Genomic DNA, 55,922 nt, shown 5'->3' with positions numbered 1-55,922 from the left:
CTGAGCAGGGCGGCAGTGGAAAAATCAGCGTTTATTCTTTTTGGGAATAAGCAGCGCACTTTGCGTGATATGGGCTTTGGCCGTTTGCCGTTATGATAGGCACCCCCCGCAGTCTGGATTGCGAAGACGCCATGACCCTGCAGTATCAAACCATTGCCGATTGCGTCGGCAACACCCCGCTGGTGCGTCTGCAACGCATGGCGGGCAACACCAGCAATACCCTCCTGTTGAAACTCGAAGGTAACAACCCCGCTGGCTCGGTAAAAGACCGCCCGGCCTTGTCGATGATCACCCGCGCCGAGTTGCGCGGCCAGATCCATCCAGGAGACACGCTGATCGAAGCGACCTCCGGCAATACCGGAATCGCGCTGGCCATGGCCGCGGCGATCAAGGGCTACCGGATGATTCTGATCATGCCGGACAACTCCAGTGCCGAACGCAAGGCCGCCATGACTGCCTATGGCGCCGAGCTGATTTCGGTCAGCAAGGACCAGGGCATGGAAGGCGCCCGTGATCTGGCCGAGCGCATGCAGGCCGAAGGCCGCGGCAAAGTGCTCGATCAGTTCGCCAATGGCGACAATCCCGAGGCGCATTACACGTCCACCGGTCCGGAAATCTGGCGGCAGACGGGCGGTACCGTGACCCATTTCGTCAGCTCGATGGGCACCACCGGCACCATCATGGGCACCTCGCGCTACCTCAAGGAGCAAAATCCCGAGGTGCAGATCGTCGGTCTGCAACCGATGGAGGGCGCTTCGATCCCCGGTATTCGCCGCTGGCCGCATGAATACCTGCCGAAAATCTATCAGTCGGACCGTGTCGACCGCATCATCGACATGGGCCAGACCGAAGCCGAAGACACCATGCGCCGACTGGCGCGCGAAGAAGGCATCTTCTGTGGCGTGTCGTCCGGTGGCTCGGTCGCCGGGGCGTTGCGTATTTCCCAGGAAGTCGAAAACGCCGTGATTGTGGCGATCATCTGTGACCGAGGCGACCGTTACCTGTCGACCGGCGTCTATGATTCGCCCAACTGATGGCCAAGCACGAAAGAGGTTTGCGCTTTCAGCCTGCGGGCGGCGTTAAAACCGTACAGATTCCTGCCGGTAAAAAGCAGCGGCTGACCATCGAGCGGCTGTCCGACGACGGTCGCGGTATCGCTTTTCTCGAGGGCAAAACCTGGTTTGTCGCTGGCAGTCTGGCCGGCGAAGAAGTCGAGGCGCGCGTGCTCAATGCGCGCGGCAAGGTCGTCGAGGCACGCACCGAGCGGGTCTTCACCGCCAGCACCATGCGTCGCGCTCCGGCCTGTGAGTATTTCGGTCGCTGCGGCGGCTGCAGTGTTCAGCATGTGCCCCACGAAGAACAGCTTGCCCTGAAACAGCGCATGCTTGCCGAGCAACTGTTGCGGGTGGCGAACGTGGTGCCGGATGAATGGGCTGCGCCGTTGAGCGGTGCCGAGCTGGCCTATCGTCGACGCGCGCGGGTCGCGGTTCGCTGGGATGCCAAGGCCAAAAGGCTGGACGTGGGGTTCCGCGCAGCCGCCAGTCAGGACATCGTCAGCATCGAACACTGTCCGGTGCTGGTACAGGCCTTGCAACCCATCATGAATGAGTTGCCTGGCATGCTGAAAAACTTCAGCAAACCGCAGGCGCTGGGTCACGTCGAGTTGTTCAGTGGGGTTGCGACTGCCGTGTTGTTGCGCCACACCGCGCCGCTTGCCGAGGCCGACCTGGCGCTGTTGCAGGCGTTTTGCTCCAAGCACGGCGCGCAGCTCTGGCTGCACGGCGAGGGCGAGCCCCAACCGGTCAGCCCCGGCGATACGCTGGGCTACCGGCTGGAGCCGTGGAACCTGCAACTGGCCTGGCGACCGGGAGATTTCATTCAGGTCAATGCGGCGGTCAACACCGCGATGATCGAGCAGGCCCTGCAATGGCTGGCGCCTGCAAAAGACGAACGTGTCATGGACCTGTTCTGTGGTCTGGGCAATTTCGCCTTGCCGCTGGCGGGTCTGGCTAGGGAAGTGGTGGCGGTCGAAGGCGTTGCGACCATGGTCGAGCGTGCAGCCGTCAACGCAATGAGTAATGATCTGCACAATGTGCAGTTTTTTCAGGCGGATCTTTCCCAGCCGCTGACACATGCCGACTGGGCGGCAGAAGGGTTTTCTACGGTACTCTTGGACCCGCCGCGTGACGGGGCCTTTGAAGTGGTCCGCCAGATCAGAAAGACGGGGGCCCGGCGACTGCTTTATGTTTCATGTAATCCGGCAACTTTGGCTCGTGACACGGTCGAACTGATCAGTCAGGGCTACCGATTAAAACGTGCCGGAATCCTCGATATGTTTCCTCAGACGGCGCATGTCGAGGCGATGGCTTTATTTGAAATGAGTAAGTGAGCGGCGTTCACTGGATCGAGGTCGCTGCTGACAGGGAACCTCATTTAATCCGACTGGCCCGCGAATGCCGGTCCTTGCTTGCCCGGCAAGTGGCATTCGCTCAGAAGGCTGGCGACTGATGGCGCTATTCATCGCGCCGTAGGGAAGGTAAGCAGCATGGTACAGGTGAGAGCGAACCAGCCGATAAACACAGACGGCAGTATCAATCTCGACGCGTGGCTCGATCATATTGTCAGCGTCGACCTGGTCCTGGACCGGGAAGTCATGAAACAGGCCTGTGAGTTTGCCCGGCAAGCCGAGCAGAACGACAAGGCCCACAAGAATCACTGGGCAGAGGGCACCTCCAGTTTCCAGACCGGTCTGGAAATCGCGGAGATCCTGGCTGATCTCAAGCTGGATCAGGACTCGCTGGTTGCGGCGGTCATTTACCGCGGCGTGCGTGAAGGTGTCATCCCTTTGCCGGAGGTCGAGCAGCGTTTTGGCGCGACGGTCGCCAAACTGATCGACGGCGTGCTGCGCATGGCCGCGATCAGCGCCAGCCTCAGCCCTCGTCAGTCTCTGGTACTCGGCAGTCAGGCGCAGGTCGAAAACCTGCGCAAGATGCTGGTGGCGATGGTCGACGACGTTCGTGTTGCGCTGATCAAACTGGCCGAACGTACCTGCGCGATTCGTGCGGTGAAGAACGCCGACGACGAAAAACGCAATCGTGTGGCTCGCGAAGTCTTCGACATCTATGCACCGCTGGCCCATCGTCTGGGTATCGGGCATATCAAGTGGGAGCTGGAAGACCTGTCTTTCCGCTACCTGGAGCCTGATCAGTACAAGCAGATCGCCAAGCTGCTGCACGAGCGCCGGCTGGACCGCGAGCGCTTCATCAGCGACGTCATGTCCCAGCTCGACAACGAACTGCAAGCCACCGGCGTGACGGCTGACATCAGTGGCCGAGCCAAACATATCTATTCCATCTGGCGCAAAATGCAGCGCAAAGGCCTGGCATTCAGCCAGATCTATGACGTGCGCGCGTTGCGTGTACTGGTCCCGGAAATGCGCGATTGCTATACCGCGCTGGGCATTGTGCACACCTTGTGGCGGCATATTCCCAAAGAGTTCGACGATTACATCGCCAACCCCAAGGAAAACGGCTATCGCTCGCTGCACACCGCCGTTATCGGGCCGGAAGGCAAGGTGCTGGAAGTGCAGATCCGCACCCACGCCATGCATGAAGAGGCCGAGTTGGGCGTTTGTGCGCATTGGCGCTATAAAGGCACCGACGTCAAATCCGGCTCCAATCATTACGAAGAGAAGATTTCCTGGCTGCGTCAGGTGCTCGAATGGCATGAAGAGCTGGGCGACATCGGCGGCCTGGCAGACCAACTGCGAGTCGATATCGAGCCTGACCGCGTCTACGTCTTCACCCCTGACGGTCACGCCATCGACCTGCCCAAGGGCGCAACACCGCTGGACTTTGCCTATCGGGTGCACACCGAAATCGGCCATAACTGCCGTGGTGCGAAGATCAACGGCCGCATCGTACCGCTCAACTACAGCCTGCAGACCGGCGAGCAGGTCGAGATCATCACCAGCAAGCACGGCACGCCGAGCCGTGACTGGCTGAACTCCAACCTCGGTTACATCACGACCTCGCGGGCGCGCGCCAAGATTGTTCACTGGTTCAAATTGCAGGCCCGCGACCAGAACGTTGCGGCCGGTAAAACCCTTATCGAACGCGAACTGGCGCGCCTGGCATTGCCGCAGGTCGACTTCGACAAGCTGGCGGACAAGGCCAACCACAAGACCGCCGACGACATGTTTGCCGCCTTGGGCGCGGGTGATCTGCGTCTGGCGCAACTGGTCAATCTGGCTCAGCAGCAGGTTGAACCTGATCGCGTTAATGAACAGCTGGAACTGATCCCGCGCAAAGCTACGGGCTATAAGCCTGGCAAGCGTGGCGATATTCAGATTCAGGGCGTTGGCAACCTGATGACACAGATGGCCGGTTGCTGCCAGCCGCTGCCGGGCGATGCGATTGTCGGTTACATCACCCAGGGGCGTGGCGTCAGCATTCACCGTCAGGATTGCGCTTCGGTGCTGCAACTGGGTGGTCGCGAGCCCGAGCGGATCATTCAGGTCAGCTGGGGGCCGGTGCCGGTGCTCACGTATCCGGTGGACATCATCATTCGCGCCTACGACCGTTCCGGCCTGCTGCGTGACGTCACCCAGGTGCTGCTCAACGAGCGTATCAACGTACTGGCGGTCAACACCCGCTCGAACAAGGAAGACAACACAGCGCTCATGTCGCTGACCATCGAGATTCCGGGCCTGGACGCACTGGGGCGGTTGCTGGGGCGTATTTCCCAGCTGCCGAACATTATCGAAACGCGCAGGAACAGGACGCCATAAGCGTTGCCTGCGCTCACAGGGAGCCCCATGTATACAGTTCAAGACCTGCTGAACCTCATGGCCCGGCTGCGTGATCCGCAGTCTGGTTGCCCGTGGGACCTGAAGCAGACCTACGCCAGCATCGTGCCGCATACGCTGGAAGAAGCCTACGAAGTGGCCGATGCCATCGAGCAGGGCGACCTCGACCATCTGAAGGGTGAGTTGGGTGACCTGCTGTTTCAGGTGGTCTTCTATGCGCAGTTGGCCAAAGAGGAAGGCAGGTTTGAATTCGACGACGTCATCGACGGTATTACCCGCAAGTTGCTGCGTCGCCATCCGCACGTGTTTCCGACCGGCGAGTTGTACGCGCCGGCAGAAACGCCGTGCCTGACCGACGAGCAGGTCAACCAGCGTTGGGACGAGATCAAGGCCGAGGAGCGTGCCGAAAAGTCTGGCGCGCCCGAGCAGTTGTCGTTGCTCGATGACGTGCCGGTGGCCTTGCCTGCGTTGAGTCGTGCCGCCAAACTGCAGAAGCGTGCTTCGCAGGTCGGCTTCGACTGGCCTGCAGCGTTGCCAGTGGTCGACAAGGTGCGTGAAGAACTCGATGAAATTCTTGAAGCCATGGTCGACAATGACGCCGAAGGCATTGCCGAGGAAGTCGGCGATCTGCTGTTCAGCGTCGTGAACCTGGCCCGGCACCTTAAAGTTGACCCGGAAACTGCGCTACGCTCGGCCAATAGCAAGTTCGACAGACGCTTCCGATTCATTGAACAGGCCTTACGCCACATCCAGCGTCCTATCGAAGAGTGCACGCTCGAAGAAATGGATGCATTGTGGGGCGAAGCCAAACGTCAGGAAAAGAGCACGCCCGGCTGCGGCTGAGTGTGCGGTAACGGTATAAGTGAGTAGACAATGAGCCTTTCCCTTCGCGATCAGTTGCTCAAGGCAGGTCTGGTCAACCAAAAGCAGGCCAAGCAGGTCGGCAAAGAAAAGCAGAAAGAGCAGCGTCTGGTGCACAAGGGTCAGGCCCGGGCCGACGACTCGCAAAAACGTGCGGCTCAGGAAGCCATGGCCGAGAAGGCCAAGCGTGACCAGGAGCTCAACCGTCAGCAGCAGGAGAAGGTCGAGCAGAAGGCCCGTACTGCTCAGGTCAAACAACTGATCGAAGTGTCGCGTCTGCCCAAGCTGATTACCGAGGATTACTACAACTTCGTTGACGACAAGAAGGTCAAGCGGATCTCGGTCAACGCGCTGGTGCGCAACAAGCTCAGCAGCGGTTCGCTGGCCATCGTTCACCATGGCGGCGGTTACGAGATCATTCCGCGTGAGGCAGCGCTGAAGATCCAGGAGCGCGACCCGCGCCGTATCGTGTTGCTCAACACCCCGACCGAAGCGCCGGATGCCGACGATCCGTACGCTGCGTATCAGGTGCCTGACGACCTGATGTGGTAACGCGCTGACCCGTCAAAACAAAACCCGCATTCAGCGGGTTTTGTCGTTTATTGTTCTGGGGTTTTCTGGCTCAGGGAAGTTGCTTAGTGGTTGCCCTGGCTTTCCAGTGCTTCCAGCTCTTCCTTATAGCGTAGAGCATCGGACTCTACGTGAAACATGCCTACAAGTTGGTCCTGTTGATGCACGTCCCAGATCTGGATGCCGTCGGCAACGGCTTCGTGAGAGAGGTGGGCGTCGTCGCGTTCAGTAACTCTGACAGTCATAGTAGTAAGCTCCTGACTTTGATGGCCTGAATGGTTAGGCCTCTGGATACTGCGGCAATGTGTCGCAGGACTCTTTTATAGAATTTGTTAGCTGCCTAAGTAAATAGCCTGTTCAGGTTCCCCGGTGGTCATAAACTGATCGATCCTCTGCAGCCCTTGCATGACGCGGCTTACAGCGCAGTGGTGGCAAAATGAAGGATGTTTCATGTGCTTCTAGCCTGTCCGAACGCGCGCGTAAACGCCGTTCCAGACGCTCCGCGTCCTCTTGACGACGCAGAGCGTCGAGAACTGCATTCCCACGCTGGAGCGTGAGGAACGATAACCTCAACTATCGTGCCCGATGCTCCGCGCTTCTGCCCGTAGGGCGTGAGCTTGCTTACGAAGGGCAGGTGCAGGCGCGACTATCGTGCGGCGCTCTGCGTCGCATGCCTTCAGCCAATAAAAAGCCCCGCTAATAAGCGGGGCTCTGTGGTGCGTGCTGTCAGGGCAATCAGCTGCCTTTGACGGCCTTGCCGTTCAAGGTGCCGTCGAGCAGCACGATGTTGTATTCCTTACCGTCGGTTTCGACCTGTTGCAGGCGCACAAGCAGGTAATCCCAGTCCTTGGCGAACCACAGCACGGTGGTGCGCTTGCTTTGTGTCGGGTCACGTACGCGCTCGACCTTGATCGCATCGACCTGGCCAGTCTTGGTGGTAACCTTTTCCGAGCCCAGTACGCGGAAGTCGTAGGTGTCTACTTCATCACCGTCGACCACCTGGTAGCTCATGCTCTTCTTGCCATCAGCGATGTCGTGTTGCAACGCCAGCTGATACGTGGACTTGTCGAGGATGCCACGGTTGAGCGGCAGCTTGATCGCATCGCCACGGTCGGTGCCGGTGACGAACTTGGTGTTCCAGTCGAACGCCAGATCAACCTTCTTGGATTTGCCCAGGCCGCTGCGTTCGAAGCTGTAGGTCTGTGGCAGCAAGGTTTCCTTGTCGACCTTCAGCGTGCTGACTTCAGTCAGGCTGGCAATCATCATCGAGGCCTTGAAGCTCAGGGTCCAGGTGCCATTGGCACCGGCTTCCAGGCTGCGTTCAGCGGTGCCACTCATGGGCAGCTGTTTCCAGTCGGCGGTGTAGCTGGCGGAGAAAGGTTGAAGGTCTGCGGCCTGTACGGCAGGCAAGGCGAGCAGAGCGAAAGCGAAGAGCAGAGCGCGACGCATAGTATCTCCTAATGTCGAATCAGATGGCCGCTGGCCGGGAGTAACTGGCTATCGAGTAACGCACCTTGTTCACCAAGGCTCAGTCGGCCCTCGGCAAACCAGCGAATGGCCAGTGGGTAAATACGGTGCTCTTGAACATGAACCCGTTGCGCGAGCGTTGTGGGCGTGTCGTGCAACTGTACCGAAATAACTGCCTGTACGACCAGTGGGCCGCCATCGAGTTCCTCGGTGACGAAATGCACGCTGCAGCCATGCTCGGCGTCACCAGCCTCCAGCGCACGCTTGTGCGTGTGCAAGCCTTTGTAACGCGGCAGCAGGGAAGGGTGAATATTCACAAGGCGGCCATGGAAATGGCGCACGAAGCCTGCGCTGAGAATGCGCATGAACCCGGCCAGTACCACCAACTGTGGCTGGAAAGTGTCGATCAGTTCGATCAGCGCTGCATCGAAGGCTTCGCGGCCTTCATAAGCAGTGTGATCCAGCACGCAGGCTTCGATGCCTGCATCCCTTGCGCGTTGCAGGCCGAACGCATCGGCGCGGTTGGAAATCACCGCGCGGATGCGGACGGGGCTGGCCCCGTCCTTGAAGCTGTCGATCATCGCTTGCAGGTTGCCGCCGGTGCCGGACAACAGCACCACGACTTCGCAGATGGCTGGCATCAATGCGCCTTGAGGTTTTTCAGCTCGACCTGTGCTGCCCCTTCGGCAGCGGTGGCGATCTGGCCGATCACCCAAGGCTGCTCGCCGGCTTCACGCAGCACCTTCAGTGCTGCTTCGACGTGCTCCTGAGCGACACAGATCACCATGCCCACGCCGCAGTTCAGCACGCGGTGCATCTCGTTTTCCGCAACGTTGCCTTGCTGCTGCAGCCAGTCGAACACGGCCGGACGCTGCCAGCTGGCAACATCGACCACCGCCTGAGCACCTTCCGGCAGAACACGCGGGATGTTGTCGAGCAGGCCGCCACCGGTAATGTGGGCCATGGCCTTGACCGCGCCGGTTTCCTTGATCAGCTTGAGCAGCGGCTTGACGTAGATGCGGGTGGGCGCCATCAGCAGCTCGGTCAATGGCTTGCCGTCCAGCTGAATGCTTTCGATATCGGCACCGGCCACTTCGATGATCTTGCGGATCAGCGAATAACCGTTGGAGTGCGGGCCGGACGATGGCAGGGCCAGCAGTGCATCACCGGCAGCGACTTTCGAACCGTCGATGATCTCGGCCTTTTCCACGACGCCGACGCAGAAGCCAGCCAGGTCGTAGTCTTCGCCTTCGTACATGCCCGGCATTTCAGCGGTTTCGCCGCCGACCAGCGAGCAGCCAGCCAGTTCGCAGCCAGCGCCGATGCCGGTGACGACCTGGGCAGCGGTGTCGACGTTCAGTTTGCCGGTGGCGTAGTAATCAAGGAAGAACAAAGGCTCTGCGCCGCAGACCACCAGATCGTTGACGCACATGGCGACCAGATCGATACCGATGGTGTCGTGCTTGTTCAGGTTCAGGGCCAGACGCAGTTTGGTGCCCACGCCGTCGGTGCCGGAAACCAGGACCGGTTGCTTGTAGCCGGCCGGGATTTCGCAGAGGGCGCCGAAGCCTCCCAGGCCGCCCATGACTTCCGGACGCTTGGTGCGCTTGGCGACGCTCTTGATGCGTTCGACCAATGCTTCACCGGCGTCGATGTCTACACCGGCGTCTTTATAGCTCAGGGAGGGTTGCTTGCTCATAAAAAATCCAGGCCTTTAGGGGGGATTCGGAGGTATCGACCGCTGCGTTGGGACCCGTTCAGCACCGCGCTGTCATGCGATGGTAATGTTGGGCCGTGGCGATTGCCGGTCTGCGAAGGCGCGCGATTTTATCAGGCTTGCTCCCCAGGGGCCATCCTTGCGCCGACAACAGGGCAGTGTTGCGCCAAATAAACCTGATCCGGCAGCTCCGGTCAGTGCGAATGCCGCCGTTTAAGGTGTACTTTATGCGCAAATTGAATGATTGGTGGTTCAAGGCTGTCCCAGACTTGTACACCTCCTGAAACAGCTTCTTTTTACTTTTTTCCGTTCGGGAACTGTCCATGCGTTTTTCCAGAGTTCTTCTAGTCGGCTGTCTGTCCCTGATCAGCCTCCCCAGCCTTGCCGAAACGGTCAGCAACCTTTATCAGGTCCGCGAGCCGGTGACTGGCCAGTCGCCCGATGAGCGCACCCGGGCCACCCAGGCCGCGGTCGAAACGCTGGTGCTGCGCCTGACCGGCGACGCCAAGGCCGCGCAGGGTTCGGCCATCGCAGCGCTGCGCAAAGACCCGCAACAAATCATCAGCCAGTACGGCTACGAGGCCGGTCCGCCGGAAACCCTGCTGGTGGACTTCGATCCAGCGACCACCGACCGTGCGTTGCGTGATGCCGGCCTGTCGATCTGGGGCAGCAATCGCCCGTCGATCCTCGGCTGGTGGCTGAACGACTCGGTCGAAGGCTCGAATCTGGTCGGTGACGGTCAGGCCGCCGCTGAACCACTGCGCCGGGCTGCGCAACACCGCGGTTTGCCGTTGCGTTTACCGCTGGCTGATTTGAGCGAGCAGAGCATCGGTAACGCCAAGACACTGGAAGGCACTGATGCTGCACCGCTCAAGGAAGCCTCCGAGCGTTACGGTGCCAACGCGATACTGGCGGTGCACGCCAAGGAAGATGCAGGCCAGTGGCAGGGCAAATGGCGCTTTTGGCTGGGCGATCAGCGTGAGCAGGGCACCGCGACCGGGGCTACTTCCGAAGCCTTGGCAGACGCTGTGCTGCTGTCGGTCAGCGAGCGTTTGGCCCCACGTTTTGTCGCCAAGCCCGGTGCCTCGACGGGCCTGTTGGTGCAGGTTCAGGGCATGACACTGGAGCGCTATGCACAACTGCTTCAGTTACTTGATCCGTTCGGCGTGCGTCTGAGTTCTGTTGACGGCGACAAAGTGGTGTTTGAGGTCAGTGGCAGCACCGATCAGCTACGCTCGCAGTTGTCGCTGGCCAAATTGCAGGAAGTGCCCGCAGCCGAGGCAGCCGCCGCCGCAACATCGCCTGCTGCGCCTGTCGATGCGACTGCGCCGGTTGCGCCAGCCAATGGGGCTGCTCCTGCTCCGGCACCTGCGCCCGCAGCGATGATTGTTCCGGCGTCTGCACCACAGCTTTATTTCCGCTGGTAAACCGGCAAAGCGCTTTTCCATTGGGTTGAGGGATGTTGATGACTGATACACGGCGTTGGTTCTGGATCGGCGGCCTGGCCTTGCTGGTCGCATTCGTGGTGCTGTTGCACACGATCCTCACCCCTTTTCTGGTGGCGCTGCTGCTGGCCTACATGGGCGATCCGCTGGTGGATCGTCTGGAGCGCGCCGGGCTGTCCAGAACCTTGAGCGTGGTGGCGGTGTTCGGTCTGTTCACGCTGGTGCTGATGGCTTTGCTGCTGGTGCTGGTGCCGATGCTGGCCAAGCAGTTGTTTCGTCTCTATGAGCTGGCCCCGCAGATCCTCGACTGGCTGCAACACTCGGCGTTGCCGTGGGTGCAGGCCAAGTTCGGTCTGGCAGACGGGTTCTGGAAGTTCGACAAGATCAAGGCAGCTATCTCCGAGCACATGGGGCAGGCTGGGGATATCGTCTCTGTGGTGCTGTCTCAGGCTACGGCGTCGAGCCTGGCGCTGATCGGCTGGCTGACCAATCTGGTGCTGATCCCGGTGGTGTGTTTCTACCTGTTGCGTGACTGGGACATCATGACCGGCAAGATCCGCGGTCTGCTGCCACGTCAGCGTGAAGGTCAAATCGTCAAGCTGGCGGGCGAGTGCCACGAGGTGCTGGGCGCGTTCATACGTGGGCAGTTGCTGGTCATGGTCGGTCTCGGGGTGATCTACGCGGCCGGTCTGATGCTGGTCGGGCTGGAACTGGGCCTGTTGATCGGGGTGATCGCCGGTCTGGCAGCCATCGTGCCTTATATGGGCTTTGTGATCGGCATTGGTTCGGCGCTGGTCGCCGGGTTGTTCCAGTTTGGCGGCGACCTGTACCCGATGATGGGGATTGTTGCGGTGTTCATGATCGGTCAGGCCCTCGAAGGGATGGTGCTGACGCCATTGCTGGTAGGGGATCGCATCGGTCTGCACCCGGTGGCGGTGATCTTCGCGATTCTGGCGGGTGGCGAGCTGTTCGGTTTCACCGGCATTCTGCTGGCGTTGCCGGTCGCTGCAGTGATCATGGTGCTGGTGCGCCACATGCACGACGTTTATAAAGACTCGGAAATCTATGCAGGTGCGGAAGATCCCGAGTTGTAAGGGCATCGCACGCCTCTTCACTGCCCGGTGAAGAGGCTTGTGCAGGCAATGCATGCATTACGTCAAAACGCCCTTTCTCGACCCGCGCTTTACGCACCCTGACGCAAACCTTTGATTTTGCTTGAGGTCTGTCGCATTGTGCGACCCGCTTCACGGGTATAAACTTTGCGCTCTTTACACAGAGGCCCTTGACGGTTTGCATGAGCCGTTAGTCAGCATGAAACCGATTCAGCTGCCCCTGAGTGTGCGTCTGCGTGATGACGCCACTTTCGTCAATTACTATCCAGGCGCCAATGCCGCTGCACTCGGCTATGTCGAGCGGCTGTGCGAAGCCGACGCTGGGTGGACGGAAAGCCTCATCTATCTGTGGGGCAAGGATGGAGTAGGGCGCACGCACCTGCTTCAGGCTGCGTGCCTGCGTTTCGAGCAGCTGGGCGAACCTGCGGTGTATCTGCCGCTTGCCGAAGTTATCGATGAAGGTATCGAGCTGTTCGACCATCTTGAACAGTACGAACTGGTGTGCCTGGATGACCTGCAAGCCATTGTCGGCAAGCCGGAGTGGGAAGAAGCCCTGTTTCACCTGTTCAACCGTTTGCGTGACAGCGGGCGTCGTCTGCTCATTGCAGCGTCCAAGTCGCCCCGCGAACTGCCGGTCAAACTCCCCGATCTGAAATCCCGTCTGACCATGGCTCTGGTATTCCAGATGCGTGGCCTGTCCGACGAAGACAAGCTGCGCGCGCTGCAACTGCGTGCATCACGGCGCGGCCTGCACCTCACCGATGAGGTAGGCCATTTCATTTTGACGCGTGGTACGCGCAGCATGAGCGCTCTGTTCGAATTGCTTGAGCGCCTTGATCAAGCGTCACTCCAGGAAAAGCGCAAGCTGACCATTCCCTTCCTTAAAGAGACGCTGGGGTGGTAGATCAGGCGCTGTTGATGCAAACGGCGGCAGCCTTGCGCCATGCACAACGGATTCTGGTGATCACCGGGGCAGGCCTGTCGGCTGATTCGGGCCTGCCGACCTATCGCGGCGTCGGCGGGCTGTACAACGGCAAGACCGACGAGGGCCTGCCTATAGAGATGGCCTTGTCCGGGCCCATGCTGCGCCGTGACCCCGAGCTGTGCTGGAAATACATCGCCGAGCTGGGCAAGGCCTGTCTGGGAGGTGAGCCCAACGTCGCGCATTACGCCATCGCCCAGTTGCAGCGCATCAAACCCGAGTGCTGGGTGCTGACCCAGAACGTCGACGGCTATCACCGCGCCGCTGGCAGCCCGCCGGAACGCCTGATCGAAATTCACGGGCAACTCTCGCCACTGTTTTGCCAATCCTGTGGTGCTGAAGATCCGCAATTGAGTGAGCACTTGCAGCGTCCTTTGCCCCCTTTATGCCCGGCATGTAGTGGCGTTATGAGACCGCCCGTCGTTCTTTTTCAGGAAATGCTCCCTGAAAAGGCACTGGAAACACTGTATGAACAACTGGCTAAAGGCTATGACGCAGTCCTGAGTATCGGTACCACGGCAAGCTTCCCCTACATTCACGAACCTGTCATTCGCACCAGAGTTTCCGGGGGTTTTACGGCGGAAATCAATCCGCAGCCGACCGATCACAGCGCGCAGATGGACGTCTTTTTGCAGTGCCGGGCAGCACATGTCATGGCGGAACTCATAAGTCACATCTAGTTCGATTGAATTTGCAAATCACCTTCATAAAAGGCATAGTCTCGCCATCTTAACTAGTCAGCCACGGTTGTGCCCATGCAGGTTGTTCGCTTCGCACCCCTCGTGCCTCTCGCACTCGTTACATTCCTCTTCGGTTGCTCGGCCAATATGCCGGTCGCACAGCAAGAACAGGCTCAGCCCGTTGCGCGTTATCAGAGCGCAGCAAACGCTCAGTCCGCAGCACGTCGCGCCGACGCCGCAGCCTTGCAGGACGAGATTGCCACCGAAGACGAACTTGCTCACTTCGCCGACAACAAGTCCTACCAGCTGCCCGTTCTGGCCGACAGCATCCTGGAACGTGGCAAATCCCTGATCGGCACTCGTTACAAGTTCGGCGGCACATCGACTTCCTCGGGTTTCGATTGCAGCGGCTTCATTGGCTACCTGTTTCGCGAAGAGGCTGGCATGAGCCTGCCGCGTTCCACGCGTGAAATGATCAACGTTGACGCACCGCTGGTATCGCGTAAAAACCTTCAGCCTGGCGATGTGCTGTTCTTCAGTACCCGTGGCCGTGGTCGCGTAAGCCATGCAGCGATCTACGCCGGTAACCAGCAGTTCATTCACTCCAGCAGCCGTCGCAGTGGCGGTGTACGCATCGACAGCCTCGATGACGCCTACTGGAGCAAGACCTTTATCGAGGCCAAGCGGCCTCTGGCAATGGCGCCAGGTACAGTCGCGGTGAAGTCGACGCCTGATGCCGCGCAGACAACGGCGATGACTTCGACTACAGTCAAGACCGCGCCAAAGCGGCGTAAATAAAATAGAAAGTGCAGAACAAGACCTTCGGGTCTTTCTGCGTTTTTGAGCTTCTCGGCAGCGTAAGCCGCATCCGGATAGGTTGTTGTGGTTATGTCGATTGCGTTGCGCCTGATAGTTATTTCTGTTGCTGCGTTACTGGGTGCCTGCGCCAGTGCGCCGCCACCGCCCAAAGCACCCCGGGTCGTTCAGCGTCCGGTGGTCACTGCTCCCCCTCAGATTCTTTCTCCGGCTGCTGAAGACGTGCTGTTTCGTGCGTTGGGGCTGGTTGGCACGCCTTATCGCTGGGGTGGCAACACGCCTGACTCCGGTTTTGATTGCAGCGGTCTTATAGGTTATGTCTATCGTGATGCCGCGGGCATTTCCCTGCCGCGTTCCACGCGCGAGATGATCGTGATGGGTGCGCCGAATATCCGTCGCGAGCAATTGCAGTCAGGAGATCTGGTGTTCTTCGCCACCTCGGGCGGCTCGCAGGTGTCCCACGCGGGCATCTACGTCGGCGAAGGCCGCTTCGTACATGCCCCGGCCAGCGGCGGCACGGTCAAGCTCGACAGCCTCGACAAGCCTTACTGGCAGAAAGCCTACCTCAACGCCAAGCGCGTCATTCAGCCGTCCAGTCTGGCGCAGATTCGGCCATAGCGCGTCGCCTGCTCGCGGTCTGACCAGAAATTATCGTGCGACGCTCCGCGTCGCATGCCTTTCCGGACGCTCTGCGTCCTCTTGCGACGCACAGCGTCGAGAACTGCATTCCCACGCTGGAGCGTGCGGAACGATAACTCGACTACCGTACGGCGCTCTGCGTCGACATGCCTTTCCAAGCGTGCGGAACGATCATTGCAACTATCGTGCGACGCTCTGCGTCAACCCTCTACGCTCGGCATTACTGAGCAGTCTTGGCCGAGGTCACGCGCCAGATCTTGTTGCCGACATCATCTGCCACCAGCAAGCCGCCGCGCTGATCATTGACCACGCCAACCGGGCGGCCCATGGCTTTTTCGTCTTTGTTGAGGAAACCGGTCAGCACATCGACTGGAGCGCCGTTGGGCTTGCCGCCGCTGAAGGGCACGAACACCACTTTATAGCCGCTGTGCGGTTTGCGGTTCCATGAGCCGTGCTGGCCGATGAACAGGCCTTCGTTGAACGGCGCCGCCAGCGTCTTGCCATCGGCGAATACCAACCCTAACGAGGCCGTATGCGGGCCGACTGCGTAATCCGGCGCGATGGCCTTGGCGACCAGTGCGGGGTTCTGCGGTTTGACGCGCTCGTCGACATGCTGGCCGTAGTAGCTGTAGGGCCAGCCGTAGAAAGCGCCATCCTGCACCGAGGTCACGTAGTCTGGCACCAGGTCGCTGCCGATTTCGTCACGCTCGTTGACCGCCGTCCACAGCTTGCCGGTTTTGGGTTCCCAGTCCATGCCGTTGGGGTTGCGAAGGCCCGAGGCAAAAATGCGGTGATTGCCGGTGGCAGCGTCCACTTCCCAGATGGCTGCACGACCTTCTTCCTTGTCCATGCCGTTCTCGGCCACGTTGCTGTTGGAGCCCACTGTGACGTACAGCTTGCTGCCATCCTTGCTGGCGATGACGTTTTTGGTCCAGTGATGGTTGAGCGTGCCGCCCGGCAGGTCGACCACTTTGGTCGGCTGCGCGCTGATCGAGGTCTGGCCCGCTTCATACGGAAAGCTGATCAGGCGGTCGGTGTCGGCGACATAGAGCTTGTTGCCCACTAGCGTCATGCCAAACGGCGAATTGAGGTTTTGCAGGAACACGGTGCGGGTCTCTGCGACGCCGTCCTTGTCCACGTCGCGCAGCAGAGTAATGCGGTTGGCGCTTGGCACGCCCGCACCGGCGCGGCCCATGACTTTTTCCATTACCCAGCCGCGAATACCTTTGGAATCATCCGGTTTGGCCGGCGAATTGGTTTCCGCCACCAGCACGTCGCCATTGGGCAATACATACAGCCAGCGCGGGTGGTCGAGGTTTTCGGCGAACGCTGCCACCTGTGTGCCCGGCGCGGCGACCGGTTTTGCGCCTTTTTCCCAGCCTACGGCAGGGGCAATGTTGACGGTCGGGATCAGCGTCTTGTTAGGCTCCGGCAGTTTGGGCGAGGGGCCTGTTCCATCCGAGACTTGCAGGGTCGAAGACTCGCCGCAGGCAGCGAGGCCACCGGCAACCAGAAGCAACACTGCGTAGTGGGGTCTGAGTCTGAACATGGTGAATCTCCATAAACAAGGGCGTGGTCCGATAATTGATAGAGGCACTGCGAACCGTCTGGGTTCAATCACGTTTCACAGCGTCGGTGTCGATTGACGCTCCCAGCCCAACCCTCTACCCTTCGCGGTTTGTTTCAGGTGCTCTGCAATCCTTGATTGGCAGGGTGAAACAGGGAAGCCAGTGTGGATCAATCGATCCGATCCCGGCGCTGCCCCCGCAACGGTAAATGAGTCAAGGCTGTGCCTGACGCCACTGTGTTTCGACATGGGAAGGCGCGCAGCCGGGGTAACCCGCTCATGAGCCCGGAGACCGGCCTGAACCACTCAATGGCATCACGGAGGGTGATGCTCTGTGCAGGGCGTTGCCGTGCTGTCCAGTGCTGTCCTTCCGTCTGTTGTCGACTGCCACGAGCGGAGAACCCGGATGAACGAATCCCCCGAACGCGACGAACGCCATCTGGCGCGCATGCTGCGCAAGAAAGCCGTGATGTACGAGCGCATTGCCAGCTCACCCAACGAGTGCGGCCTGCTGCTGGTCTTGACCGGCAACGGCAAAGGCAAGAGCAGCTCGGCATTCGGCATGCTTGCCAGGGCCATGGGCCACGACATGCAGTGCGGCGTGGTGCAGTTCATCAAGGGCCGCAACAGCACTGGCGAAGAAATGTTTTTCCGCCGTTTCCCCGAGCAGGTGCGCTATCACGTGATGGGCGAGGGCTTCACCTGGGAAACCCAGGATCGCCAGCGTGACATTGCCGCTGCCGAAGCCGCCTGGGCCGTGTCTCGGGAAATGCTTCGCGACCCGGCCATTGGTCTGGTGGTGCTCGACGAACTGAACATTGCCCTCAAGCATGGTTACCTCGACCTTGAACAGGTGCTGAGTGACCTGCAGGCCCGCCCACCTATGCAGCATGTGCTGGTGACCGGCCGCGGTGCCAAACCCGAATTGATCGACCTGGCTGATACGGTTTCCGATATCGGCGTGGTCAAGCATGCGTTTCAGGCCGGTATCCGGGCGCAGAAAGGTATCGAGCTGTGAATAATCCTTTATTGGGCGCACTGCAATGAGAGCACTGCAATGAGAGCTCCGCGCGATTGCCCGGCGGTTTTGATCGCCGCGCCTGCCTCCGGGCAAGGTAAGACTACCGTCACCGCGGCACTGGCACGTTTGCACCGCAACCAGGGCCGCAAGGTCCGGGTGTTCAAGTGCGGGCCGGATTTTCTCGACCCGATGATTCTTGAGCGGGCCAGCGGCGCACCGGTCTACCAGCTGGACATGTGGATGGTCGGTGCCGACGAAAGCCGTCGCCTGTTGTGGGAAGCCGCGGATGAGGCAGACCTGATCCTGATCGAAGGCGTCATGGGGTTGTTCGACGGCACACCGTCCAGCGCTGATCTGGCCCGCCACTTTGGCGTACCGGTGTTGGGGGTGATCGACGGCACGGCGATGGCGCAGACGTTTGGCGCGCTGGCGCTCGGGCTGGCGCGTTATCAGCCGCATCTGCCGTTTGCCGGCGTGCTGGCCAATCGGGTTGGCACGGTACGCCACGCGCAGTTGCTGGAAAACAGTCTGACCGAAGGCCTGCGCTGGTATGGCGCACTGTCCCGGGAAGTCGGTTTCGAATTGCCCAGCCGCCATCTGGGGCTGGTCCAGGCCAGCGAACTCAATGATCTGGATGTGCGGCTGGACATGGCTGCCGCCGCGCTGGCCAGCACCTGCGAAGTGGCCTTGCCGCCAGCCGTAACCTTTACCGCGCCCGACCCGGTTCAGGTCGAGCCGTTGCTCAGCGGTGTGCGCATCGCCATTGCCCGCGACGAGGCCTTTGCCTTTCTGTACGGCGCAAGCCTGGACCTGCTGCGAAACATGGGTGCAGAGCTGAGTTTCTTCTCGCCGATCCATGATCGTGAGCTGCCCGACGCCGACAGCCTGTACCTGCCGGGTGGCTACCCGGAGTTGCACCACGTTGCTTTGGCGGAAAACCTGACGATGCAGGCGTCGATCAGGGCGCACCATATCGCTGGCAAGCCGATTCTGGCCGAGTGCGGCGGCATGCTTTATTTACTCGAAGCCCTGACCGATGTGGAGGGCGTGCGCGCCGAACTGGTCGGCTTGCTGTCCGGTGAGGCGGTCATGCAGAAGCGTCTGGCGGCGCTGGCCTTGCAAGCGGTTGAGCTGCCCGAGGGTACGTTGCACGGTCACACGTATCACCATTCGCTGACCAGCACCGAGTTGCAGCCGATTGCCCGTGGCGTCAGCCCCAACGGCGGGCGTGGCGCAGAGGCAGTCTATCGCCTGGGTCGTCTGACCGCTTCCTACGTGCATTTCTATTTCCCTTCCTGCCCTCAGGCGATTGCGGCGCTGTTCAAACCATGACCGAACAAGCGTTCAGCCCTGAAGAGCGGGCTGCGGTGTATCGGGCCATCGCCGAGCGTCGCGACATGCGCCACTTCGTCGGCGGCACGGTGGCGCCCGAGTTGCTGGCGCGCTTGCTGGAAGCCGCACACCAGGCACCCAGTGTCGGGCTGATGCAGCCGTGGCGCTTCATTCGCATCAGCGATCCGGCGTTGCGCGGAAAAATGCAGGCGCAGGTAGAAGATGAACGTATCCGCACTGCCCAGGCACTGGGCGAGCGCACCGACGAGTTCATGAAACTCAAGGTCGAAGGAATCAATGACTGCGCCGAGGTGTTGGTCGCCGCACTGATGGAAGGCCGTGAACAGCATATTTTCGGCCGCCGCACCTTGCCGGAAATGGACATGGCATCGCTGTCCTGCGCGATCCAGAACCTGTGGCTGGCATCGCGTGCCGAGGGGCTGGGCATGGGCTGGGTGTCGCTGTTCGACCCCGAGGCATTGGCCGAACTGCTGGGCATGCCTGACGGCGCGAAGCCGCTGGCGATCATTTGCCTGGGGCCGGTCAAGGAATTCTATCCTGCGCCCATGCTGGTGATGGAAGGCTGGGCGCAGGCGCGTCCGCTGCACGAGCTGCTGTACGAGAATCAATGGGGAGTGAATCAATGAGTGTGGCGCTGTTGAGCGTCGCCGGGGTCGCGCTGGATGCGCTGCTCGGTGAGCCAAAACGATGGCATCCGCTGGTGGCGTTCGGCAACTTCGCCAATCGGGTCGAGCAGCGTTTCAACAGCGGTGGCCGTGGCTGGCGCAGTCATGGCGTTACCGCCTGGGTTATCACCGTAGTGCCGTTGACGCTGCTGGCCACGCTACTGAGCTGGTTGCCCGGTATTGGCTGGCTGGTCGAGGTTCTGGCGCTGTATTGCGCGCTGGGCATGCGCAGCCTGGGCGAACATGTTCAGCCGGTGGCGCAAGCGTTGCGCAGTGACGATCTGGTCGAGGCACGCCAGCGGGTCGGTTATCTGGTCAGTCGCCAGACCAGCGAACTGGATGCCACCGAAGTGGCTCGCGCGGCTACCGAATCAGTGCTGGAGAACGGCAGTGATGCGGTGTTCGCCGCGCTGTTCTGGTTTGTCGTGGCCGGTGCGCCCGGCGTGGTGCTGTACCGGCTGAGCAACACGCTGGACGCCATGTGGGGCTACCGCAACGAGCGCTTCGAGCGTTTTGGCTGGGCTGCGGCGAAGGTCGACGATCTGCTCAACTACCTTCCTGCACGCCTTGTGGCATTGACTTACGCCTTGTTGGGCAAGACCCGACTGGCGCTGCGTTGCTGGCGCACACAGGCTCCTGCCTGGGACAGTCCGAATGCCGGTCCGGTGATGGCCGCTGGCGCGGGTGCGCTGGGTGTCGAACTGGGCGGGGCGGCGATCTACCACGGCGAGCTGCATCAGCGTCCGCAATTGGGTGAAGGTGCACCTGCCGATGCAGACTCGATCGATCGCGGCTGGCAACTGGTGCAGCGCGGCGTCTGGTTGTGGTTGCTGGTCATATGCGTGGTAGCTGAATTCTATGCTTGAGCACGGCGGTCGGTTGCGCGCCGCAGCGCAGCATTACGGTATCGAACTGGCTGACTGGCTGGACCTGTCCACGGGCATTGCACCCTGGTCGTGGCCCATCCCGGAGATTCCGACGCGTGCATGGGCGCGTTTGCCCGAGACCGATGATGGCCTGGAAGCAGCGGCCTGCCGCTATTACGGCGTACCTCGCTTATTGCCGGTGTCCGGCTCGCAGGCCGCGATTCAAGCGTTGCCGCGGGTACGCAGCGGAGGTCGGGTTGGCGTGCTGTCGCCCTGCTACGCCGAGCATGCACATGCATGGCGCAAGAACGGCTTCGTGGTCCGCGAGGTAGGCGAGCAGGAGGTCGAATACTTTCTCGACTCTCTTGATGTGCTGGTGGTGGTCAATCCGAACAATCCGACCGGCCTGCACCTGAGCGCCGAGCGCCTGCTGGAATGGCATGCACGACTGGCCGAGCGCGGTGGCTGGCTGGTCGTCGATGAAGCGTTTATGGATAACACGCCGGGCCTGAGCCTGGCTGCCGAAACGTGGCGCACCGGGCTGATTGTGCTGCGCTCGTTCGGCAAGTTTTTTGGCCTGGCCGGTGTCAGGCTCGGTTTTGTCATGGCTGAGCCGGTATTGCTGAGGATGCTGGCGCAGGAAATCGGCCCATGGTCGGTCAGCGGGCCAACACGAATCATCGGTCAGGTGTGCCTCAATGATCAGCAGGGGCAGGCGCGTCAACGTGAGCGCTGTGATCAGGCCCGCGACCGGCTGGTGGCGTTGCTCGACCGCTACGCCCTGGCCCCGCAAGGCGGCTGTGCGCTGTTCCAATGGCTGGTGACCCCTGAGGCGCAGACGCTCTATGAGTTTTGTGCGCGGCGCGGTGTGCTGCTGCGTCTGTTCAAGGGTGACACCTCCGAGTCGTCCAGTCTGCGTTTCGGTCTGCCCCGTGAGGAGGCCGACTGGCTGCGGCTGCACGATGTTCTGCTTGAATACCGCAAGGAATACCCATGACCACGCTGATGGTACAAGGCACCACCTCCGATGCCGGCAAAAGCACTCTGGTGACGGCCCTGTGCCGCTGGCTGACTCGTCAGGGCGTCAAGGTCGTGCCGTTCAAGCCGCAGAACATGGCGCTCAACAGCGCGGTGACTGCAGACGGCGGCGAGATCGGCCGCGCGCAGGCCGTGCAGGCGCAGGCGTGCTTTCTGCAGCCGCACACCGACATGAACCCGGTGCTGCTCAAGCCCAACAGTGACACGGGCGCGCAGGTGATCATTCACGGCCGTGCGGTCACCACCATGAACGCGGTGGCGTATCACGGCTACAAAGAGATCGCCATGCAGGCGGTGCTGGAATCCCATCGGCGCCTGGGTGAAAGCTACCCGGTGATCATGGTCGAAGGCGCGGGCTCTCCGGCCGAGATCAACCTGCGCGCCAACGATATCGCCAACATGGGCTTTGCCGAGGCGGTCGACTGCCCGGTGTTGCTGATTGCCGATATCAATCGCGGCGGGGTCTTTGCCCATCTGGTTGGCACGCTGGAGTTGCTGTCGCCCAGCGAACAGGCGCGGGTCAAGGGGTTCATCATCAACCGTTTTCGCGGCGACATCGCCTTGCTGCAACCGGGCCTGGACTGGCTGGAGGCGCGCACCGGCAAACCGGTGGTTGGCGTGTTGCCTTATGTAATGGACCTGCACCTGGAGGCCGAAGACGGTCTCGATCAGCGTCAGACCGACAAGGTCGAGCATGTGCTGAACGTGGTGGTCCCGGTGCTGCCTCGCATCAGTAATCACACTGATTTCGACCCGCTGCGCCTGCACCCTCAGGTCAATCTGCAGTTCATCGGTCCCGGCCAGGCGATTCCTCCTGCGGACCTGATCATTCTGCCCGGCTCGAAAAGCGTGCGCAGCGATCTGAACTACCTGCGCAACAGTGGCTGGGACACCGCCATCGAGCGGCATTTGCGTTATGGCGGCAAGCTGATGGGGATCTGCGGCGGCCTGCAAATGCTCGGTGAGCAGGTGCACGATCCTCTCGGGCTGGAAGGCGCAGCGGGGTCCAGCGCCGGGTTTGGCCTACTGGCAATGAGCACGGTGCTGGAAGCGGAAAAGCAACTGCGCAATGTGCGCGGTCGTCTGACCCTGGAAGACGCCGAGGTCAGCGGCTACGAAATTCATGCCGGGGTAACGACAGGGCCGGCCCTGGAGCAGGCTGCCGTGCAACTGGACGACGGGCGTTGCGATGGCGCGCAGAGTGTCGACGGACAGGTGCTCGGGACTTACCTGCACGGCCTGTTCGAATCACCTGCGGCCTGTAGCGCGTTACTGCGCTGGGCGGGGTTGGCGAACGTGCAGTCCGTCGACTATCACGCCCTGCGTGAGCGCGACATCGAACGTCTGGCGGACCTGGTGGAAAAACACCTGGACGGCCCATTGCTTCGCGAACTGTGTGGCCTGGAGGCGAACTGAATGCTGCAATTGATCCTCGGCGGCGCGCGTTCCGGCAAAAGTCGCCTGGCGGAAAAACTGGCCGCCGACAGCACGCTGAAGGTGACCTACATCGCCACCAGTCAGCCTCTGGACGGCGAAATGAATCAGCGCGTGGCCAGCCATCGCGCCCGTCGCCCCGAACACTGGGGGCTGGTCGAAGAACCGCTCGAGCTGGCGCGGGTGCTGCGCGAAAATGCGGCACCCGATTGCTGCCTGCTAGTCGATTGCCTGACCCTCTGGCTGACCAATCTGCTGATGCTCGACAACCCCGAGCGCCTGCTTCAAGAACGTGAATCCCTGCTCGACAGCCTTGCCGGGCTGCCGGGTGAAATCATTTTTGTCAGCAACGAAACCGGGCTTGGCGTCGTGCCGCTCGGCGAACTGACCCGTCGCTATGTCGATGAAGCCGGCCTGTTGCATCAGGCGCTGGCCGAGCGTTGCCAGCGTGTCGTGTTGACCGTTGCCGGCTTGCCCCTGACGTTGAAAGGAACCGCGCTATGAGTAATTCCTGGTGGCTCAAGCCCGCACAGGCTATTGATGTACCAATGCGCGAGGCGGCACTGGCCCGTCAGCAACAGTTGACCAAGCCGGCGGGTTCGCTGGCACAACTGGAGCGTCTGGCGGTACAGCTTGCCGGCCTGCAAGGGCGCGAGCGTCCGGCTGCCGATAAATTGTGGATCGCGATCTTTGCCGGCGATCATGGTGTGGTGGCCGAAGGTGTATCGGCCTATCCACAGGAAGTCACCGGCCAGATGCTGCATAACTTCGTCAACGGTGGCGCAGCGATCAGTGTGCTGGCGCGCCAGCTCTCGGCGCAGCTGGACGTGGTGGATCTGGGTACCGTGGCGCCTCTGGATTTGCCGGGCGTGCGTCATTTGCGCATCGGCGCGGGCACTGCCAATTTCGCCCACGGGCCAGCCATGAGCGCTGAGCAGGGGCTTGCTGCTCTGCAGGCCGGGCGCGACAGTGTATTGCGCGCCAAGGCGGTCGGCACCGAGCTGTTTATCGGTGGCGAGATGGGCATCGGTAATACCACGGCGGCCAGCGCCGTCGCCTGCTCGGTGCTGGAATGTGCCGCGCCGTTGCTGGTCGGTCCCGGCACCGGGCTGAACGCCGAGGGCATCGAGCACAAGACCCGTGTCATCGAACGCGCACTGGCGCTGCATGCCGAGCAGGCGGGCGACCCGCTGCATAGCCTGTTCTGCCTGGGTGGTTTCGAGATTGCCGCGCTGACCGGCGCTTATCTGGCCTGTGCGCAGGAAGGCATCGTGGCGCTGGTCGACGGTTTCATTTGCAGCGTGGCCGCGTTGGTGGCGGTGCGCCTGAATCCGTCTTGCCGCAACTGGCTGTTGTTCGGCCACCGTGGCGCCGAACCGGGCCACCGGCACTTGCTGGAAACGCTACAGGCCGAACCGCTGCTGGACCTCGGCTTGCGTCTGGGCGAGGGCAGTGGCGCAGCCCTGGCGGTGCCGCTGGTGCGTCTGGCCTGTGAGTTGCACAACGGCATGGCAACGTTTGCCGAAGCGGCAGTGGCGGATCGCCCCGCATGACCTTGCGTCTGGACTTGCTGCGTCATGGCGAAACAGAGCTGGGCGGTGGTCTGCGCGGCAGCCTCGACGATGCTCTGACCGAACTCGGCTGGCAGCAGATGCGTGCGGCAGTGGCCGATGGCGGTCCCTGGGAACGGATTGTCAGCTCGCCTTTGCAGCGCTGTGCACGTTTTTCCGAAGAGCTGGCGCAGCGCCTGTCGCTGCCCATGCAACTGGAGCCTGGTTTGCAGGAGCTGCATTTCGGCGACTGGGAAGGCCACAGCCCTGCGCAGCTCATGGAAACCGATGCCGAAGGCTTGGGCCTGTTCTGGGCCGATCCCTACGCCTTCACGCCGCCCAATGGCGAGCCAGTGATCGATTTTTCGACACGGGTGCTGAATGCGGTGGCGCGTCTGCTTAAGGCGTATGCCGATGAACGTGTGTTGCTGGTCAGTCACGGCGGTGCAATGCGCCTGCTGCTGGCGCAGGCGCGCGGTCTGCCGCGTGAGCAATTGTTGCAGGTAGTGGTCGGCCATGGCGCACTGTTGTCGATTCAGGTCGCAGCTGATGGCGTAATCACGGAGGTCTGAGATGCTGCCGTTCTGGATCGCCCTGCAATTTCTCGGCAGCCTGCCGATTCGTCTGCCCGGCATGCCGCGCCCGGAAGAGCTTGGGCGTTCGTTGTTGTTCTACCCGCTGGTAGGCGTGGTGTTCGGCATGCTGCTGCTGGGTTTCAGCGCGCTACTCAGTGGTACGCCGCTCATGCTGCATGCCGCGTTGGTACTCAGCGCCTGGGTGCTGCTCAGTGGCGGCTTGCATCTGGACGGTCTGGCCGACAGTGCCGACGCCTGGCTGGGTGGTTTTGGTGATCGCGAACGTACCTTGCAGATCATGAAGGACCCGCGTAGCGGGCCGATTGCCGTGGTCACGCTGGTGCTGGTGCTGCTGCTCAAATTTGCAGCGATTTTGGCGCTGATCGAAAGTCACAGCAGTATCGGGCTGCTGTTGGCGCCGGTGATCGGGCGCGCGGCCATGCTTGGGCTGTTTCTGGGAACGCCGTATGTGCGTTCCGGGGGATTGGGGCAGGCGCTCGCCGATCACCTGCCGCGTGGCCCTGGACGCAAGGTTTTGGCCGCCACTGCCATTGCGTGCGTGCTGCTCGCCGGCTGGTCAGGGGTAGCTGTATTGCTGGTCTGCGCCGTTTGTTTCTTCTGGCTGCGGCAGTTGATGATGCGCCGTCTGGGCGGCTGCACCGGCGATACGGCCGGGGCATTGCTCGAGCTGCTGGAATTGGCGGTGCTGCTGACGCTGGCGCTGCTTTGAGACCCTGCACAACGCTTTGTTGACAGCTTTTACCGGCAGCGCGTAGCTTCGCGATTCGCAGGTAAAACCATGTAACAAAGTGCAGGGAGCTTAACCATGACATCGATCTGGCGTACCAGCGGCTGGGTTCTGCTGGGCAGTGCGTTGATCCTTGCGCTTTCGCTGGGCACGCGGCACGGTTTCGGCCTGTTTCTGGCGCCCATGAGCGCGGATTTTGGCTGGGGGCGTGAGGTCTTTGCCTTTGCCATCGCCTTGCAGAACCTTATGTGGGGTCTGGCGCAGCCGTTCGCCGGGGCGCTGGCAGATCGATTTGGCGCGGCCAAAGTCGTCTTCGTTGGCGGTGTGCTGTATGCGGCAGGGCTGTTGTGCATGAGTATGGCTGATTCGTCTCTGAGTCTTTCCCTTAGTGCTGGTTTGCTGATCGGTATTGGTCTGTCCGGCACGTCTTTTTCGGTCATTCTGGGTGTCGTCGGGCGCGCGCTGCCTGCTGAAAAACGCAGCATGGGCATGGGGATCGCCAGCGCGGCGGGTTCATTCGGCCAGTTCGCCATGTTGCCCGGCACACTGGGCTTGATCAGTTGGTTGGGCTGGTCCGGTGCCTTGCTGGTACTGGGCGTGATGGTGGCGCTGATCCTGCCCTTGGTAGGCATGCTCAAGGATACGCCGAGCGTGTCTACCGGTATCGAGCTGACGCTGGGCGAGGCGCTGCGTGAAGCCTGCTCGCATTCGGGGTTCTGGCTGCTGGCACTGGGTTTCTTCGTCTGTGGCTTTCAAGTGGTGTTCATCGGCGTGCACCTGCCGGCCTATCTGGTGGATCAACACTTGCCTGCCAAGGTCGGTACAACGGTGCTGGCCTTGATCGGGTTGTTCAATATCTTTGGCACCTACACCGCTGGCTGGCTGGGCGGGCGCATGTCCAAACCTCGACTGTTGACCGCGCTTTATCTGTTGCGCGCGGTGGTGATCGTGTTGTTTCTCTGGGCCCCGCTGAGCCAGACCACTGCCTATCTGTTCGGCGTAGCAATGGGCCTGCTGTGGCTGTCGACTGTGCCGCTGACCAACGGCACGGTCGCTACACTGTTTGGTGTGCGTAACCTGTCGATGCTGGGCGGTATCGTCTTTCTGTTTCACCAGTTAGGTGCATTCCTCGGCGGCTGGCTGGGCGGGCTGGTGTATGACCGTACCGGCAACTACGACCTCGTCTGGCAAGTCTCGATACTGCTGAGTCTGCTGGCCGCCGCGTTGAACTGGCCGGTGCGTGAGCGCCCGGTGGCCAGGTTGCAGGCGCAGGGTAGCCTGGCATGAGCCGTCGCTGGCCTCTACTGACGGCGGTGCTCGCAGGCGCGGTGGTGTTGGGGCTGGTCTGGTGGGCCTGGCAGCACGTTGGACTGGCTGCGTTGCAACTGGGAATGGGCGCTTGCTAGGCAGACAGCCTGGCATGGGGTAGCGTGTCGACAAACGACAACATTATCCAGGGCCGCCATGATGAACATTCGCTTTGTTTCGATACCTCTTCTGCTGCTGGCCATGAGTGGCGCTGCAATGGCTGCCGACTGTCCGCCGCTGCTGCAGGGCGAGTTGCCCAAGCTGCGCGCCAAGGAAAACATCGACCTGTGCAAACGCTTTGCCGGCAAGCCGCTGGTGGTGGTCAACACCGCCAGTTTCTGTGGCTTTGCCCCGCAGTTCAAAGGGCTTGAAGAGCTGAGTCAGCGCTACAAGGGGCAGGGGCTTGAGGTGTTGGGCGTGCCGTCCAATGACTTCAAACAGGAAGCCAAGGATGGTGAGGAGACCGCCAAGGTTTGCTACGTCAATTACGGCGTGACTTTCACCATGACCGAGCCGCAGGCCGTACGCGGCGATGATGCGACCCATTTGTTCAAGGTGCTGGCCGAGCAAAGCAGTGCGCCGCGCTGGAATTTCTACAAGTACGTGGTTGATCGCCAGGGTAAAGTCATTGCCAACTTCTCCAGCATGACCAAGCCGGATGATCCTGAGCTGATCGCAGCCATTGAAAAGGCGATTGCGTCGAAGCCTTAGGGCGGGCTTGAATGTTGTCTGAATCTGCCTGACATCGCAGAAGCCTTGTGTGACGCGGAGCGCCACAAAGAGGACGCAGAGCGTCCAGAACTGCATGCCGACGCGGAGCGTCGGCACGATAGTCAGTCATGAGGCGGAGCATCTGTACGGTAGCCAGTCAATGACGCGGAGTATCTGTACGGCAGTCAATCAATGCGGGTCTGAGCGCATCAGGCACGCAATAAAAAGCCCGCAACCATTACTGGTTGCGGGCTTTTTTCAGTCTGGCAGTTGCTATCAGAAGCGATAGGTAACCGAAGTGCCCAGGCCGTGAGCGGTGTTGCGGTAGTCAGCGCTGTACGAACCTTTGGTCGCGCTGGAGTCGCGGATCTTGGTTTCGTCTTCACGCAGGTACGAGTACGCTACGTCGATGGTCAGGTCGTCGGTCGGGCTCCAGCCTGCGCCGAAACTGATGATCTTGCGATCGCCAGTCGGGATGCGTGGGGAGCGGTTGACGTTGTTGGTCGGCGACTGATCAACGGAGAAACCTGTGCGCAGGGTCCACTCTTTATTGACCTTGTACGAGGCACCGATGGCGTGCGCCCAGGTGTCGTGCCAGTTCTGTTCTTCGGTGATGGTGCCGATTGGGCCGGCAGAACCGCCCAGCAGAGCAGGGACGCCATCGTTGTTGACGGTGATGTCCTGCAGGCGGCTCCAGCGAGTCCAGGTACTGCCTGCGTAAACAGTCCAGTTCTCGTCGAGTTGCTGGGTGATAGAGAAGTCCACCGACTCAGGCGTGGAGATGTCCAGCGAAGCATCGTACTTCTGGCCGCCGAACGGGCCGAAGCCCGAGCCTTCGATCTTGGTCTTGCCCTTGAGCTTGTAATCGACCTTGGAGTGGTAAGTCAGGCCCAGACGAGTGGTGTCGGTAGCCTGCACCAGAATGCCGGCATTGAAGCCGATTGCGGTGTCATCGCCTTCGATCTTCACCTTGCCGTCATTACGGCCCGGTGTTGCGGCGTTCAATGTTGCCGAGGTCAGTTCACCGTCGATGCGGTTGATGGTCGGGCCGAAACCGATGGAAACCTTGTCATTGAATGCATAGCTGACAGTTGGCTGGAAGGTCACGATCTGGACGTGACTCTTGTCGCCCCAGTAGCGGCCGGCGAAGCCTTTTTCGTAATCAGTGACCAGGCCGAACGGGACGTACACGCCCAGACCAAATGCCCAGTGATCATCGATAGGTTTGACGTAATAGCCCATTGGCACGCCGACCACCGGAACCATGTCACCGTCGTTGCTGCCGCCGAATGTGCCGCGACCGTTGTCGATGTCGGTCTTGGCGATCACGGCTGCGGCGCCGACGCTGATTTGTTCGCGTTTGATTCGGGACATGCCGGCAGGGTTGCCGAATACGGTGCTTGCATCATCGGCTGACGAGGAGCGACCTGCAAAGCCTGTGCCCATGCCGCTGATGCTTTGTTCGTTTAGGGCAAAACCGGCTGCAAGCAGTTGAGAAGAAGCCAGACCCAGGGCGAGTCCAAGTGTTGTCCGGTTCAGTGTTTTTGTCATTATTTTCATTATTAGAACTCCTTGTTGTTCACCGGTCGAAAATTACCAACATTTTCGATGGCGCGCTATAGGCTGAGGAGCCCGATTTAGAGCTATTCTTGTAGGACAATCTTGATGAAGCCGTGGGAATTGCAATTTAGACGAAGTCCCAGTGCTGCACATTGGTTAATGTCGTCAATTCAATATAGAGCGGGCATAAAAAAGCCCCGCTTTGCAGGGCGGGGCTTTTGGCGAGCGGTGAATCGTTTGCGTCAGGCGATGAGTGCTTGACGAGTACGCTCGATCACGGCTTGCAGCGGTTCGGCGCTTGCGTACTGATCGGGGTACAGGCGTTCGCTGTGACGGGCGATGCCGTGTTCGTTGACGATTGTAAAACTGAAACAGCCTTTGCGAGCGGCCATGATCAGGCAGTTCATCGGGGCAAAAGCATTGGTCAATGTGTGAATTGCGTGTTGGGTTTGAGTATTCATATTCAAGGTGTTTCCTGAAACAACACGGAACAATACCGTGCATAAATAAAGATTCCAGTAAACGCGGGCCGACATTTGATACAAAAGCCTGGCTGGGCGGAGAACCTGACTGGAACAAAGACAGGCAGTTGAAGCGCGCTTTATCGTATGGCGCTCTGGCTGACCGGTAGGTACTTAGGAGGGCAGGCAACACAACAGGAGCAAAGGTTCTACGCTCCGGGTGAAGATCCTGATCAATTGCAGGCTGGTTGAAGCAGACCATGAGAGCCATGACTGCACTTTCACCCCAAATGGTGCATCAGCGCGAAAGGTTCATGTCTGGAAACCATCGAGGTGGTCGATCCCTTGTTGCCAACATTCTCGTCGCATGGAGGAGTGTCTGTCGGGGGACTTGTCGACCGGAATTGATTTTCAGCTTAGTACTAACGGCGTTGATGCTACCCGCCATTTCGAAGTATTGCAAGCGTCGGTAAATAAAATTCACCAGTGCCCGACCATACGGTAGATCAGCACGGTCACGGATGCGACCATTGAGCACCCGAGCAGGTAGGCAGCGATGGTCAGCCGCAGAGACTTACGGCCTTCGATGGCGCGCATGATGTCGCCTGTCTTGTTGATACGTCCATTGCTCAGGTCGCTGCAGATGATCAGTAGCAGGGCAATTGCAGACAACAGCACGCTGTAGGCGAAGACACCGCCGTCCGGCGGTGGCAGGACAATACTGGTGGCCAGGGCGACGATGCAGACGGCCATCAGCAGCAGGAAGAACTTCACTATCTCCTTCATGGGGCCTTCACTGAATCCTTGGTGGCTGATATTTGGTCTTTTTTGGCAGTGTTTGGACCGCGAGATGCATGATTTGTCGCCTGCATTGTTTTCAAGGCGTCTGGTGAGGTGTGGACTGCGTCGGCGACAGGTCGATCCCAATGGTTGAAAGACTGCTGAAAGCCACGTATTCATTGAGAATAAGATGCAATCGAGCAACAATCATATGATGCCCGAAATGGCTGAAAAGAGCCCCGGCGAGGAGTTGTGCACATTAGCTGAACAAGCTGCCATATCACTGTCACAAGCGTTGCTAAGGGTTTGATTTATGATGGTGAATTATTAAGTCAATGAAAAACATCGTTTTTTTTAGCTGGTGAAAAAATCGTCAGTTTGAGCGCAGGCCGCATCCTGCTTGCGTTTGCGGAAGTTAAAGGGGGGTTGTCCACTGAGTTATCCACAGCTTCTGTGGATTGTCCCGGCTGAAATGTCCCCGAAATTGGGGCTGTGCACGTTGCTGAAAGCGCGTACAATTCGTTCCCCCGATTTGCCCCCGCCTGTTGATCTTGCCTCGCCCTAGACGACGTTTCTGCTGCACTATCACGCGCTTACCCACACTGCCGCTGGCGATGATTCAGCCTGCATGGAGTCTTTATGGCACTGGACCTGAACAGCCTTTTACTGGGGCTTGCTGCAGCTGCTGTGCCCTTGTTGGCATTGCTCTGGCAGTTGCAGCGTCGTCTGGCACTTCGTCAGGCCGAGAGCACGCTGCTGGACGAGCGCCTGAGCATGGCGCAGATGGCGCAGGAAGGCCTCAATGCGCAACTGGATGCCTGCCGCGACGAGGTGAGTGACCTCAGCCAGGCCAATGCGGCCAAACAGGCCGACCTTGCAGCGCTGCGGCGCGAGGTCGAGTTGCTGCGTCAGGAAGGCGATAGCGCTCGCGAAACGGCGCATGCCTGGAATCATGAGCGTGCCGGCAGAGAAGCCGAGTTGCGTCGTCTGGATGCGCAGTGCGCGGCATTGAATGCCGAGTTGCGTGAACAGCAGGACAGCCATCAGCAGCGCCTGAATGATCTGCAGGGTTCCCGGGATGAGCTGCGCGCGCAGTTCGCCGAGTTGGCAGGCAAGATCTTTGATGAGCGTGAGCAGCGTTTTGCCGAAACCAGCCAGCAGCAACTGGGGCAATTGCTCACACCGCTCAAGGAGCGCATCCAGTCGTTCGAAAAGCGCGTCGAGGAAAGTTATCAGAACGAAGCCCGCGAACGTTTTTCGCTGGCGAAGGAGCTGGAGCGTCTGCAGCAGTTGAATCAACGTTTGAGCGATGAAGCCACCAACCTGACGCGCGCCCTGAAAGGGCAGAAGACCCAGGGTAACTGGGGTGAACTGATTCTTGAGCGGGTGCTGGAGCATGCCGGGCTTGAAAAGGGCCGTGAATACCAGACGCAAATAAGCCTCAAGGGGCCGGATGGCGAGCGCTTTCAGCCTGATGTGCTGATCATGCTGCCCGGTGACAAACAAGTGGTGGTCGATGCCAAGGTCAGCCTTACGGCTTATCAGCAGTACGTATCGGCTGATGACGACGTTATCGGTCAGGCTGCGCTCAAACAACATGTGCTGTCGCTGCGCAATCACGTCAAAGGCCTCTCGGGCAAGGATTACAAGCGTCTTGAGGGGCTTCACAGTCTGGATTTCGTTCTACTCTTCGTGCCTATCGAAGCGGCTTTTTCTGCAGCCTTGCAGGCGGAGCCGAATCTGTTTCAGGAAGCTTTTGATCGCAACATCGTGATTGTCAGCCCCACTACACTGCTGGCCACCTTGCGGGTCATCGACAGCCTGTGGAAGCAGGAACGTCAGAGCCAGAACGCGCGCGAGATTGCCGAGCGGGCAGGTTGGCTGTACGACAAGTTTGTGTTGTTCATTCAGGATCTGGACGAGGTAGGCAACCGTCTGCAGCAACTGGACAAGGCCTACTCGGCGGCGCGCAACAAGCTGACGGAAGGGCGCGGCAACCTGATAAGCCGTAGCGAACAACTCAAGCTGCTGGGCGCGCGTGCCAGCAAGAGTCTGCCCGCGGACTTGCTCGAACGGGCTATGACTGACAATGACGGCCTGATCAGTCCGCCTGAATGATCAGTTTGGCTCGTCGGCGCAACGTTCAGTAACAGGCCGTCCGTCGCAAAGACTAGAAGCGAGCCTGTACAAATGTCACATTGGCTCTATCGGAAAATTGTTTTCCGTAGCACTCGGCTAACGGTTCATTTGCTTCTATGATCTCTAGTGAGTGATGTGTACAGATTGACTGCCGGGTATTTCCCTCAAGGGGGCTCTATGAATAGCAAACTGCAAGAATGGCTCCATGACGCAGGCGTCGCATTGGGTCTTATAGAACGACCAAAACTGCAGCCCATTCCGGTTCGTGCCGATGATGATCGTCGTCGCCAACGTCGTTAAATCTCTCGCCTGACCCTCTTCGCTGGGCAGAGCGCATATTGAATCTGGTCGGGACGCACAGGAGTGTCCCGATACAAGGGCTGGCATTCAATGCCGATGTCCGGGTTTTACCTTGGTTTTGTTGCCTTCGTTTCCCATCAACAGAATTAGCTCGATGATCATGTGCAGGGAGAAGTCCTCGGGATTTGTGATGGCCTGTTCCTTGATCTGATCAGGAAACGCGAAGTTGAAGACGTCCCCCAGCGCCGCGAACAGGCACTCTATGTCATCGTCCTCAAAAGCCAGGTCGATGAAGGTGGCACCTTCGTGAATCATGCTTTTATCCACTAGAATGATGCCTAGCGCGTCAAACACCTTCTGTTTGATTTCTTCGCGATTCATGAAAGCCCCTGAGGTTGATCTTGTCAGATTCAGCAGGCGTACTTCATTTCACCAGCCCAGACCTTAAGGCTAGCTCAAATCGCTGTTGCAGCTACGGTCTACCCCCGCGCAATGGGGGCTATCCGGTTAAACTGCGCCGCAGTTCGACAGGCGGTTGTGATGAGCTCAAGGTCATGGCGCAGCGCGGCATGTTTTAACCCTTTTGGATTGTCCGAGTAAGAACCGATGCCCCGCGCCCGCTGTAAACGTTGCCTGCGTCCCGTCCCGCACTGTCTCTGCGCCTTGATTCCGCAACTGGACAGCCGCACGCGAGTGTTGATCCTGCAGCATCCCGATGAAGCCGGCCATGCGTTGAATACGGCGCGACTGGCCGCATTGGGTCTGATCAATGCGCAGTTGCGGGTGGGGGAAGTGTTCGATGATCTGCAAACGCTTTTGAACCCGCCCGGCTATCAGGCGCGGTTGCTGTTTCCGGGTGACGCTGCCGAGACGTTGCTGCCCTATGTGCAGAACTCGCTGCCCATGTTGCTGGTCGTGCCGGATGGCACCTGGCGCAAGGCGCGCAAACTGCTGCACCTCAACCCCTTGTTGGCGGGCCTGCCAAGGGTCACACCAGGCATTGTGCCGGTTTCGCGTTATCGCTTGCGCAAAGCGCCGGGTCCGGATGCCTTATCGACGCTTGAGGCTATCGTTCATACGTTGCAGACGCTGGAAGCGCCACGCTCTTTCGAGGCGCTGCTGAAGCCTTTCGACGCCTTGATCGAAGGTCAGATTCAGGCAATGGGCAGCGAGACGTATCAGCGCAATCACGGCGGTCAGGGGTAAAGAACACAATTGGCGGCGTTAACTGCGCCCAGCTGTAACTGTTGCTTTGCAGATCAGCGCCTAGAATGAGCAACTGGTTCTATCTCTTGCGGAAGGTTCAATGCACATCTCGTCTGGTCGCTGGGTCTATGGCCTTTGTCTGTCGCTGTTGACTGCGTTGCTCTGGGGCATTCTGCCAATCAAGCTCAAGCAGGTTCTGCAGGTGATGGACCCTGTCACTGTGACCTGGTTTCGCCTGGCTGTTTCCGGCGCGCTGTTGTTCATCTGGCTGGCGTCGGTCAAGCGCCTGCCCAGCTTCAAGGTGCTGGGACGCAAGGGCCAGGTACTGGTGGGGCTGGCGGTATTCGGCCTGGTCGGCAACTACGTGCTGTACCTCATCGGCTTGCGGCTGCTGAGTCCCGGTACCACGCAATTACTGGTTCAGGTCGGTCCGATTTTTCTGTTGATCAGCAGCATCTTTCTGTTCAAGGAGCGTTTCAGTCTGGGGCAGGGCATCGGTCTGGCGGTGCTGCTGGTGGGCTTCGGGTTCTTTTTCAATCAGCGGCTGGTGGAGCTTTTCACCTCGTTGGGCGATTACACCCTGGGCGTACTGGTGGTGCTCCTGGCCTCGACCATCTGGACGTTCTATGGATTGAGCCAGAAGCAGCTCCTGACCGTGTGGAATTCGCTGCAGGTGATGATGGTGATTTACCTGTTCTGTGCGCTGTTGCTAACGCCTTGGGCGCACCCCGCCGAGGCGTTATTGTTGAGCCCGTTGCAGGGCTGGCTGCTACTCGCCTGCTGTCTGAATACACTGGTGGCCTATGGTGCTTTCGCTGAGGCGCTGGCGCATTGGGAGGCATCACGGGTCAGCGCGACGCTTGCGATGACGCCGCTGGTTACGCTGACCGCCGTGGCTGCCGCAGCGTGGCTATGGCCTGATTATGTGCAGACAGAGGAATTGAACGTGATGGGTTACGGCGGCGCGCTGCTGGTGGTGACGGGGTCGGCGCTGACCGCACTTGGTCCTTCACTGGTCGCTGGCCTCAGAGCGCGCAAGGCAAGGCTCGCACAGGCCTGAATTCACCGCCCGTACAGATCAGCGCTTGCCCAGTGCCTGTGCCTGGAGAATCCATTCCTGGCGTTGCTGTTCGCTGGCACTGTGCACCGGGGCAAATTCGCTAAGGCATTTGGTTTTTATCCCGCAAAAGCCCAATATCGTCCGCACCATCTGCCGGTGAGCCGGCGCGCCGTAAATCCATTGAAAATAGCGTGGCGGCGTGTCCATGGCGACCAGCAGCTCCGCAGTGCGGCCTCGGAGCAGCTCATTGGAGGAATGCTTGCGGCCGTGGGTCTTGAACGCAAAACCGGGCGTCAGTACCCGGTCGAAAAAGCCCGTCAGTAGCGCCGGCAAGCCGCCCCACCAGACCGGATAAACGAATACCAGATGCTCGGCCCAGTGAATCTGGCGCTGGGCGTCGAGCAGGTCCGGTTCAAGTGTCTGGGTTTGGTCGTAGCCGTTGTGCAGAATAGGATCGAAATCCAGCTCGCCCAGCTTGAGTTCCCGCACCACATGCCCTTCACTGCGCGCAGCCTGTGCATAGGCTTCGCCAAGGGCATGGGAGAGGCTGATGGCTTTCGGCGTACCGTAAACCATCAGAATCCGTTTGCCGTTACCTTCCAGTGGCGTTGCGCCGCTTCTGGCATCAGCCATTACTGCCTGCCTCGAGCATTTTGTCCGGACGCACCCAGGCGTCGAACTCCTCATCGGTCAGATAACCCAGCGCCAATGCGGCTTCACGCAGGGTCAGGCCTTCGGTGTAAGCCTTCTTGGCAATCTGCGCCGATTTGTCATAACCGATATGCGGATTGAGTGCAGTAACCAGCATCAGTCCGCGCTCCAGGTGCTCAGCCATTTTTTCAGCATCCGGCTGCATGCCTGCAATGCAGTGTTCATTGAAATTGCTGCAGCCATCGGCCAGCAAGCGGATCGATTGCAGCACATTGTGAATGATCACCGGCTTGTAGACGTTCAGTTGCAGGTGGCCCTGGCTGGCGGCGAAGCCGATGGTCACGTCGTTGCCCATGACCTGGCAGGCGAGCATCGACAAGGCCTCGCACTGGGTCGGGTTGACCTTGCCGGGCATGATCGAACTGCCGGGCTCGTTGGCTGGCAGCCTGACTTCGGCCAGCCCGGCACGCGGGCCGGAACCCAGCAGGCGCAGGTCGTTGGCGATTTTCATCAGGGTTCCGGCCAAGGTCTTCAGTGCGCCGGAAAGTGCTGCAAGCGGCTCGTGACCGGCCAGTGCGGCGAACTTGTTGGGCGCAGTGACGAACGGCAGCCCGGACAGTGCAGCCAGCTCTGCTGCGATGGCCTCGGCGAAGCCTTTCGGCGAGTTGAGCCCGGTACCGACCGCAGTACCGCCCTGAGCCAGCTCATAGACGGCGGGAAGCGCAGCGCGAATAGCCTTTTCTGCGTAATCCAATTGCGCGACAAACCCCGACAGCTCCTGGCCAAAGGTGATAGGCGTCGCGTCCATCATGTGCGTGCGCCCGGTCTTGACCAGTTTCATGTGCCGCGCAGCCTGTTCGGCAAGCCCGCTGGAAAGCTCGGCGATGGCGGGCAGCAGCTGTTCCTTGACCGCTTGGGCAGTGGCGATGTGCATGGCTGTCGGGAAGCAATCGTTGGAGCTTTGCGAGCGGTTGACGTGATCGTTGGGGTGAACTGGTGATTTACCGCCACGGCCCTGACCTGCCAGTTCGTTAGCTCGGCCTGCGATCACTTCGTTGACGTTCATGTTGCTTTGCGTGCCGCTGCCGGTCTGCCAGACCACCAGCGGGAATTGCGCGTCGTGCTGACCGTCGAGCACCTCATCGGCGGCCTGTTCGATCAGGCGGGCAATGTCGGCGGGCAGATCGCCGTTACGGTCGTTGACGCGTGCCGCGGCTTTCTTGATCAGGGTCAGCGCGTGCAGAACGGGCAGTGGCATACGCTGATCGCCAATCGCAAAATTGATCAGTGAGCGTTGGGTCTGCGCGCCCCAGTAGGCATCTTCGGGGACTTCGATCGGGCCAATGCTGTCGGTTTCGGTGCGGCTCACTGTTCTTACTCCTTTAAGTGCGTTGCAGGGTTAGGTGTCCATATGCCTACAGGGTTCCCGCGCAGTGCTTTTTAACCGCTGGGTGAACCGGGGGTTGAGCCAAAAGCCCAGATAAGCGCAGAATGGTCGGCCCTGGGGTAATGCCTCGTTTGCTAGATAAGGAAACTCGATGACCCGTCTTCGTGCCATTTGTACCGCGGTAGCCCTGGTCTGTGCCAGCGGCCAGGTCTTCGCCGACACCGCCAGTCACAACGCGAGCGCCGAAACGTTCCTGAAGCTTGCCAACGCCGATCGCCTGGGCGCTCCGGTCTATGCGCAGGTTCAGCAGATGTTCGCTCAGCGTTTTGCTGAAACCAAGGCACCTGCATCGAAAAAAGCCCTGCTTGAAACCTATCAGGCCAAGGCCAACACCGCTCTGGACCAGGCTATTGGCTGGAACAAGCTCAAGCCTGAGATGGTCAAGCTGTACACTGCCAACTTCACCGAAAGCGAGCTGAAGGATCTGGTTGCGTTCTACCAGTCTCCGCTGGGCAAGAAAGTGATGACCAAAATGCCTGAGCTGGCTCAGCAATCGGCCCAACTGACCCAAAGCAAGCTGGAAAGCGCAGTGCCGGTCGTCAACAAACTTCTGGCTGACATGACTGCCGAACTGGAACCTGCCAAGGCAGCCGCTCCAGCTCCTGCCAAAAAGCCCTGACAGGCGATTGCTGCCATGACCATGCAACAACGAATCGAGTCGGCGCTTGCGCTGCTGCAACCGCACCATCTGCAAGTGCTCGACGAGAGCCACATGCATAGTCGTGGTCAGCAGACCCATTACAAGGCTGTTCTGGTCAGTGATCAGTTTCAGGGCCTGAATTCGGTCAAGCGGCACCAGAAGGTTTACGCCACGCTGGGTGCCCTGATGGGCGATTTTCATGCGCTGGCGTTGCACACTTACACGCCTGAAGAATGGTCGAAGGTCGGTGCAGCGCCTGCTTCACCGACCTGTGCTGGCGGTCACTGATCAGGGTTTTTGGCTGATTTGCGCCCTTTTACCGGGGCTATTGATCCGCTGACCTGCCTGCTGCACTCCGGTTTTTGCTAGAATCCGCACCGCGCCGCCTGGCCGGTGCGTTTTTTTGTCCGCACATTTTTACCCGGTAGGCCCTTTGCGAGGGTCGCCACTGGAGAGATACATGACTCAAGAGCCGATGACTCAGCCGATCGTCGTGGCCGCGCTGTACAAGTTCGTCACCCTCAGCGATTACGTGGAACTGCGCGAGCCCCTATTGCAGGCGATGGTCGACAACGGCATCAAGGGCACACTGTTGATCGCCGATGAAGGCATCAACGGCACGGTGTCCGGCAGCCGCGAAGGCATCGACGGCCTGATGGCCTGGTTGAAGAGCGATCCGCGCCTGATCGACATCGATCACAAGGAATCCTACTGCGACGAGCAGCCGTTCTATCGCACCAAGGTCAAGCTCAAGAAAGAGATCGTGACCCTGGGCGTAGAGGGTGTCGACCCCAACAAGAGCGTCGGCACATACGTCGAGCCCAAGGACTGGAACGCCCTGATCACTGACCCTGAAGTGCTGCTGATCGATACCCGCAACGATTATGAGGTCTCGATTGGCACCTTTGAGGGTGCCATCGATCCGAAGACCACGTCTTTTCGCGAGTTTCCGGAATACATCAAGGCGCATTTCGACCCGGCGGTGCACAAGAAGGTCGCCATGTTCTGTACCGGTGGCATTCGCTGCGAAAAAGCCTCCAGTTACATGCTGGGCGAAGGTTTTGAAGAGGTCTATCACCTCAAGGGCGGGATTCTCAAATATCTGGAAGAAGTCCCCGAGCAGGAAAGTCAGTGGCGCGGCGAGTGTTTCGTGTTCGACAACCGGGTTACGGTGCGCCACGACCTGACAGAAGGCGATTATGATCAATGCCATGCCTGCCGCACGCCGATCAGTGCCGAGGATCGCGCCAGCGAGCATTACTCACCGGGTGTCAGCTGCCCGCATTGTTGGGATTCGCTGAGCGAGAAGACTCGTCGCAGCGCCATCGACCGGCAAAAACAGATCGAACTGGCCAAGGCACGTAACCAGCCCCATCCGATTGGTCGCAACTATCGTTTGCCCTCCGAGGCCTGAGCCATGTCTGCCCGCCTGATCTATATCATGGACCCTATGTGCTCCTGGTGCTGGGGCTTCGCTCCGGTTGCCGACGCGTTGGTGCAACAGGCTCGGGCAGCGGGCGTGCCGCTGCATCTGGTCATGGGCGGTCTGCGCTCTGAGGGTGCAGCGCTGGAACCGGCCAAGCGTCGTTACATTCTCGAGCACTGGCAGGCGGTCGAAGAGGCCACCGGCCAGCCGTTTCTTCGCGAGGGTGCGCTGCCGGAAGGGTTTGTCTACGACACCACGCCTGCCTGTCTGGCCGTCACTGCGGCACGGCAGTTGGACCCGGACCGCGCCTGGGAACTGGTCGGGCTGATTCAGCGGGCTTTCTATAGCGAAGGTCGTGACGTAACACGCCCTTCATTGCTGGCCGAACTGGCCGAGCAGGCGGGGCTGTCGCGTCAGGCATTTGCCGACGAATTCGAGAGTAAGGAGCGGCAAGCTGCCACGGCAGCTGATTTCGCCAGGGCGCAGGATCTGGGCATCGCCGGTTTTCCGACCCTGCTTGCCGAGCGTAACGGCCAGTTGGCGCTGTTGACCAACGGTTATCAGCCGTTGAGCAGCCTTTCGCCCTTGCTGGGTCGATGGCTGGAGCGTGCAGCCAGTGCGTGATGAATCGCCCGATGCCGCCCGGCAGTCGCAAGCCAAGCATGGCGATGCGTTGAGTTGGGCCGAGATCCGGCGTCTTGCGTTGCGTCATAAAAAAGCCCTGTGGCTGGCCAATGGTGTCGCAGTTCTGGCGACACTGTGCAGCGTGCCGATCCCGTTGTTGCTGCCGTTGCTGGTTGACGAAGTGCTGTTGGGGCGCGGCGATGCGGCACTGAAAGTCATGAATCACTTGCTGCCTGACGGCCTGCAAAAGGCGGCGGGCTACATCGGCCTGATGCTCTTGCTGACTCTGGTGCTGCGTGTCGGAGCGCTGGTGTTCAACGTTCTGCAGGCGCGGCTGTTTGCCGGGCTGGCCAAGGATATCGTCTACCGTATCCGGCTACGTTTGATCGAACGGCTCAAGCGCATTTCCCTGCGTGAGTACGAAAGCCTGGGCAGCGGCACGGTGACTACGCATCTGGTGACCGACCTGGACACGCTGGACAAGTTTGTCGGCGAAACCCTCAGCCGACTGCTGGTAGCCACGCTGACGCTGGCAGGCACGGCGGGCATTCTGATGTGGATGCACTGGAAGCTGGCGCTGCTGATTATGCTGTTCAACCCGCTGGTGATTCTGCTCACGGTGAAGCTGGGCAAGCGGGTCAAGCATCTCAAGAAGCTGGAAAACGACAGCACGTCGCGTTTTACCCAGGCGCTGAGTGAAACACTGGATGCGATTCAGGAAGTCAGGGCGGGTAATCGACAGGGTTTCTTCCTCGGTCGGCTGGGCATGCGGGCGCAGGAAGTGCGGGATTACGCCATCAATTCGCAATGGAAAAGCGACGCCTCGGGGCGTGCCAGCGGGCTGCTGTTCCAGTTCGGTATCGATATCTTTCGTGCCGCCGCAATGCTCACGGTGTTGTTCTCGGACCTGTCGATCGGGCAGATGCTCGCGGTGTTCAGCTACCTGTGGTTCATGATGACGCCGGTTGAGCAACTGTTGAATCTGCAATACGCCTATTACGCGGCGGGTGGTGCTCTGACGCGTATCAACGAGCTGCTGGCGCGTGCCGATGAGCCGCAATATGTCGGCGGGACTGACCCCTTCGCAGGGCGCGAGACCGTGGGGGTCGAGGTGCGTGGCCTGAGTTTCGGTTATGGCGAAGACCTGGTGCTGGATCAGTTGAACCTGAGCATCGCGCCGGGTGAAAAAGTCGCCATCGTCGGTGCCAGTGGTGGCGGCAAGAGCACCTTGGTGCAGTTGCTGCTGGGCTTGTACACGGCCCGCACCGGAGTGATCCGTTTTGGCGGCGTCAGTCAGCAGGATATCGGTCTGGACACTGTGCGCGAGAACGTTGCCGTGGTACTGCAGCATCCCGCCCTGTTCAATGACACGGTGCGCGCCAACCTGACCATGGGTCGTGACTGCAGCGACGAAGCCTGCTGGCGTGCGCTGGAAGTTGCGCAACTCGATTCTGCGATCCGCGATCTGCCACAAGGTCTGGACAGCGTGGTAGGGCGCTCCGGGGTCAGAATGTCGGGTGGCCAGCGTCAGCGCATGGCCATCGCACGCATGGTATTGTCCGACCCTAAAGTGGTTATCCTCGATGAAGCTACCTCGGCGCTGGACGCGGCTACCGAGTACAACCTGCATCAGGCCCTCGCACGTTTTCTGCGTAGTCGCACAACGCTGATCATCGCGCACCGCCTGTCGGCCGTGAAGCAGGCTGACCGGGTGCTGGTGTTTGATGGCGGGCGGATTGTCGAAGACGGCGGACACCAACAGTTGATTGCCGATGGAGGTCTTTACGCAAAGCTGTACGGACACTTGCAACAAATCTGATGTGCGATGCTTCGATCAGCGCACAGGTTGGCTCGATTGCGGGAGAATCACCTGCCATCATTCACGAATCTAGCCTAGTCTCTGCGCTAGACGTTTATTCAGGCATGTGGTGAGGTGAAACCCATGAAACAACCATGGACCTTCTCCAAGCCCCGTCTGTTGGGCATCGTATGGCCATTCATTGCCGTCGCGCTGTTTCAGGCATTGCTGGGGTGTGTCAGCCTCTACACCATGTCTGCGGTGCGCAGCTATGTGGCGGGCGAGAGTCTCTGGTCCAAGGGCCAGAAAGATGCCATCCATTACCTGAGCCTATACGCCATCACGCATGATGAGCGTGACTATCTGAAGTATCAAAACGCCTTTTCCGTTCCTCAGGGTGGTCACGCCTTGCGCAAGGCGCTCGATCAGCCCATTCCTTCCATGGCAGATGCCAGGGCCGGGATCATCCAGGGCGGCAATCACCCCGATGACGCTAATGGCATCATCTGGATGTACCTGAACTTCCATAACTTCAGCTTCATGAAGCAGGCCATTCACTTTTGGGAGGTGGGTGATGGCTACCTCATACAGCTCAATGAGCTTGCCCGGCATATTCACGACCGGGTCGGTGAGGGCGGCGTATCTGCCGCCGAGGTCAATCAGTGGCGAGTGCAGATCAATGTCATCAATGAAGGGGTAACGCCCGCAGCACGGGCGTTCAGTGATGCGCTGGGCGAGGGGTCCAGGTTTATCCTCAACCTGCTGATTGCGGTCAATCTGGTCACCGCCGTTTTACTGATTCTTCTGGCGCTGCTGCGTGTGCGTCGTCTGATTGTCCAGCGGCGCGTGTTTGCTGATGCCCTGCAACTTGAGAAAGAGCGCGCCCAGATTACCCTGGAGTCCATCGGCGACGGGGTGATCACCATCGACGTGGCCGGGGCCATTGTCTATATGAACCCTGCAGCCGAGGGCCTGACGCACTGGAAAAGCACCCAGGCCAGCGGGCTTCCGCTGACAGCGCTGTTCAATCTGCTGGATGAAAACGATCAGAAGGACACCTCGACGCTGGTCGAACAGATCGTCACCGGCAAGCTCAAGGGCGGCAGCGCCAACAGCAAGCTTATCCAGCGGCTGGATGGCAGTACGGTCTCGGTAGCACTGGTCGGTACGCCGATCTACAACGAGGGGGTGGTCAGCGGGGCGGTGCTGGTACTGCATGACATGACACAGGAGCGTCAGTACATCGCCGATCTGTCATGGCAGGCCGCCCATGATCCGCTGACCGGGCTGGTCAATCGCAGTGAATTCGAGCATCGCCTGCAGCGGGTACTGGATGGTATTGACGATCAGGCGAGCAGCCACTGTCTGATGTTTCTTGACCTGGACCAGTTCAAACTGGTCAATGACACCGGTGGTCATGCGGCGGGCGATGAGCTGCTGCGCCAGCTTTGCCGGGCACTGCCGCAGGGCTTGCGCGACGGTGACACACTGGCCCGGCTGGGAGGTGACGAGTTCGGCGTGTTGCTGGTCGATTGCCCTGCCGACACGGCCCTCGATATAGCCGAGGGGTTGCGCGAGATCGTGCAGACCCTGCATTTCATGTGGAAAGGTCGGCCATTCATGACTACCGTAAGTATCGGTCTGGTGCAGCTCGGCGATACACCCGCCACGCTTGAAGGGTCGTTGTCTGCTGCCGACATGGCCTGTTATATGGCCAAGGAGAGAGGCCGCAACCGGGTTCAGGTCTACAGTGTTGACGACCTGACCCTGTCGATGCGTTTCGGCGAGATGGCCTGGATACAACGTCTGCACATGGCAATGGATGAAAATCGCTTTTGCCTTTATGCGCAGGAAATCGCTTCGATCAAAGGTGAAGGCGATGAGGTGCGGCACATAGAAATCCTCCTGCGCCTGCGTGATGAGTCCGGACGAATGGTGGTTCCGGACAACTTTATCCCGGCTGCCGAGCGCTACGGCCTTATGACGACGCTGGATCGTTGGGTGGTGCACAATGTCTTCAAAGTGATCGCCCAATGCCAGAGTGATGATCGGCATCAGGCACCGCAGGCGCTATGTGCTATAAATTTGTCAGGTTCAAGTATCGGCGATGATACGTTCCTCGAATACCTGAAACAGCAGTTCAAGGCATTTGCCGTATCGCCCGGAATGATCTGTTTCGAGATCACTGAAACCAGTGCCATTGCAGACCTGGACAGCGCGATTCGCTTTATCAACGAGTTGAAGGGGCTGGGCTGTCAGTTTTCCCTTGATGATTTCTGTTCGGGCATGTCGTCCTTTGCCTATCTCAAACACTTGCCTGTGGATTTTCTGAAAATCGATGGCAGTTTTGTAAAGGACATGCTCGACAATCCGATCAACAAGGCTATGGTCGAGGTCATCAACAATATTGGTCATGTGATGGGCAAACGCACCATTGCTGAGTACGTAGAAACGCCGCAGATAGAGTTTGCGTTGCAGGAAATGGGCGTGGATTTTGCACAAGGGTATCTGATATCACGCCCTGAATTGTTCACTTGCGAGAGTCTGTACATTCAGCCCGTACGGCCTGACCCCCTGATGTTCGGCGCGCCAGGAACGCTACGTTAATCAGTTGAAACCCTATAAGGAGATACCCAGTGATCGACACTTTCGAGAGAACCGGTCCGCTCATGGAAGCCAGCAGTTATCCGGCCTGGGCGCAGCAGTTGATCAAGGATTGCAGCGCTGCAAAGGCACGGGTGGTCGAGCACGAGTTGTACCAGCAGATGCGTGACGCGAAGCTGAGTCCGCAGATCATGCGCCATTACCTGATCGGCGGTTGGCCGGTTGTCGAGCAGTTCGCGGTGTACATGGCCAAGAACCTCACCAAGACCCGCTTTGGTCGTCATCCTGGCGAAGACATGGCGCGCCGCTGGCTGATGTTCAATATTCGCGTCGAACTCAATCATGCTGACTACTGGGTGAACTGGTGTGCAGCGCACGATGTGACGCTTGAAGACCTCCACGATCAACGGGTTGCGCCTGAGCTGCACGCACTGAGCCACTGGTGCTGGCAGACCAGCTCTTCGGACTCACTGGCTGTTGCGATGGCGGCCACCAACTATGCCATTGAAGGAGCGACGGGCGAGTGGTCGGCAGTGGTCTGTTCCAATGGTGCGTACGCCGAAGCATTCCCTGAAGAAACCCGCAAGAAAGCCATGAAATGGCTCAAGATGCATGCACAGTATGACGACGCGCACCCTTGGGAGGCGCTCGAGATCATTTGCACGTTGGTGGGCGATAAACCGAGCCTGCAGCTGCAAGCTGAGCTGCGTCAGGCCGTTACCAAGAGTTACGATTACATGCATTTGTTCCTGGAGCGCTGCATGCAGCTGGACAAGGTCAAGCCTGCGCGTGGGCGTGTTGCCGCGCTGGAAGTATAGAGGCTGGGCGAGAAAGGCAGGAAAGAGTGTTAGCTGGCCATGGCAAGACGGTTGCGACCTTCGCGTTTAGCAACATACAGGGCGTTGTCGGCCCTGCGCAGCAGGCTGTCGGCGGTTTCTGTCGGCAGCAGTGTTGAGCATCCCAGGCTGACGGTCATGGTCAGGGCTGGGTCAAGCTCGCGAAACTCGAGGTTCCGCACGGCCTGACGCAGGCGTTCGCCGATCAGTTCAGCCGAACTGGCTCCGGTGTTGGAAAGAATCACCACGAACTCTTCACCGCCATAGCGGAACACACGATCGATATTGCGCAGTTGCGCTTTCAGGCTTTGCGCAACGGTTTTCAGTACATCATCGCCAGTATGATGGCCGTACTCATCGTTCACTTTCTTGAAATGATCTATATCCAGCATCAGCAATGAAAGCGGTTGCTTGTGACGACGCGATATCTCTATCTCGCGAGCCAGGCCCTGATCCATTGCGATACGGTTACCGGTACTGGTCAAAGGGTCGCGCAACGCTGTCTGTGTCGCAATGCGATACAGCAGGGCGTTCAGCAGCGGGTACACCAGACAGACCAGCAACGATTCAAGGTCGCTCAGCTGCCGGGTATCAAATGGCTTGGCGCCTTGAAACTCCAGCTCACCGATGCACTTGCCCTCGTGACGCAGGTGAAAGGTGGCGCTGTCGGATGACATCTCGCCCAGACGCAGATTCAGGTCACTTTCGATATGTCGATAGGCCAGACCACTCAATGGCAGGAACCGTTGCACACCCTGAAAAAACAGGGTCAGTATCCGCTCGGCTTCCAGGCTGGTCTGCAATTGTCGCCCAAGCTGATAAACCAGCTCGGGCAGTGACGGGGGTGGAAGTATGGCGTCGGGTCGATTTCGAAAACCCAGGCGTTGCAGTTCAGCCGTATCGAAATCGATTGCATGGGTCTGGGTAGGAAAATTCATCTCTTCGCTCCTCAGCACATATTGCTGGCTTGGCTGGGTTAGAGGGGATGTCGTGCCATTCGGTTCATTTTTGCCCGGACTTATTAAAATCAGTGGTTTAGCTGACGCCATCTCTCTGACAGTGAGGGCGAGTCGGCAATTCCTTGACTTAAAATGCCGCTAAAAACGCCTGCCGTGACAGTTTTTCGTCACGGCAATGTCTGGTTATTTTTGCTCACTGAGCATTCAGCGCCTGCCCGTTTATGCCCTTACTGTCCGGTCCCATCAAGTACAGGTAGACCGGCATGATGTCTTCAGGCGCGGGATTGTTCTGCGGGTTTTCGTCAGGGTAGGCCTGCGCACGCATACCGGTGCGGGTAGCGCCCGGGTTGATGCTGTTGGCCCGCAAACTGGTGACGCCTTCAAGCTCGTCGGCGAGGGTTTGCATCAGGCCTTCGGTAGCAAATTTCGATACCCCGTACGCGCCCCATTGCGCGCGGCCTTTGCGACCAACGCTGCTGGAAGTGAAGGCCACCGATGCATCAGTCGAGCGCCGAAGCAGTGGCAGCAATGCCTGGGTGAGCATGAAGGTGGCATTGACGTTGACGTGCATGACCTGCATGAAGTCTTCGCCTGGCAGGTGTTCCACTGAAGTGCGCGGTCCGATGATCGAGGCGTTGTGCAGCAGCCCGTCAAGACGGCCGACTTTGCGCTCGATCATGGTCGCCAGGTCGTGATACTGCGCGGGGTCGGCGCTTTCCAGATCGAAGGGTATGACCAACGGCAGCAGATGACCTGCTGCCTGTATCTCGTCATGGACCTGAGCCAGGCTGGCTTCAGTTCTGCCCAGCAGCAGAACAGTCGCGCCATGCGCTGCGTAGGTTTTTGCGGCTGCAGCACCGATGCCGCGAGCGGCACCGGTTACCAGAATGATCCGGCCCTTGAGCAGTTCCGGGTGCGCTGAGTAGTCAAACATGTAAAACCTCGTTCAGCAGCTGCACAGTGCGTTATCCAGCACCTTGCGCAGTTCCAGCGGATGATCGACCACCACGTCGGCACCCCAGTGATCAGGATTGTCGTCGGGGTGGATGTAGCCGTAGCGCACGGCAGCAGTCTTGGTGCCTGCGTCGCGGCCGGACTCAATGTCGCGCAGATCGTCGCCTACGAACAGGACGCTGGCCGGGTCGAGGTCGAGCATCTTGCAGGCCAGAATCATCGGCTCGGGGTGTGGCTTGCTGTGCGTGACGTGGTCCGGGCAGATCAGTACGGCGGAGCGTTCGGCCAGGCCGAGCTGTTCCATGATCGGCTGAGCGAAGCGCACCGGCTTGTTTGTCACCACGCCCCAGATCAGGCCGGCCTTCTCGATGTCGACCAGCAGCTCGCCCATGCCATCGAACAGTCTGCTGTGAACGGCGCAGTCACGCTGATAGCGCTCCAGAAACTCCAGGCGCAATGCCTCGAATTGTGGATCTTCAGGGGACATTGTAAAGGTGGCCGCCACCATGGCTCTGGCACCGCCGGAAACTTCGTCACGGATCAGTTTGTCCGGTACCGCAGGCAGGTTGCGGTCGGCCAGCATTGCCTGGGCAATGGCGATGAAGTCCGGTGCGGTGTCGAGCAGGGTGCCGTCCATGTCGAATAAAACCGCTCTCAGGCGCATCTGTCATGCCTCCCGCAGGGTCTGGATCATGTAGTTGACGCCGACGTCGGAGGTCAGCTTGTAATGCTTTGTCAGCGGATTGTAGGTCAGGCCGATAACGTCCTTGACTTGCAGACCGGCGTCACGGCTCCAGGCGCCCAACTCGGAAGGGCGGATGAATTTCTTGAAGTCGTGGGTGCCGCGTGGCAGCAGATTGAGGATGTATTCGGCGCCGACCACGGCGAACAGGTACGCTTTCGGGTTGCGGTTGATGGTCGAGAAGAACACCTGGCCGCCTGGCTTGACCATGCGGTAGCAGGCGCGGATCACCGAGGAGGGGTCCGGCACGTGCTCGAGCATTTCCAGGCAGGTCACCACATCGTACTGCTCGGGCATTTCTTCGGCCATGTCCTCGGCGGTGATCTGCCGATACTCGACGCTGACACCCGATTCGAGCTGATGCAGTTGTGCGACGGCCAGCGGCGCTTCGCCCATGTCGATGCCGGTCACCGTTGCGCCGCGCAGGGCCATCGCCTCGCTGAGAATGCCGCCGCCGCAGCCGACGTCGAGCACCTTCTTGCCTGCCAGGCCGACACGCTCGTCGATCCAGTTGACGCGCAGCGGATTGATGTCATGCAGCGGCTTGAATTCGCTTTCGCGGTCCCACCAGCGATGGGCCAGGGCCTCGAATTTAGCGATTTCTGCGCGGTCGACGTTGCTCATGGGTGTCCCTCTTGAACTCAAAATTCTTTTTCATCAGTCAGGCTTATAGATAAGCCTGACTGACATGTGTTCGGTCCGAATCGAATTATTCGGCTTTACCGGAAATACGCTGGCCCCACGCAATCGCGGTGTCGCGCAGTGCGGGTTCATCCATGCGAGTCAGCCGGCGTGCGTCGAGCAATTGCTTGCCGGCCACCCAGACATGGCTCACGCAATCGCGGCCAGTGGCATATATAAGCTGCGACACCGGGTCGTAGATCGGTTGCTGGGCCAGACCCGACAGGTCGAACGCGACCATGTCCGCCGCCTTGCCGATCTCCAGCGAGCCGGTCTCGGCCTGAATACCCAGGGCGCGAGCGCCGTTCAGCGTCGCCATGCGCAGCGCACGGTGTGCATCCAGTGCTGTGGCCGAACCGGCGACAGCCTTGGCCAGCAAGGCGGCGGTGCGGGTTTCGCCGAGCAGGTCCAGGTCATTGTTGCTGGCGGCACCGTCGGTGCCCACCGCAACATTCACTCCGGCCTGCCACAGCCGTTCGACCGGGCAGAAACCGCTGGCCAGCTTGAGATTGGATTCTGGGCAATGAATCACGTTGGTATTGCTTTCCACCAGCAGGGCCAGATCGTCGTCGTTGATCTGCGTCATGTGCACGGCCTGGAAGCGCGGGCCGAGCATGCCCAGCCGATTCAAGCGGGCGAGAGGGCGCTCCTGGCGCTGTTCGACAGCCTGTTCGACTTCGAATGCGGTCTCATGGACATGCATCTGAATCATGGCGTCCAGTTCATCGGCGATAACCCGGACCTTCTCCAGATTCTCGTCGCCCACGGTGTAGGGCGCATGCGGGCCAAAGGCGATCTTGATGCGTGGATGATGGGCGAGGTCGTTGAACAGCTCGATACCGTTGTGCAGTGCTTCATCCGTTGTGTGAGCCCCCGGAATCGGGAAATCCAGTACCGGAACGGTGATCTGCGCGCGCATGCCGCTGGCGTGGACGCGCTCGGCAGCCACCTTGGGGTAGAAATACATGTCCGAGAAGCAGGTGATGCCGCCCTTGAGCTGCTCGGCGATGGCCAGGTCGGTGCCATCGCGAACGAAGTCTTCGTTGACCCATTTGCCTTCGGCGGGCCAGATATGGTCCTGCAGCCAGGTCATCAGTGGCAGGTCATCGGCCAGCCCGCGAAACAGTGTCATGGCTGCATGACCGTGGGCGTTGATCAGGCCTGGGCTGAGCAGCATGCCGGGAAGCTCCTGCACCTGCACTGCGTTTTGCCTCAATGCCTCGGTTCGCGGCCCTATATAGACGATACAGCCGTCGCGCACGCCGATGCCGTGGTCCTTGAGCACCACGCCTGCGGGCTCGACCGGCACCAGCCAGGCGGGCAGGAGCAAAAGGTCGAGCGGTGCTGTAGCGTTCGGCATGAGAAGGTTTCCATCGTTTATTACGTTGATGGCGAAGTATACCCGAGCGTCTTCGCAGGCGGCTCGCTATAATCAGCGGCTTTTGATGCTGGGTTTCGGATGTTCAAGATGGAGTTGGCGATGCGCGATCGACTGTTGGCTGCAGAGAAAGTTAAGGCCATCGATTGGCGAGACGACGCTCTGTACCTGCTGGACCAGCGGGTACTGCCGTTCGAGGAAGTCTGGCACCGCTATACCACCGCCGAGGGAGTCGCCGAGGCGATTCGCACGATGGTCGTGCGCGGGGCACCGGCTATCGGTATCAGTGCCGCCTACGGTGCGGTGCTGGGCGCACGTGCGCGCATTGCCGAAGGCGGGGACTGGTATCCGGCGCTGGAAGAAGACATGCAGTTGCTGGCCGACTCACGCCCGACCGCCGTGAACCTGTTCTGGGCGCTGAACCGGATGCGTGATCGTCTGATGCGTGTGAAGGACGGTGACGATCCGCTCGTGGCCCTTGAGGCAGAATCCGTGGCGATTCACTTGAGTGATCGCGAGGCCAATCTGACCATGGCGCAACTGGGCGCCGACCTGATCCGCAGGCATCAAGGCAACTTGCAGACGGTGCTCACCCACTGCAATACCGGAGCGCTGGCCACCGGTGGGTTCGGGACTGCGCTGGGCGTGATCCGCGCAGCGCATCTGGAAGGCATGATCGAGCGGGTTTATGCCGATGAAACCCGGCCCTGGCTGCAGGGGTCGCGGCTTACCGCCTGGGAACTGGCCAATGAAGGCATCCCGGTCACCCTGAATGCAGACTCCGCCGCTGCGCACCTGATGCGTACCAAGGGGATTACCTGGGTTATCGTCGGGGCTGATCGCATCACCGCCAATGGCGACGTGGCGAACAAGATCGGCACCTATCAGCTTGCCGTAGCCGCGATGCACCACGGGGTGCGCTTCATGGTGGTGGCACCGAGCTCGACCATCGACATGGAAATGGCCAGTGGCGACGACATCATCATTGAAGAGCGCGACGGCCGTGAGCTGCTTGAAGTGGGCGGTCAGCGGGTCGGTGCACAGGTCGAGGCCTTCAATCCGGTGTTCGATGTGACACCGGCAGACCTGATCGATGCGATTGTGACCGAGAAGGGCATTGTCGAGCGTCCCGATACCGCCCGGATGGCGCAATTGATGAGCCGTAAACATCTTCACTGATGCGGTCGGGCTCGAGCCGTTGCCGCTGTGCAATGCGGCTGGGCGGGCCTGTAAGCGTTTCTCAGGCGTCTTGCACACCGGTGGCTCGTTTTCAGCGCCTGCAAAGGATGTGAGCGCCTCGGCGATTGTGGTAATATCCGGCGGTTATCGGGGACACTGATTGTAGTCGCCCACGCTGCGTAGATTCATGGCATAACTTGTTGATTTGTCGTAAGTCGCTGCCCTGCACATGCTGGCAGCGGCGAGCTTCGTATACCCCGAATGGGTTTGCGAGGTTTCACCAGAAAAAGGAATCAGGCTTCTCATGGGCGAACTGGCCAAAGAAATCCTCCCGGTCAATATCGAAGACGAGCTGAAGCAGTCCTACCTCGACTACGCGATGAGCGTAATCGTCGGTCGAGCACTGCCCGATGCGCGCGACGGCTTGAAGCCCGTGCACCGGCGCGTGTTGTTCGCAATGAGCGAGCTGGGTAACGACTGGAACAAGCCGTACAAGAAATCCGCCCGTGTGGTTGGTGACGTGATCGGTAAGTATCACCCGCACGGCGATACAGCCGTGTACGACACCATCGTTCGTATGGCTCAGCCATTCTCGCTGCGCTACCTGCTGGTAGACGGTCAGGGCAACTTCGGTTCGGTCGATGGCGACAACGCTGCGGCCATGCGATACACCGAAGTGCGCATGACCAAGCTGGCGCACGAGCTGCTGGCCGACCTGCACAAGGAAACCGTGGACTGGGTGCCGAACTACGACGGCACCGAAATGATCCCCGCGGTCATGCCGACCCGTATTCCCAACCTGCTGGTCAACGGTTCCAGCGGTATCGCCGTGGGCATGGCGACCAACATTCCGCCGCACAACCTTGGTGAAGTCATCGACGGTTGCCTGGCACTGATCGACAACCCCGAGTTGACGATCGATGAGCTGATGCAGTACATCCCCGGCCCGGATTTCCCGACAGCGGCGATCATCAACGGCCGTGCGGGTATCATCGAAGCCTATCGTACGGGTCGTGGACGCATTTACATGCGTGCCCGCTCCATCGTCGAAGACATCGACAAGGTCGGCGGACGTCAGCAGATCGTCATCACCGAACTGCCGTACCAGCTTAACAAGGCACGTCTGATCGAGAAGATCGCCGAGCTGGTCAAGGAAAAGAAACTCGAAGGCATTACCGAGCTGCGTGACGAGTCCGACAAGGACGGTATGCGCGTGGTCATCGAGCTGCGTCGTGGCGAAGTGCCAGAGGTTGTTCTCAACAACCTTTATGCCCAGACCCAGCTGCAAAGCGTTTTCGGTATCAACATCGTTGCCCTGATTGACGGCCGTCCACGCATCCTGAACCTCAAGGACCTGCTGGAAGCCTTTGTTCGTCACCGTCGCGAAGTGGTTACCCGCCGTACCGTATTCGAGCTGCGCAAGGCGCGTGAGCGTGGCCATATCCTTGAAGGTCAGGCTGTTGCGTTGTCCAACATCGACCCGGTCATCGCCCTCATCAAGGCCTCTCCGACACCTGCAGAAGCCAAGGAAGCGTTGATCAAGACGCCTTGGGAATCAAGCGCAGTGGTCGAAATGGTCGAGCGTGCAGGTGCCGATTCGTGCCGCCCTGAGAACCTGGACCCGCAATACGGTCTGCGTGAAGGCAAGTATTTCCTGTCACCGGAACAGGCTCAGGCCATTCTGGAACTGCGTCTGCATCGCCTGACCGGTCTGGAACACGAGAAGCTGCTGGGCGAGTACCAGGAAATCCTCAACCAGATCGGCGAGCTGATCCGCATCCTCAACAGCGCAACGCGCCTGATGGAAGTGATCCGCGAAGAGCTGGAAGTGATCCGCTCCGAGTACGGCGATGCCCGTCGTACCGAGATTCTCGATGCACGTCTGGACCTGACCCTGGGTGACCTGATCACCGAAGAAGAGCGTGTGGTCACCATCTCCCATGGCGGCTATGCCAAGACCCAGCCATTGGCGGTCTATCAGGCTCAGCGTCGTGGGGGCAAGGGCAAATCGGCCACCGGCATCAAGGATGAGGATTACATTGCTCACCTGCTGGTCGCCAACAGCCACACGACACTGCTGATGTTCTCCAGCAAGGGCAAGGTGTACTGGCTCAAGACCTATGAGATCCCGGAAGCGTCCCGCGCTGCCCGTGGTCGTCCGTTGGTCAACCTGTTGCCGCTGAGCGACGGCGAATACATCACCACCATGCTGCCGGTTGACCTCGAAGCCATGCGCAAGCGTGCCGACGAAGAAGGCGAAGCCCTTGAAGGCGAGCTGGACGACGCGGAAAACAGCAGCGAGACCGAAGAAGAGCGCAAGGCCTGTATCAAGGCCGCCGACAAGAAGAAGGCTCCGTTCATCTTCATGTCCACCGCCAACGGTACCGTCAAGAAGACCCCGCTGGTTGCATTCAGTCGTCAACGCAGCTCGGGCCTCATTGCCCTTGAACTGGACGAGGGCGACATCCTGATCTCCGCTGCCATTACCGATGGCGAACAGGAAATCATGCTGTTCTCCGATGGCGGCAAAGTGACCCGCTTCAAGGAATCCGATGTGCGCGCCATGGGGCGTACCGCTCGCGGCGTGCGGGGCATGCGTCTGTCAGAAGGGCAAAAGCTCATTTCGATGCTGATCCCGGAAGAAGGCAGCCAGATCCTCACCGCTTCCGAGCGCGGCTACGGCAAGCGTACGGCCATTTCCGAGTTCCCTGAGTACAAGCGCGGCGGTCAGGGTGTCATCGCCATGGTCAGCAACGAGCGTAACGGCCGTCTGGTTGGCGCAGTTCAGGTGCTTGATGGCGAAGAAATCATGCTGATTTCCGATCAGGGCACGCTGGTGCGTACCCGGGTCGGCGAAGTGTCCAGTCTGGGCCGTAACACTCAGGGCGTGACCCTGATCAAGCTGGCCAGCGACGAGAAACTGGTCGGTCTGGAGCGTGTTCAGGAGCCGTCGGAAGTCGAAGGCGAAGAGCTTGAAGGCGAAGAAGTTATCGACGGCGTGATTGTCGATGCCGCTGAAGCTGAAGTGGGCGACGCCGGTGAAGACCTGCAAGCGGACGCTGCGCCAGACGAAGACGAACCGCAGAACTGAGTTGTAACGTAAATCAGGTAAGGGCTGGCTCGTCTGTGAGTGCATCTGCATTCCAGGCAAGTCCAGCCCTTGCGACATTCGGCCAGCCCTGCAGCCGGATCAGAATTTCAGCAAGGAGCTGCCAGTCGCTGTGGCGTCTGTCTGCTCGTGGCAAGCAACCAGAAACAAGCGCGTACAGACCCAACGTATTTGACGAGAGTGGATATGAGCAAGCGAGCCTTTAACTTCTGCGCAGGTCCTGCTGCGCTTCCTGAAGCTGTTCTGCTGCGTGCCCAGGCGGAACTCCTCGACTGGCACGGCAAAGGCCTTTCCGTCATGGAAATGAGCCACCGCAGTGACGAGTTCGTCTCCATTGCCACCAAGGCCGAGCAGGATCTGCGCGATCTGCTGTCCATCCCCTCCAATTACAAAGTGCTGTTCCTGCAAGGCGGCGCGAGCCAGCAGTTCGCGCAGATTGCGCTGAACCTGCTGCCGGAAAACGGCAAGGCCGACTACATCGATACCGGCATCTGGTCGCAGAAGGCTATCGACGAGGCATCGCGCTACGGCACGGTCAACGTCGCCGCCAGCGCCAAACCTTACGACTACTTTGCCATTCCCGGTCAGAACGAATGGAAGCTGTCCAAGGATGCTGCCTACGTTCACTACGCGCCAAACGAAACCATTGGCGGTCTGGAATTCAACTGGATTCCTGAAACGGGCGACGTGCCACTGGTGGCTGACATGTCTTCGGACATCCTCTCGCGTCCGGTGGACATCTCGCGTTTCGGCATGATCTACGCCGGTGCCCAGAAGAACATTGGCCCGAGCGGCATCGTGGTGGTGATCATTCGTGAAGACCTGCTGGGCCGCGCACGTTCGCTGTGCCCGACCATGCTCGACTACAAAGTCGCTGCCGACAATGGCTCGATGTACAACACGCCGCCGACTCTCGCCTGGTACCTGTCGGGGCTGGTCTTCGAATGGCTCAAGGAGCAGGGCGGTGTCGAGGCAATCGGCAAGCGCAACGATATCAAGCAGCGCACGCTGTATGACTTCATCGACGCCAGCGAGCTGTACAGCAACCCGATCAACAAGCCTGATCGTTCGTGGATGAACGTACCGTTCCGTCTGGCTGACGATCGCCTCGACAAGCCTTTCCTGGCAGGTGCTGATGCAAACGGCCTGCTCAACCTCAAAGGCCATCGCTCGGTGGGCGGCATGCGTGCGTCCATCTACAACGCGGTCGATATCAACGCGGTCAACGCGCTGGTGGCCTACATGAAAGATTTCGAGAAGGAGCACGGCTGATGTCCGAGCAAGAACTCAAGGCGCTTCGCGTCCGTATCGACAGCCTCGATGAGAAAGTTCTGGAGCTGATCAGCGAGCGTGCCCGCTGCGCCCAGGAAGTGGCCAGGGTCAAGATGTCCTCGCTGGCCGAAGGTGAAGTGCCTGTGTTCTACCGTCCGGAGCGTGAAGCTGCGGTGCTCAGGCG

55 protein-coding genes and 1 riboswitch (1 of these 56 only partly in view) are annotated in these 55,922 nt (G+C 59.8%); of the genes, 39 read left to right on the top strand and 16 right to left on the bottom strand.

Going from position 1 to position 55,922, the window contains the following annotated elements; translation table 11 throughout:
- The first annotated feature begins 131 nt into the window (after positions 1 to 131).
- The 5 genes from cysM to FFH21_RS19800 all read left to right on the top strand — a co-directional run bounded on the left by cysM (position 132) and on the right by FFH21_RS19800 (position 6,220).
- Positions 132 to 1,034, top strand: a complete 903-nt coding sequence (cysM, locus tag FFH21_RS19820; RefSeq protein WP_004665991.1) for a cysteine synthase CysM — start codon at positions 132 to 134, stop codon at positions 1,032 to 1,034.
- On the top strand, positions 1,034 to 2,389 hold the full coding sequence (rlmD, locus tag FFH21_RS19815) for a 23S rRNA (uracil(1939)-C(5))-methyltransferase RlmD (protein ID WP_011169246.1): 1,356 nt from the start codon (positions 1,034 to 1,036) through the stop codon (positions 2,387 to 2,389). The genes cysM and rlmD overlap by 1 nt, the downstream gene beginning before the upstream one ends.
- A gap of 156 nt (positions 2,390 to 2,545) precedes the next feature.
- The gene (gene relA / locus FFH21_RS19810) at positions 2,546 to 4,789 is read left to right on the top strand and encodes a GTP diphosphokinase (protein WP_004657204.1); all 2,244 of its coding nucleotides are present in this window, start codon (positions 2,546 to 2,548) and stop codon (positions 4,787 to 4,789) included.
- A gap of 27 nt (positions 4,790 to 4,816) precedes the next feature.
- Positions 4,817 to 5,650 carry a nucleoside triphosphate pyrophosphohydrolase gene (mazG, locus tag FFH21_RS19805; RefSeq protein WP_004657206.1) on the top strand — a complete coding sequence of 278 codons (834 nt, stop codon included), beginning with the start codon at positions 4,817 to 4,819 and terminating at the stop codon, positions 5,648 to 5,650.
- A 30-nt stretch (positions 5,651 to 5,680) separates the two neighbouring features.
- A complete protein-coding gene (locus FFH21_RS19800) occupies positions 5,681 to 6,220 on the top strand; it encodes a DUF2058 domain-containing protein (protein ID WP_004665989.1) in 540 nt (179 codons plus the stop codon).
- Between the two features lie 83 nt (positions 6,221 to 6,303).
- On the opposite strand, the gene FFH21_RS19795 is transcribed toward FFH21_RS19800, so the two are convergent.
- The 4 genes from FFH21_RS19795 to purM form a co-directional block, all read right to left on the bottom strand.
- Positions 6,304 to 6,483 carry a hypothetical protein gene (locus FFH21_RS19795; RefSeq protein WP_002554613.1) on the bottom strand — a complete coding sequence of 60 codons (180 nt, stop codon included), beginning with the start codon at positions 6,481 to 6,483 and terminating at the stop codon, positions 6,304 to 6,306.
- 490 nt (positions 6,484 to 6,973) lie between these two features.
- On the bottom strand, positions 6,974 to 7,687 hold the full coding sequence (locus FFH21_RS19785; RefSeq protein WP_011169244.1) for a DUF3108 domain-containing protein: 714 nt from the start codon (positions 7,685 to 7,687) through the stop codon (positions 6,974 to 6,976).
- Positions 7,688 to 7,695: 8 nt separating this feature from the next.
- The gene (gene purN / locus FFH21_RS19780) at positions 7,696 to 8,346 is read right to left on the bottom strand and encodes a phosphoribosylglycinamide formyltransferase (RefSeq protein ID WP_004657212.1); all 651 of its coding nucleotides are present in this window, start codon (positions 8,344 to 8,346) and stop codon (positions 7,696 to 7,698) included.
- Positions 8,346 to 9,404 (bottom strand): phosphoribosylformylglycinamidine cyclo-ligase, encoded by a 1,059-nt coding sequence (gene purM / locus FFH21_RS19775; protein ID WP_004657213.1) that lies wholly within the window; start codon positions 9,402 to 9,404, stop codon positions 8,346 to 8,348. Before purM ends, purN begins: the two co-directional genes overlap by 1 nt.
- Positions 9,405 to 9,745: 341 nt before the next feature.
- On the opposite strand from purM, the gene FFH21_RS19765 reads away from it, so the two are divergent.
- From FFH21_RS19765 to FFH21_RS19740, 6 genes are all read left to right on the top strand, one after another.
- Complete coding sequence (locus FFH21_RS19765; RefSeq protein ID WP_011169243.1) at positions 9,746 to 10,849, top strand: DUF2066 domain-containing protein; 1,104 nt, start codon at positions 9,746 to 9,748, stop codon at positions 10,847 to 10,849.
- 38 nt (positions 10,850 to 10,887) lie between these two features.
- Positions 10,888 to 11,961, top strand: coding sequence for an AI-2E family transporter (locus FFH21_RS19760; protein WP_002554608.1), 1,074 nt, complete (start codon positions 10,888 to 10,890; stop codon positions 11,959 to 11,961).
- A 217-nt stretch (positions 11,962 to 12,178) separates the two neighbouring features.
- Positions 12,179 to 12,883, top strand: a complete 705-nt coding sequence (gene hda / locus FFH21_RS19755; RefSeq protein ID WP_002554607.1) for a DnaA regulatory inactivator Hda — start codon at positions 12,179 to 12,181, stop codon at positions 12,881 to 12,883.
- The gene (locus FFH21_RS19750) at positions 12,877 to 13,641 is read left to right on the top strand and encodes an NAD-dependent deacylase (RefSeq protein ID WP_041924608.1); all 765 of its coding nucleotides are present in this window, start codon (positions 12,877 to 12,879) and stop codon (positions 13,639 to 13,641) included. The genes hda and FFH21_RS19750 overlap by 7 nt, the downstream gene beginning before the upstream one ends.
- A gap of 75 nt (positions 13,642 to 13,716) precedes the next feature.
- Positions 13,717 to 14,439 (top strand): C40 family peptidase, encoded by a 723-nt coding sequence (locus tag FFH21_RS19745; RefSeq protein WP_004667826.1) that lies wholly within the window; start codon positions 13,717 to 13,719, stop codon positions 14,437 to 14,439.
- 90 nt (positions 14,440 to 14,529) lie between these two features.
- Entirely contained in the window at positions 14,530 to 15,075 is a 546-nt protein-coding gene (locus FFH21_RS19740; protein WP_004657225.1) for a C40 family peptidase, read from the top strand.
- Positions 15,076 to 15,316: 241 nt separating this feature from the next.
- Here FFH21_RS19740 and FFH21_RS19730 read toward each other — a convergent pair whose 3' ends face one another.
- Complete coding sequence (locus FFH21_RS19730) at positions 15,317 to 16,645, bottom strand: sorbosone dehydrogenase family protein (protein WP_004657227.1); 1,329 nt, start codon at positions 16,643 to 16,645, stop codon at positions 15,317 to 15,319.
- A 119-nt stretch (positions 16,646 to 16,764) separates the two neighbouring features.
- A riboswitch (cobalamin riboswitch) is annotated at positions 16,765 to 16,979 on the top strand.
- Positions 16,980 to 17,069: 90 nt separating this feature from the next.
- On the opposite strand from FFH21_RS19730, the gene cobO reads away from it, so the two are divergent.
- From cobO to FFH21_RS19670, 13 genes are all read left to right on the top strand, one after another.
- Positions 17,070 to 17,681 (top strand): cob(I)yrinic acid a,c-diamide adenosyltransferase, encoded by a 612-nt coding sequence (gene cobO, locus FFH21_RS19725; protein WP_011169240.1) that lies wholly within the window; start codon positions 17,070 to 17,072, stop codon positions 17,679 to 17,681.
- Between the two features lie 39 nt (positions 17,682 to 17,720).
- Positions 17,721 to 19,016, top strand: coding sequence for a cobyrinate a,c-diamide synthase (locus tag FFH21_RS19720; RefSeq protein WP_011169239.1), 1,296 nt, complete (start codon positions 17,721 to 17,723; stop codon positions 19,014 to 19,016).
- Entirely contained in the window at positions 19,013 to 19,663 is a 651-nt protein-coding gene (gene bluB, locus FFH21_RS19715) for a 5,6-dimethylbenzimidazole synthase (RefSeq protein ID WP_004657236.1), read from the top strand. The genes FFH21_RS19720 and bluB overlap by 4 nt, the downstream gene beginning before the upstream one ends.
- Positions 19,660 to 20,568, top strand: a complete 909-nt coding sequence (gene cbiB / locus FFH21_RS19710; protein WP_011169238.1) for an adenosylcobinamide-phosphate synthase CbiB — start codon at positions 19,660 to 19,662, stop codon at positions 20,566 to 20,568. The genes bluB and cbiB overlap by 4 nt, the downstream gene beginning before the upstream one ends.
- Entirely contained in the window at positions 20,561 to 21,565 is a 1,005-nt protein-coding gene (gene cobD, locus FFH21_RS19705) for a threonine-phosphate decarboxylase CobD (protein WP_004665983.1), read from the top strand. The genes cbiB and cobD overlap by 8 nt, the downstream gene beginning before the upstream one ends.
- On the top strand, positions 21,562 to 23,022 hold the full coding sequence (locus FFH21_RS19700; RefSeq protein ID WP_011169237.1) for a cobyric acid synthase: 1,461 nt from the start codon (positions 21,562 to 21,564) through the stop codon (positions 23,020 to 23,022). The genes cobD and FFH21_RS19700 overlap by 4 nt, the downstream gene beginning before the upstream one ends.
- Positions 23,023 to 23,544, top strand: coding sequence for a bifunctional adenosylcobinamide kinase/adenosylcobinamide-phosphate guanylyltransferase (gene cobU / locus FFH21_RS19695; RefSeq protein ID WP_004643289.1), 522 nt, complete (start codon positions 23,023 to 23,025; stop codon positions 23,542 to 23,544).
- Positions 23,541 to 24,593 (top strand): nicotinate-nucleotide--dimethylbenzimidazole phosphoribosyltransferase, encoded by a 1,053-nt coding sequence (cobT, locus tag FFH21_RS19690; protein WP_011169236.1) that lies wholly within the window; start codon positions 23,541 to 23,543, stop codon positions 24,591 to 24,593. Before cobU ends, cobT begins: the two co-directional genes overlap by 4 nt.
- Positions 24,590 to 25,162: an alpha-ribazole phosphatase family protein gene (gene cobC, locus FFH21_RS19685; protein WP_011169235.1), complete on the top strand. Its 573-nt coding sequence runs from the start codon at positions 24,590 to 24,592 to the stop codon at positions 25,160 to 25,162. Before cobT ends, cobC begins: the two co-directional genes overlap by 4 nt.
- 1 nt (position 25,163) lies before the next feature.
- A complete protein-coding gene (locus FFH21_RS19680; protein ID WP_011169234.1) occupies positions 25,164 to 25,895 on the top strand; it encodes an adenosylcobinamide-GDP ribazoletransferase in 732 nt (243 codons plus the stop codon).
- Positions 25,896 to 25,991: 96 nt separating this feature from the next.
- Complete coding sequence (locus tag FFH21_RS19675; RefSeq protein ID WP_004657250.1) at positions 25,992 to 27,200, top strand: MFS transporter; 1,209 nt, start codon at positions 25,992 to 25,994, stop codon at positions 27,198 to 27,200.
- Positions 27,197 to 27,319, top strand: a complete 123-nt coding sequence (locus FFH21_RS30650; RefSeq protein WP_004657252.1) for a hypothetical protein — start codon at positions 27,197 to 27,199, stop codon at positions 27,317 to 27,319. The genes FFH21_RS19675 and FFH21_RS30650 overlap by 4 nt, the downstream gene beginning before the upstream one ends.
- 61 nt (positions 27,320 to 27,380) lie before the next feature.
- Positions 27,381 to 27,932: a glutathione peroxidase gene (locus tag FFH21_RS19670; protein WP_002554590.1), complete on the top strand. Its 552-nt coding sequence runs from the start codon at positions 27,381 to 27,383 to the stop codon at positions 27,930 to 27,932.
- A 276-nt stretch (positions 27,933 to 28,208) separates the two neighbouring features.
- On the opposite strand, the gene FFH21_RS19660 is transcribed toward FFH21_RS19670, so the two are convergent.
- The 3 genes from FFH21_RS19660 to FFH21_RS19650 all read right to left on the bottom strand — a co-directional run bounded on the left by FFH21_RS19660 (position 28,209) and on the right by FFH21_RS19650 (position 30,739).
- Positions 28,209 to 29,492: an OmpP1/FadL family transporter gene (locus tag FFH21_RS19660; protein WP_002554589.1), complete on the bottom strand. Its 1,284-nt coding sequence runs from the start codon at positions 29,490 to 29,492 to the stop codon at positions 28,209 to 28,211.
- A gap of 242 nt (positions 29,493 to 29,734) precedes the next feature.
- Positions 29,735 to 29,953, bottom strand: a complete 219-nt coding sequence (locus FFH21_RS19655; RefSeq protein ID WP_002554588.1) for a hypothetical protein — start codon at positions 29,951 to 29,953, stop codon at positions 29,735 to 29,737.
- A gap of 480 nt (positions 29,954 to 30,433) precedes the next feature.
- Complete coding sequence (locus FFH21_RS19650) at positions 30,434 to 30,739, bottom strand: hypothetical protein (RefSeq protein WP_002554587.1); 306 nt, start codon at positions 30,737 to 30,739, stop codon at positions 30,434 to 30,436.
- A gap of 747 nt (positions 30,740 to 31,486) precedes the next feature.
- Between FFH21_RS19650 and rmuC the strand changes: the two genes are divergently transcribed.
- Both rmuC and FFH21_RS30865 read left to right on the top strand, forming a co-directional pair.
- On the top strand, positions 31,487 to 32,851 hold the full coding sequence (gene rmuC, locus FFH21_RS19645; RefSeq protein ID WP_162836993.1) for a DNA recombination protein RmuC: 1,365 nt from the start codon (positions 31,487 to 31,489) through the stop codon (positions 32,849 to 32,851).
- Positions 32,852 to 33,049: 198 nt separating this feature from the next.
- Positions 33,050 to 33,172, top strand: a complete 123-nt coding sequence (locus FFH21_RS30865; protein WP_101165338.1) for a PA1414 family protein — start codon at positions 33,050 to 33,052, stop codon at positions 33,170 to 33,172.
- Between the two features lie 87 nt (positions 33,173 to 33,259).
- Here FFH21_RS30865 and FFH21_RS19635 read toward each other — a convergent pair whose 3' ends face one another.
- Complete coding sequence (locus FFH21_RS19635; RefSeq protein ID WP_011169230.1) at positions 33,260 to 33,553, bottom strand: hypothetical protein; 294 nt, start codon at positions 33,551 to 33,553, stop codon at positions 33,260 to 33,262.
- A gap of 225 nt (positions 33,554 to 33,778) precedes the next feature.
- On the opposite strand from FFH21_RS19635, the gene FFH21_RS19630 reads away from it, so the two are divergent.
- Positions 33,779 to 34,378, top strand: coding sequence for a tRNA-uridine aminocarboxypropyltransferase (locus FFH21_RS19630; protein WP_004657261.1), 600 nt, complete (start codon positions 33,779 to 33,781; stop codon positions 34,376 to 34,378).
- 100 nt (positions 34,379 to 34,478) lie between these two features.
- The gene (locus FFH21_RS19625; protein WP_011169229.1) at positions 34,479 to 35,438 is read left to right on the top strand and encodes a DMT family transporter; all 960 of its coding nucleotides are present in this window, start codon (positions 34,479 to 34,481) and stop codon (positions 35,436 to 35,438) included.
- A gap of 18 nt (positions 35,439 to 35,456) precedes the next feature.
- Here the strand turns inward: FFH21_RS19625 and FFH21_RS19620 are convergent, their stop codons facing one another.
- Both FFH21_RS19620 and FFH21_RS19615 read right to left on the bottom strand, forming a co-directional pair.
- Entirely contained in the window at positions 35,457 to 36,071 is a 615-nt protein-coding gene (locus FFH21_RS19620; protein WP_004657265.1) for an NAD(P)H-dependent oxidoreductase, read from the bottom strand.
- On the bottom strand, positions 36,064 to 37,458 hold the full coding sequence (locus FFH21_RS19615) for a class II fumarate hydratase (protein ID WP_002554581.1): 1,395 nt from the start codon (positions 37,456 to 37,458) through the stop codon (positions 36,064 to 36,066). Before FFH21_RS19615 ends, FFH21_RS19620 begins: the two co-directional genes overlap by 8 nt.
- A gap of 169 nt (positions 37,459 to 37,627) precedes the next feature.
- Between FFH21_RS19615 and FFH21_RS19610 the strand changes: the two genes are divergently transcribed.
- From FFH21_RS19610 to FFH21_RS19580, 7 genes are all read left to right on the top strand, one after another.
- Entirely contained in the window at positions 37,628 to 38,155 is a 528-nt protein-coding gene (locus tag FFH21_RS19610) for a DUF2059 domain-containing protein (RefSeq protein ID WP_003314637.1), read from the top strand.
- A 15-nt stretch (positions 38,156 to 38,170) separates the two neighbouring features.
- Positions 38,171 to 38,464: a BolA family transcriptional regulator gene (locus FFH21_RS19605; RefSeq protein WP_011169228.1), complete on the top strand. Its 294-nt coding sequence runs from the start codon at positions 38,171 to 38,173 to the stop codon at positions 38,462 to 38,464.
- 172 nt (positions 38,465 to 38,636) lie between these two features.
- A complete protein-coding gene (locus FFH21_RS19600; protein WP_004657270.1) occupies positions 38,637 to 39,590 on the top strand; it encodes a rhodanese-related sulfurtransferase in 954 nt (317 codons plus the stop codon).
- Positions 39,591 to 39,593: 3 nt separating this feature from the next.
- Entirely contained in the window at positions 39,594 to 40,226 is a 633-nt protein-coding gene (locus tag FFH21_RS19595; RefSeq protein WP_011169227.1) for a DsbA family protein, read from the top strand.
- Positions 40,219 to 42,045, top strand: coding sequence for an ABC transporter ATP-binding protein (locus tag FFH21_RS19590; RefSeq protein WP_004665971.1), 1,827 nt, complete (start codon positions 40,219 to 40,221; stop codon positions 42,043 to 42,045). Before FFH21_RS19595 ends, FFH21_RS19590 begins: the two co-directional genes overlap by 8 nt.
- 123 nt (positions 42,046 to 42,168) lie before the next feature.
- The gene (locus FFH21_RS19585) at positions 42,169 to 44,631 is read left to right on the top strand and encodes an EAL domain-containing protein (protein ID WP_004667825.1); all 2,463 of its coding nucleotides are present in this window, start codon (positions 42,169 to 42,171) and stop codon (positions 44,629 to 44,631) included.
- A 29-nt stretch (positions 44,632 to 44,660) separates the two neighbouring features.
- Positions 44,661 to 45,446, top strand: a complete 786-nt coding sequence (locus FFH21_RS19580) for a TenA family transcriptional regulator (RefSeq protein WP_011169226.1) — start codon at positions 44,661 to 44,663, stop codon at positions 45,444 to 45,446.
- Positions 45,447 to 45,475: 29 nt separating this feature from the next.
- On the opposite strand, the gene FFH21_RS19575 is transcribed toward FFH21_RS19580, so the two are convergent.
- The 5 genes from FFH21_RS19575 to FFH21_RS19555 all read right to left on the bottom strand — a co-directional run bounded on the left by FFH21_RS19575 (position 45,476) and on the right by FFH21_RS19555 (position 50,160).
- A complete protein-coding gene (locus tag FFH21_RS19575; RefSeq protein ID WP_004657283.1) occupies positions 45,476 to 46,402 on the bottom strand; it encodes a GGDEF domain-containing protein in 927 nt (308 codons plus the stop codon).
- A gap of 214 nt (positions 46,403 to 46,616) precedes the next feature.
- On the bottom strand, positions 46,617 to 47,357 hold the full coding sequence (locus FFH21_RS19570; RefSeq protein WP_004665969.1) for a YciK family oxidoreductase: 741 nt from the start codon (positions 47,355 to 47,357) through the stop codon (positions 46,617 to 46,619).
- A gap of 12 nt (positions 47,358 to 47,369) precedes the next feature.
- The gene (gene mupP, locus FFH21_RS19565) at positions 47,370 to 48,041 is read right to left on the bottom strand and encodes an N-acetylmuramic acid 6-phosphate phosphatase MupP (RefSeq protein ID WP_004657289.1); all 672 of its coding nucleotides are present in this window, start codon (positions 48,039 to 48,041) and stop codon (positions 47,370 to 47,372) included.
- A 3-nt stretch (positions 48,042 to 48,044) separates the two neighbouring features.
- The gene (gene ubiG / locus FFH21_RS19560; RefSeq protein ID WP_003369710.1) at positions 48,045 to 48,743 is read right to left on the bottom strand and encodes a bifunctional 2-polyprenyl-6-hydroxyphenol methylase/3-demethylubiquinol 3-O-methyltransferase UbiG; all 699 of its coding nucleotides are present in this window, start codon (positions 48,741 to 48,743) and stop codon (positions 48,045 to 48,047) included.
- Between the two features lie 85 nt (positions 48,744 to 48,828).
- Positions 48,829 to 50,160, bottom strand: coding sequence for a TRZ/ATZ family hydrolase (locus FFH21_RS19555; RefSeq protein ID WP_011169225.1), 1,332 nt, complete (start codon positions 50,158 to 50,160; stop codon positions 48,829 to 48,831).
- Positions 50,161 to 50,280: 120 nt separating this feature from the next.
- On the opposite strand from FFH21_RS19555, the gene mtnA reads away from it, so the two are divergent.
- From mtnA to pheA, 4 genes are all read left to right on the top strand, one after another.
- Entirely contained in the window at positions 50,281 to 51,357 is a 1,077-nt protein-coding gene (mtnA, locus tag FFH21_RS19550; protein ID WP_011169224.1) for an S-methyl-5-thioribose-1-phosphate isomerase, read from the top strand.
- Between the two features lie 304 nt (positions 51,358 to 51,661).
- Positions 51,662 to 54,448, top strand: a complete 2,787-nt coding sequence (gene gyrA / locus FFH21_RS19545) for a DNA gyrase subunit A (protein WP_054073123.1) — start codon at positions 51,662 to 51,664, stop codon at positions 54,446 to 54,448.
- A gap of 204 nt (positions 54,449 to 54,652) precedes the next feature.
- Positions 54,653 to 55,738, top strand: coding sequence for a 3-phosphoserine/phosphohydroxythreonine transaminase (gene serC, locus FFH21_RS19540; RefSeq protein ID WP_005744699.1), 1,086 nt, complete (start codon positions 54,653 to 54,655; stop codon positions 55,736 to 55,738).
- A protein-coding gene (pheA, locus tag FFH21_RS19535) for a prephenate dehydratase (RefSeq protein WP_011169221.1) crosses the window boundary here: on the top strand, positions 55,738 to 55,922 show its 5' end (the start). Its footprint extends 910 nt past the window's final position; only the first 185 of its 1,095 coding nucleotides appear in the window; its start codon is at positions 55,738 to 55,740; the stop codon falls past the right edge of the window. The genes serC and pheA overlap by 1 nt, the downstream gene beginning before the upstream one ends.

The sequence above is a fragment of the Pseudomonas sp. KBS0707 genome (assembly GCF_005937945.2).
In the GTDB taxonomy this organism is placed as follows: Bacteria; Pseudomonadota; Gammaproteobacteria; order Pseudomonadales; family Pseudomonadaceae; genus Aquipseudomonas; species Aquipseudomonas amygdali.
Note: the sequence above shows the minus strand (reverse complement) of the source record. Positions and strands in the feature narration are given on the sequence as shown.

Bases quoted from the DNA above. Each gene is read 5' to 3' on its own strand.
- FFH21_RS19620 (WP_004657265.1), bottom strand. From the start codon at position 36,071: ATGGCTGATGCCAGAAGCGGCGCAACGCCACTGGAAGGTAACGGCAAA.
- hda (WP_002554607.1), top strand. From the start codon at position 12,179: ATGAAACCGATTCAGCTGCCCCTGAGTGTGCGTCTGCGTGATGACGCC.
- FFH21_RS19765 (WP_011169243.1), top strand. From the start codon at position 9,746: ATGCGTTTTTCCAGAGTTCTTCTAGTCGGCTGTCTGTCCCTGATCAGC.
- FFH21_RS19600 (WP_004657270.1), top strand. From the start codon at position 38,637: ATGACTCAAGAGCCGATGACTCAGCCGATCGTCGTGGCCGCGCTGTAC.
- mtnA (WP_011169224.1), top strand. From the start codon at position 50,281: ATGCGCGATCGACTGTTGGCTGCAGAGAAAGTTAAGGCCATCGATTGG.
- FFH21_RS19630 (WP_004657261.1), top strand. From the start codon at position 33,779: ATGCCCCGCGCCCGCTGTAAACGTTGCCTGCGTCCCGTCCCGCACTGT.
- FFH21_RS30865 (WP_101165338.1), top strand. From the start codon at position 33,050: ATGAATAGCAAACTGCAAGAATGGCTCCATGACGCAGGCGTCGCATTG.
- FFH21_RS19745 (WP_004667826.1), top strand. From the start codon at position 13,717: ATGCAGGTTGTTCGCTTCGCACCCCTCGTGCCTCTCGCACTCGTTACA.
- cbiB (WP_011169238.1), top strand. From the start codon at position 19,660: ATGAGTGTGGCGCTGTTGAGCGTCGCCGGGGTCGCGCTGGATGCGCTG.
- purM (WP_004657213.1), bottom strand. From the start codon at position 9,404: ATGAGCAAGCAACCCTCCCTGAGCTATAAAGACGCCGGTGTAGACATC.
- FFH21_RS19760 (WP_002554608.1), top strand. From the start codon at position 10,888: ATGACTGATACACGGCGTTGGTTCTGGATCGGCGGCCTGGCCTTGCTG.
- FFH21_RS19605 (WP_011169228.1), top strand. From the start codon at position 38,171: ATGACCATGCAACAACGAATCGAGTCGGCGCTTGCGCTGCTGCAACCG.
- FFH21_RS19660 (WP_002554589.1), bottom strand. From the start codon at position 29,492: ATGAAAATAATGACAAAAACACTGAACCGGACAACACTTGGACTCGCC.
- FFH21_RS19730 (WP_004657227.1), bottom strand. From the start codon at position 16,645: ATGTTCAGACTCAGACCCCACTACGCAGTGTTGCTTCTGGTTGCCGGT.
- FFH21_RS19555 (WP_011169225.1), bottom strand. From the start codon at position 50,160: ATGCCGAACGCTACAGCACCGCTCGACCTTTTGCTCCTGCCCGCCTGG.
- FFH21_RS19570 (WP_004665969.1), bottom strand. From the start codon at position 47,357: ATGTTTGACTACTCAGCGCACCCGGAACTGCTCAAGGGCCGGATCATT.
- cobO (WP_011169240.1), top strand. From the start codon at position 17,070: ATGAACGAATCCCCCGAACGCGACGAACGCCATCTGGCGCGCATGCTG.
- FFH21_RS19680 (WP_011169234.1), top strand. From the start codon at position 25,164: ATGCTGCCGTTCTGGATCGCCCTGCAATTTCTCGGCAGCCTGCCGATT.
- rlmD (WP_011169246.1), top strand. From the start codon at position 1,034: ATGGCCAAGCACGAAAGAGGTTTGCGCTTTCAGCCTGCGGGCGGCGTT.
- FFH21_RS19575 (WP_004657283.1), bottom strand. From the start codon at position 46,402: ATGAATTTTCCTACCCAGACCCATGCAATCGATTTCGATACGGCTGAA.
- FFH21_RS19740 (WP_004657225.1), top strand. From the start codon at position 14,530: ATGTCGATTGCGTTGCGCCTGATAGTTATTTCTGTTGCTGCGTTACTG.
- FFH21_RS19700 (WP_011169237.1), top strand. From the start codon at position 21,562: ATGACCACGCTGATGGTACAAGGCACCACCTCCGATGCCGGCAAAAGC.
- FFH21_RS19650 (WP_002554587.1), bottom strand. From the start codon at position 30,739: ATGAAGGAGATAGTGAAGTTCTTCCTGCTGCTGATGGCCGTCTGCATC.
- FFH21_RS30650 (WP_004657252.1), top strand. From the start codon at position 27,197: ATGAGCCGTCGCTGGCCTCTACTGACGGCGGTGCTCGCAGGCGCGGTG.
- FFH21_RS19800 (WP_004665989.1), top strand. From the start codon at position 5,681: ATGAGCCTTTCCCTTCGCGATCAGTTGCTCAAGGCAGGTCTGGTCAAC.
- FFH21_RS19625 (WP_011169229.1), top strand. From the start codon at position 34,479: ATGCACATCTCGTCTGGTCGCTGGGTCTATGGCCTTTGTCTGTCGCTG.
- bluB (WP_004657236.1), top strand. From the start codon at position 19,013: ATGACCGAACAAGCGTTCAGCCCTGAAGAGCGGGCTGCGGTGTATCGG.
- mupP (WP_004657289.1), bottom strand. From the start codon at position 48,041: ATGCGCCTGAGAGCGGTTTTATTCGACATGGACGGCACCCTGCTCGAC.
- gyrA (WP_054073123.1), top strand. From the start codon at position 51,662: ATGGGCGAACTGGCCAAAGAAATCCTCCCGGTCAATATCGAAGACGAG.
- FFH21_RS19595 (WP_011169227.1), top strand. From the start codon at position 39,594: ATGTCTGCCCGCCTGATCTATATCATGGACCCTATGTGCTCCTGGTGC.
- cobD (WP_004665983.1), top strand. From the start codon at position 20,561: ATGCTTGAGCACGGCGGTCGGTTGCGCGCCGCAGCGCAGCATTACGGT.
- FFH21_RS19610 (WP_003314637.1), top strand. From the start codon at position 37,628: ATGACCCGTCTTCGTGCCATTTGTACCGCGGTAGCCCTGGTCTGTGCC.
- cobU (WP_004643289.1), top strand. From the start codon at position 23,023: ATGCTGCAATTGATCCTCGGCGGCGCGCGTTCCGGCAAAAGTCGCCTG.
- FFH21_RS19785 (WP_011169244.1), bottom strand. From the start codon at position 7,687: ATGCGTCGCGCTCTGCTCTTCGCTTTCGCTCTGCTCGCCTTGCCTGCC.
- FFH21_RS19670 (WP_002554590.1), top strand. From the start codon at position 27,381: ATGAACATTCGCTTTGTTTCGATACCTCTTCTGCTGCTGGCCATGAGT.
- cysM (WP_004665991.1), top strand. From the start codon at position 132: ATGACCCTGCAGTATCAAACCATTGCCGATTGCGTCGGCAACACCCCG.
- FFH21_RS19635 (WP_011169230.1), bottom strand. From the start codon at position 33,553: ATGAATCGCGAAGAAATCAAACAGAAGGTGTTTGACGCGCTAGGCATC.
- FFH21_RS19720 (WP_011169239.1), top strand. From the start codon at position 17,721: ATGAGAGCTCCGCGCGATTGCCCGGCGGTTTTGATCGCCGCGCCTGCC.
- ubiG (WP_003369710.1), bottom strand. From the start codon at position 48,743: ATGAGCAACGTCGACCGCGCAGAAATCGCTAAATTCGAGGCCCTGGCC.
- FFH21_RS19585 (WP_004667825.1), top strand. From the start codon at position 42,169: ATGAAACAACCATGGACCTTCTCCAAGCCCCGTCTGTTGGGCATCGTA.
- serC (WP_005744699.1), top strand. From the start codon at position 54,653: ATGAGCAAGCGAGCCTTTAACTTCTGCGCAGGTCCTGCTGCGCTTCCT.
- mazG (WP_004657206.1), top strand. From the start codon at position 4,817: ATGTATACAGTTCAAGACCTGCTGAACCTCATGGCCCGGCTGCGTGAT.
- FFH21_RS19795 (WP_002554613.1), bottom strand. From the start codon at position 6,483: ATGACTGTCAGAGTTACTGAACGCGACGACGCCCACCTCTCTCACGAA.
- FFH21_RS19675 (WP_004657250.1), top strand. From the start codon at position 25,992: ATGACATCGATCTGGCGTACCAGCGGCTGGGTTCTGCTGGGCAGTGCG.
- cobT (WP_011169236.1), top strand. From the start codon at position 23,541: ATGAGTAATTCCTGGTGGCTCAAGCCCGCACAGGCTATTGATGTACCA.
- relA (WP_004657204.1), top strand. From the start codon at position 2,546: ATGGTACAGGTGAGAGCGAACCAGCCGATAAACACAGACGGCAGTATC.
- purN (WP_004657212.1), bottom strand. From the start codon at position 8,346: ATGCCAGCCATCTGCGAAGTCGTGGTGCTGTTGTCCGGCACCGGCGGC.
- FFH21_RS19655 (WP_002554588.1), bottom strand. From the start codon at position 29,953: ATGAATACTCAAACCCAACACGCAATTCACACATTGACCAATGCTTTT.
- cobC (WP_011169235.1), top strand. From the start codon at position 24,590: ATGACCTTGCGTCTGGACTTGCTGCGTCATGGCGAAACAGAGCTGGGC.